The sequence below is a fragment of the Qipengyuania psychrotolerans genome, assembly GCF_019711355.1.
GTDB lineage: Bacteria > Pseudomonadota > Alphaproteobacteria > Sphingomonadales > Sphingomonadaceae > Qipengyuania > Qipengyuania psychrotolerans.
The window spans coordinates 400,523-457,721 of sequence record NZ_CP081297.1 but is presented as its reverse complement, the minus strand read 5'-3'; the positions used below and the strand labels follow the sequence as shown (position 1 = coordinate 457,721).

At 60.6% G+C, this 57,199-nt stretch carries 53 protein-coding genes (2 of these 53 cut by a window edge); 34 read left to right on the top strand and 19 right to left on the bottom strand.

The genetic code is table 11. The features are described 5' to 3' along the window. The 6 genes from K3166_RS02190 to K3166_RS02165 all read left to right on the top strand — a co-directional run. Window positions 1-582 carry the 3' portion of a transglutaminase-like domain-containing protein gene (locus K3166_RS02190; RefSeq protein WP_221423080.1) on the top strand. It extends 216 nt beyond the left edge of the window, so only the last 582 of its 798 coding nucleotides appear in the window; its start codon lies off the left edge, out of view; the stop codon is at window positions 580-582. 90 nt (window positions 583-672) lie between these two features. Continuing rightward, a complete protein-coding gene (gene zwf / locus K3166_RS02185) occupies window positions 673-2,121 on the top strand; it encodes a glucose-6-phosphate dehydrogenase (RefSeq protein ID WP_221423079.1) in 1,449 nt (482 codons plus the stop codon). Continuing rightward, window positions 2,114-3,928 (top strand): phosphogluconate dehydratase, encoded by a 1,815-nt coding sequence (gene edd / locus K3166_RS02180; RefSeq protein ID WP_221423078.1) that lies wholly within the window; start codon window positions 2,114-2,116, stop codon window positions 3,926-3,928. The genes zwf and edd overlap by 8 nt, the downstream gene beginning before the upstream one ends. A 3-nt stretch (window positions 3,929-3,931) precedes the next feature. After that, complete coding sequence (gene glk, locus K3166_RS02175; protein WP_221423077.1) at window positions 3,932-4,912, top strand: glucokinase; 981 nt, start codon at window positions 3,932-3,934, stop codon at window positions 4,910-4,912. Beyond that, complete coding sequence (gene eda / locus K3166_RS02170) at window positions 4,909-5,523, top strand: bifunctional 4-hydroxy-2-oxoglutarate aldolase/2-dehydro-3-deoxy-phosphogluconate aldolase (RefSeq protein WP_221423076.1); 615 nt, start codon at window positions 4,909-4,911, stop codon at window positions 5,521-5,523. The genes glk and eda overlap by 4 nt, the downstream gene beginning before the upstream one ends. Before the next feature lie 84 nt (window positions 5,524-5,607). Next, on the top strand, window positions 5,608-6,249 hold the full coding sequence (locus K3166_RS02165; RefSeq protein ID WP_221423075.1) for a L,D-transpeptidase family protein: 642 nt from the start codon (window positions 5,608-5,610) through the stop codon (window positions 6,247-6,249). Here K3166_RS02165 and tilS read toward each other — a convergent pair. The 5 genes from tilS to K3166_RS02140 form a co-directional block, all read right to left on the bottom strand. Beyond that, complete coding sequence (gene tilS / locus K3166_RS02160; protein ID WP_221423074.1) at window positions 6,246-7,232, bottom strand: tRNA lysidine(34) synthetase TilS; 987 nt, start codon at window positions 7,230-7,232, stop codon at window positions 6,246-6,248. The genes K3166_RS02165 and tilS overlap by 4 nt on opposite strands. Window position 7,233: 1 nt before the next feature. Continuing rightward, complete coding sequence (locus tag K3166_RS02155; RefSeq protein WP_221423073.1) at window positions 7,234-8,145, bottom strand: tetratricopeptide repeat protein; 912 nt, start codon at window positions 8,143-8,145, stop codon at window positions 7,234-7,236. 89 nt (window positions 8,146-8,234) lie between these two features. Then, window positions 8,235-9,071, bottom strand: coding sequence for a helix-turn-helix domain-containing protein (locus K3166_RS02150; protein WP_221423072.1), 837 nt, complete (start codon window positions 9,069-9,071; stop codon window positions 8,235-8,237). Window positions 9,072-9,208: 137 nt separating this feature from the next. Then, the gene (gene ptsP, locus K3166_RS02145) at window positions 9,209-11,479 is read right to left on the bottom strand and encodes a phosphoenolpyruvate--protein phosphotransferase (RefSeq protein ID WP_221423071.1); all 2,271 of its coding nucleotides are present in this window, start codon (window positions 11,477-11,479) and stop codon (window positions 9,209-9,211) included. Window positions 11,480-11,564: 85 nt separating this feature from the next. Beyond that, on the bottom strand, window positions 11,565-11,720 hold the full coding sequence (locus K3166_RS02140) for a YdcH family protein (protein WP_221423070.1): 156 nt from the start codon (window positions 11,718-11,720) through the stop codon (window positions 11,565-11,567). 152 nt (window positions 11,721-11,872) lie between these two features. Between K3166_RS02140 and K3166_RS02135 the strand changes: the two genes are divergently transcribed. Both K3166_RS02135 and K3166_RS02130 read left to right on the top strand, forming a co-directional pair. Then, entirely contained in the window at window positions 11,873-12,082 is a 210-nt protein-coding gene (locus tag K3166_RS02135) for a YdcH family protein (RefSeq protein WP_221423069.1), read from the top strand. A gap of 89 nt (window positions 12,083-12,171) precedes the next feature. Continuing rightward, window positions 12,172-12,636: a DUF1465 family protein gene (locus K3166_RS02130; protein WP_221423068.1), complete on the top strand. Its 465-nt coding sequence runs from the start codon at window positions 12,172-12,174 to the stop codon at window positions 12,634-12,636. On the opposite strand, the gene K3166_RS02125 is transcribed toward K3166_RS02130, so the two are convergent. After that, window positions 12,637-14,100 (bottom strand): glycerol kinase, encoded by a 1,464-nt coding sequence (locus tag K3166_RS02125; RefSeq protein ID WP_221423918.1) that lies wholly within the window; start codon window positions 14,098-14,100, stop codon window positions 12,637-12,639. It lies immediately after the preceding gene. 62 nt (window positions 14,101-14,162) lie between these two features. On the opposite strand from K3166_RS02125, the gene K3166_RS02120 reads away from it, so the two are divergent. From K3166_RS02120 to K3166_RS02100, 5 genes are all read left to right on the top strand, one after another. After that, entirely contained in the window at window positions 14,163-15,035 is an 873-nt protein-coding gene (locus K3166_RS02120) for an MBL fold metallo-hydrolase (protein ID WP_221423067.1), read from the top strand. Next, a complete protein-coding gene (locus tag K3166_RS02115) occupies window positions 15,020-15,706 on the top strand; it encodes a DUF4230 domain-containing protein (protein ID WP_221423066.1) in 687 nt (228 codons plus the stop codon). The genes K3166_RS02120 and K3166_RS02115 overlap by 16 nt, the downstream gene beginning before the upstream one ends. Window positions 15,707-15,780: 74 nt before the next feature. After that, window positions 15,781-16,560 (top strand): hypothetical protein, encoded by a 780-nt coding sequence (locus tag K3166_RS02110; RefSeq protein ID WP_221423065.1) that lies wholly within the window; start codon window positions 15,781-15,783, stop codon window positions 16,558-16,560. Between the two features lie 82 nt (window positions 16,561-16,642). Beyond that, complete coding sequence (gene nadA / locus K3166_RS02105; protein ID WP_221423064.1) at window positions 16,643-17,629, top strand: quinolinate synthase NadA; 987 nt, start codon at window positions 16,643-16,645, stop codon at window positions 17,627-17,629. Window positions 17,630-17,663: 34 nt separating this feature from the next. Then, the gene (locus K3166_RS02100) at window positions 17,664-18,980 is read left to right on the top strand and encodes a DUF2254 domain-containing protein (protein ID WP_221423063.1); all 1,317 of its coding nucleotides are present in this window, start codon (window positions 17,664-17,666) and stop codon (window positions 18,978-18,980) included. A gap of 2 nt (window positions 18,981-18,982) precedes the next feature. On the opposite strand, the gene K3166_RS02095 is transcribed toward K3166_RS02100, so the two are convergent. Next, the gene (locus tag K3166_RS02095; RefSeq protein WP_221423062.1) at window positions 18,983-19,900 is read right to left on the bottom strand and encodes a DMT family transporter; all 918 of its coding nucleotides are present in this window, start codon (window positions 19,898-19,900) and stop codon (window positions 18,983-18,985) included. A gap of 57 nt (window positions 19,901-19,957) precedes the next feature. Here K3166_RS02095 and K3166_RS02090 point away from each other — a divergent pair, with 57 nt between their 5' ends. Next, window positions 19,958-21,070, top strand: a complete 1,113-nt coding sequence (locus K3166_RS02090; RefSeq protein WP_221423061.1) for an alkene reductase — start codon at window positions 19,958-19,960, stop codon at window positions 21,068-21,070. A gap of 42 nt (window positions 21,071-21,112) precedes the next feature. After that, window positions 21,113-21,988: an HpcH/HpaI aldolase/citrate lyase family protein gene (locus K3166_RS02085; RefSeq protein ID WP_221423060.1), complete on the top strand. Its 876-nt coding sequence runs from the start codon at window positions 21,113-21,115 to the stop codon at window positions 21,986-21,988. Here K3166_RS02085 and K3166_RS02080 read toward each other — a convergent pair. Continuing rightward, a complete protein-coding gene (locus K3166_RS02080; RefSeq protein WP_221423059.1) occupies window positions 21,985-22,314 on the bottom strand; it encodes a hypothetical protein in 330 nt (109 codons plus the stop codon). The two genes, K3166_RS02085 and K3166_RS02080, sit on opposite strands and share 4 nt — an antisense overlap. Further along, complete coding sequence (lipB, locus tag K3166_RS02075) at window positions 22,311-22,982, bottom strand: lipoyl(octanoyl) transferase LipB (protein WP_221423058.1); 672 nt, start codon at window positions 22,980-22,982, stop codon at window positions 22,311-22,313. The genes K3166_RS02080 and lipB overlap by 4 nt, the downstream gene beginning before the upstream one ends. A gap of 59 nt (window positions 22,983-23,041) precedes the next feature. Between lipB and K3166_RS02070 the strand changes: the two genes are divergently transcribed. Continuing rightward, on the top strand, window positions 23,042-23,869 hold the full coding sequence (locus tag K3166_RS02070; RefSeq protein ID WP_221423057.1) for a hypothetical protein: 828 nt from the start codon (window positions 23,042-23,044) through the stop codon (window positions 23,867-23,869). Here the strand turns inward: K3166_RS02070 and K3166_RS02065 are convergent. Beyond that, the gene (locus tag K3166_RS02065; RefSeq protein ID WP_425594577.1) at window positions 23,866-24,474 is read right to left on the bottom strand and encodes a class I SAM-dependent methyltransferase; all 609 of its coding nucleotides are present in this window, start codon (window positions 24,472-24,474) and stop codon (window positions 23,866-23,868) included. The genes K3166_RS02070 and K3166_RS02065 overlap by 4 nt on opposite strands. A 123-nt stretch (window positions 24,475-24,597) precedes the next feature. On the opposite strand from K3166_RS02065, the gene K3166_RS02060 reads away from it, so the two are divergent. Then, a complete protein-coding gene (locus K3166_RS02060) occupies window positions 24,598-25,953 on the top strand; it encodes an MFS transporter (protein WP_221423055.1) in 1,356 nt (451 codons plus the stop codon). On the opposite strand, the gene arsC is transcribed toward K3166_RS02060, so the two are convergent. Then, window positions 25,950-26,294: an arsenate reductase (glutaredoxin) gene (gene arsC / locus K3166_RS02055; protein ID WP_221423054.1), complete on the bottom strand. Its 345-nt coding sequence runs from the start codon at window positions 26,292-26,294 to the stop codon at window positions 25,950-25,952. The two genes, K3166_RS02060 and arsC, sit on opposite strands and share 4 nt — an antisense overlap. Window positions 26,295-26,467: 173 nt before the next feature. Here arsC and K3166_RS02050 point away from each other — a divergent pair, with 173 nt between their 5' ends. Beyond that, complete coding sequence (locus K3166_RS02050) at window positions 26,468-28,573, top strand: TonB-dependent receptor (protein WP_221423053.1); 2,106 nt, start codon at window positions 26,468-26,470, stop codon at window positions 28,571-28,573. A gap of 66 nt (window positions 28,574-28,639) precedes the next feature. Here K3166_RS02050 and K3166_RS02045 read toward each other — a convergent pair whose 3' ends face one another. The 3 genes from K3166_RS02045 to K3166_RS02035 are packed head-to-tail and all read right to left on the bottom strand — an operon-like array spanning window position 28,640 to window position 30,192. Next, window positions 28,640-29,203 carry a (2Fe-2S)-binding protein gene (locus K3166_RS02045; protein ID WP_221423052.1) on the bottom strand — a complete coding sequence of 188 codons (564 nt, stop codon included), beginning with the start codon at window positions 29,201-29,203 and terminating at the stop codon, window positions 28,640-28,642. Between the two features lie 12 nt (window positions 29,204-29,215). Next, window positions 29,216-29,428, bottom strand: a complete 213-nt coding sequence (locus K3166_RS02040; protein WP_221423051.1) for a PF20097 family protein — start codon at window positions 29,426-29,428, stop codon at window positions 29,216-29,218. Next, a complete protein-coding gene (locus K3166_RS02035) occupies window positions 29,428-30,192 on the bottom strand; it encodes a class II aldolase/adducin family protein (protein WP_221423050.1) in 765 nt (254 codons plus the stop codon). The genes K3166_RS02040 and K3166_RS02035 overlap by 1 nt, the downstream gene beginning before the upstream one ends. Before the next feature lie 121 nt (window positions 30,193-30,313). Here K3166_RS02035 and K3166_RS02030 point away from each other — a divergent pair, with 121 nt between their 5' ends. The 8 genes from K3166_RS02030 to K3166_RS01995 all read left to right on the top strand — a co-directional run bounded on the left by K3166_RS02030 (window position 30,314) and on the right by K3166_RS01995 (window position 40,029). Beyond that, window positions 30,314-31,681, top strand: a complete 1,368-nt coding sequence (locus tag K3166_RS02030) for an MATE family efflux transporter (RefSeq protein WP_221423049.1) — start codon at window positions 30,314-30,316, stop codon at window positions 31,679-31,681. Window positions 31,682-31,730: 49 nt separating this feature from the next. After that, window positions 31,731-34,100 (top strand): chemotaxis protein CheA, encoded by a 2,370-nt coding sequence (locus K3166_RS02025; RefSeq protein ID WP_221423048.1) that lies wholly within the window; start codon window positions 31,731-31,733, stop codon window positions 34,098-34,100. Further along, the gene (locus tag K3166_RS02020) at window positions 34,097-34,531 is read left to right on the top strand and encodes a chemotaxis protein CheW (RefSeq protein ID WP_221423047.1); all 435 of its coding nucleotides are present in this window, start codon (window positions 34,097-34,099) and stop codon (window positions 34,529-34,531) included. The genes K3166_RS02025 and K3166_RS02020 overlap by 4 nt, the downstream gene beginning before the upstream one ends. 55 nt (window positions 34,532-34,586) lie before the next feature. Then, window positions 34,587-34,952, top strand: coding sequence for a response regulator (locus tag K3166_RS02015; RefSeq protein ID WP_221423046.1), 366 nt, complete (start codon window positions 34,587-34,589; stop codon window positions 34,950-34,952). A 14-nt stretch (window positions 34,953-34,966) separates the two neighbouring features. Beyond that, complete coding sequence (gene cheB / locus K3166_RS02010) at window positions 34,967-36,058, top strand: chemotaxis-specific protein-glutamate methyltransferase CheB (RefSeq protein WP_247714695.1); 1,092 nt, start codon at window positions 34,967-34,969, stop codon at window positions 36,056-36,058. Continuing rightward, window positions 36,049-36,927 (top strand): CheR family methyltransferase, encoded by an 879-nt coding sequence (locus tag K3166_RS02005; protein WP_221423045.1) that lies wholly within the window; start codon window positions 36,049-36,051, stop codon window positions 36,925-36,927. Before cheB ends, K3166_RS02005 begins: the two co-directional genes overlap by 10 nt. Before the next feature lie 122 nt (window positions 36,928-37,049). Continuing rightward, complete coding sequence (locus K3166_RS02000; RefSeq protein WP_247714694.1) at window positions 37,050-38,579, top strand: putative bifunctional diguanylate cyclase/phosphodiesterase; 1,530 nt, start codon at window positions 37,050-37,052, stop codon at window positions 38,577-38,579. A 106-nt stretch (window positions 38,580-38,685) separates the two neighbouring features. Continuing rightward, window positions 38,686-40,029 carry a methyl-accepting chemotaxis protein gene (locus tag K3166_RS01995; RefSeq protein ID WP_221423044.1) on the top strand — a complete coding sequence of 448 codons (1,344 nt, stop codon included), beginning with the start codon at window positions 38,686-38,688 and terminating at the stop codon, window positions 40,027-40,029. Window positions 40,030-40,063: 34 nt separating this feature from the next. Here K3166_RS01995 and K3166_RS01990 read toward each other — a convergent pair whose 3' ends face one another. After that, window positions 40,064-43,393, bottom strand: a complete 3,330-nt coding sequence (locus K3166_RS01990; RefSeq protein ID WP_247714693.1) for an amidohydrolase family protein — start codon at window positions 43,391-43,393, stop codon at window positions 40,064-40,066. An 84-nt stretch (window positions 43,394-43,477) separates the two neighbouring features. Then, window positions 43,478-44,497, bottom strand: coding sequence for a LacI family DNA-binding transcriptional regulator (locus K3166_RS01985; RefSeq protein ID WP_221423043.1), 1,020 nt, complete (start codon window positions 44,495-44,497; stop codon window positions 43,478-43,480). A gap of 129 nt (window positions 44,498-44,626) precedes the next feature. Between K3166_RS01985 and K3166_RS01980 the strand changes: the two genes are divergently transcribed. The 4 genes from K3166_RS01980 to K3166_RS01965 are packed head-to-tail and all read left to right on the top strand — an operon-like array spanning window position 44,627 to window position 48,817. Beyond that, window positions 44,627-44,926: a PilZ domain-containing protein gene (locus K3166_RS01980; RefSeq protein WP_221423042.1), complete on the top strand. Its 300-nt coding sequence runs from the start codon at window positions 44,627-44,629 to the stop codon at window positions 44,924-44,926. A gap of 26 nt (window positions 44,927-44,952) precedes the next feature. Next, window positions 44,953-46,002: a glycosyltransferase gene (locus tag K3166_RS01975; protein WP_221423041.1), complete on the top strand. Its 1,050-nt coding sequence runs from the start codon at window positions 44,953-44,955 to the stop codon at window positions 46,000-46,002. Further along, window positions 45,999-47,369, top strand: coding sequence for a hypothetical protein (locus K3166_RS01970; RefSeq protein ID WP_221423040.1), 1,371 nt, complete (start codon window positions 45,999-46,001; stop codon window positions 47,367-47,369). Before K3166_RS01975 ends, K3166_RS01970 begins: the two co-directional genes overlap by 4 nt. Before the next feature lie 44 nt (window positions 47,370-47,413). After that, a complete protein-coding gene (locus K3166_RS01965) occupies window positions 47,414-48,817 on the top strand; it encodes an O-antigen polymerase (RefSeq protein WP_221423039.1) in 1,404 nt (467 codons plus the stop codon). Here K3166_RS01965 and K3166_RS01960 read toward each other — a convergent pair. Beyond that, the gene (locus K3166_RS01960; RefSeq protein WP_221423038.1) at window positions 48,808-49,743 is read right to left on the bottom strand and encodes a hypothetical protein; all 936 of its coding nucleotides are present in this window, start codon (window positions 49,741-49,743) and stop codon (window positions 48,808-48,810) included. The two genes, K3166_RS01965 and K3166_RS01960, sit on opposite strands and share 10 nt — an antisense overlap. 126 nt (window positions 49,744-49,869) lie before the next feature. Here K3166_RS01960 and K3166_RS01955 point away from each other — a divergent pair, with 126 nt between their 5' ends. The 3 genes from K3166_RS01955 to K3166_RS01945 are packed head-to-tail and all read left to right on the top strand — an operon-like array spanning window position 49,870 to window position 55,122. Next, window positions 49,870-51,372, top strand: a complete 1,503-nt coding sequence (locus K3166_RS01955; RefSeq protein ID WP_247714692.1) for a flavin-containing monooxygenase — start codon at window positions 49,870-49,872, stop codon at window positions 51,370-51,372. Window positions 51,373-51,405: 33 nt separating this feature from the next. Then, window positions 51,406-52,161, top strand: coding sequence for a competence/damage-inducible protein A (locus tag K3166_RS01950; RefSeq protein ID WP_221423036.1), 756 nt, complete (start codon window positions 51,406-51,408; stop codon window positions 52,159-52,161). 57 nt (window positions 52,162-52,218) lie between these two features. After that, on the top strand, window positions 52,219-55,122 hold the full coding sequence (locus K3166_RS01945; RefSeq protein ID WP_221423035.1) for a DUF2339 domain-containing protein: 2,904 nt from the start codon (window positions 52,219-52,221) through the stop codon (window positions 55,120-55,122). Window positions 55,123-55,232: 110 nt separating this feature from the next. Here K3166_RS01945 and rplA read toward each other — a convergent pair whose 3' ends face one another. After that, a complete protein-coding gene (gene rplA / locus K3166_RS01940; protein ID WP_221423034.1) occupies window positions 55,233-55,925 on the bottom strand; it encodes a 50S ribosomal protein L1 in 693 nt (230 codons plus the stop codon). 4 nt (window positions 55,926-55,929) lie between these two features. Further along, window positions 55,930-56,361, bottom strand: a complete 432-nt coding sequence (rplK, locus tag K3166_RS01935; RefSeq protein WP_221423033.1) for a 50S ribosomal protein L11 — start codon at window positions 56,359-56,361, stop codon at window positions 55,930-55,932. A 323-nt stretch (window positions 56,362-56,684) separates the two neighbouring features. On the opposite strand from rplK, the gene K3166_RS01930 reads away from it, so the two are divergent. Continuing rightward, window positions 56,685-57,199, top strand: the 5' portion of a protein-coding gene (locus K3166_RS01930; RefSeq protein WP_221423032.1) for a PspA/IM30 family protein. The gene runs 148 nt beyond the window's last position; only the first 515 of its 663 coding nucleotides appear in the window; its start codon is at window positions 56,685-56,687; its stop codon lies off the right edge, out of view.

Below are 57,199 nucleotides of genomic sequence, written 5' to 3'. Positions count from 1 at the left end.
GCTGAAGTCGAAATCCGCCGAGAATTGGCCAATTTGTCCGACCTGTCGGCACTGTCTCCGCACGAAATGCCAGGCGGTGCAGTCGAGTATCTGTTCGACAGCCGTTATTGCGCGGCAGACCGGTTCCAGACCTTCGTCGAGGACGAGTTTTCCGGGACCAGTGGCGGCGCCCGTATCGCTGCAATACAGGATTGGATCTCGCGCAAATATTCATATGTGCCCGGCGCATCCGGACCACAGACTAATGCCCTGGACAGCTTCGTCGAGCGGCGCGGTATTTGCCGTGACTATGCCCACACCGTCGTCGCGATGGCGCGAGCCAGCACGATCCCTGCCCGCTACGTGGCGTGTTACGCGCCGGGAGTTGAACCGCAGGACTTCCATGCTGTCGCCGAGGTCTTCCTGAACGATCCGAATATTGAAGGCGGCGGCGCGTGGCAGCTCGTTGACGCCACTGGCATGGCCGACCCTGCCCAGATCGTTAAAATCGGTGTCGGCCGAGACGCGGCTGACGTCAGCTTCATGACCACTTTCGGTGCAAGCCAGTTCCTGCGCAGTTCCGTATCGGTCGAGGAAATCTGAAAAGAATAGGAATGCAGCTAACTGGCGCCTGACCCGCAGCGCTGGTAGGCCAGCATCCGAAATGGGGAGAAAGCCGCCAATGGACGGTATATGCACGAGCTAAGCTTCACCGCCGATCGCCTGCTCTTGTTCGGAGCGACCGGCGATTTGTCACAGCGCATGTTGTTGCCATCGCTATGTGCTCTCGACGCAGATGGCCTGCTCGATGCGAAATTACGCATCATCTGCACGGCCCGCTCAGAGATGACCAAGCAAGAATTCCGCAACTTTGCGCGGGAGGCTCTGGAGAAATTCCTTCCCGCTCAACGCCGCGGCGGGCTTGCCAATTTCCTCAACCGGCTCAGTTATGTACCAGTCGATGCGACCACCCCCGAGGGCTATGAAGAACTGGCCCGCGAAGTCGGCGACTACAGCGGCCTGGCGATCTTCCTCTCCACCGCACCGAGCCTGTTCGAAACGACCATCCGCGGGCTGGAAAAGTCCGGCCTCACCAAGGGCAACGTCCGCATTGGCCTGGAAAAGCCGCTCGGCACAGATCTGGCGAGCAGCGAGGAAATCAACGATGCCGTCGCCGCAGCCTTCCCGGAGGGGCGAATTTTCCGGATCGATCATTATCTTGGCAAGGAAACGGTACAGAACCTGTTGGCTTTACGTTTCGCCAACATCCTTCTCGAACCGGTGTGGAATTCGAATTACGTCGAGCATGTCCAGATAACGGTCGCGGAAACGGTCGGCCTGGAATCGCGCGTTGCCTATTACGACGATAGCGGCGCCCTGCGTGACATGGTGCAGAACCATATGCTCCAGCTGCTCGCACTGGTGGCGATGGAGCCGCCTACCAGCTTTGATTCCACTGCCGTCCGCGATGAGAAAGTAAAAGTCCTGCGTGCCCTGCGCGAGGTTCAGGCCGACGAAGTAGTCACTGGTCAATACCGGGCCGGTGCTGTCGATGGTGCCAGCGTTCCCGGCTACGACGACGAACTGGGCAAGGAAAGCGATACCGAGACCTTTGTCGCAGTGAAGGCGCATGTCGACAATTGGCGCTGGCGCGGGGTGCCATTTTACTTGCGGCACGGCAAACGCCTGCCCGAGCGTGTGACCGAAATCGTCATCCAGTTTCGCTGCATCCCGCACTCGATCTTCGAGGGCCGCGGAGCCACGACCCAGCCCAACCGGCTGGTCATTGAAATCCAGCCCAAGGAAAATATCCAGCTGACGATGATGGCCAAGGTGCCGGGCTTGGGCCGCGAAGGTCTGCGCCTGCGTCCTGTGCCCCTCGACATCGCAATGCCGGATGCTTTTTCCGACACGGTTCGCCGGATCGCTTACGAACGACTTTTGCTCGACCTTATTGAAGGCGACCAGACGTTGTTCGTGCGGCGCGACGAGGTCGAGGCTCAGTGGGAATGGATCGACCAGATCCGGCAGCTGTGGTCCGACAACGAAACCAAACCCAAGACCTATTCCGCAGGCACCTGGGGGCCGAGCGCAGCGATCGCGCTGGCCGAACGCGATGGGGTTACCTGGCACGATGACTAGACCGCTGAACGATACGATCCACAAGGTGACGCAGCGCGTCATCGAAAATTCCAAGGCCAGCCGCGCGGATTATCTCGACCTGATGAACCGCGAAGGCGACCGTCAGGTTAACCGGGATTCTTTGTCCTGTTCCAACCTGGCCCACGCTTTTGCCGGAGCCGAGGAAGATCAGCAGGCGATCAAGGTTGCCAAGGGCCCGAACCTGGGGATCGTTACCTCTTATAACGATATGCTGTCGGCCCATCAGCCTTATCACCGTTACCCGGAACGGATGAAGATCTGGGCCCGCGAAGTCGGCGCCACTGCGCAGGTTGCAGGTGCCACACCGGCCATGTGCGACGGTGTGACGCAAGGTCAGGACGGGATGGAGCTGTCGCTGTTCAGCCGCGATACGATAGCGCTGTCAACAATCGTCGCGCTGAGCCATGCCATGTACGACGGTGTCGCCCTGCTCGGCATTTGCGACAAGATCGTCCCGGGATTGCTCATGGGGGCGCTGCGGTTCGGGCATCTGCCGTCGATCTTCATCCCCTCGGGACCGATGGGGACAGGCATTTCCAACAAGGAAAAGCAAAAGACCCGCCAGCTGTACGCAGAAGGCAAGGTTGGCCGTGACGAATTGCTCGAAAGCGAAAGCGCGAGCTACCATTCGCCGGGCACTTGCACTTTTTACGGCACGGCAAATTCCAACCAGATGATGATGGAGATGATGGGGCTCCATGTTCCCGGTGCGGCATTCGTGCCGCCCGGCGTGAAGCTGCGTCAGGAAATTACCCGCGCTGCCACTCACCGTCTCGCTGCGATTGGCAAGGAAGGCGGCGACTTCCGCCCGCTCGCGCAAGTGATCGATGAAAAAGCGATCATCAACGCGGCGATCGGCCTTTTGGCGACCGGCGGTTCCACAAATCACGCCATCCATATCCCGGCGATGGCGCGTGCCGCAGGCATCCGCTTCGACTGGACCGACCTTGCCGAACTGTCGAGCGCGGTGCCGCTCGTCGCGCGCGTCTACCCCAATGGCTCGGGCGATGTGAACCATTTCCACGATGCCGGCGGCATGGGCTACGTGATCGGAACGCTTCTCGACGAAGGATTGGCCCACGGCGATATTCTGACGATTTGGGAAGGCGGATTCGAAGCCTATTCCCGCGAACCGGGCATGGACGGAGATACCCTCACCTGGCGTGATCCGGGTCCAAGCGGCGATACAGAAATGCTGCGTCCCGCATCGCAGCCCTTCCAGGAGGACGGTGGTATGCGCCTGGTCGAGGGCAACCTTGGCCGCGCCTGCTTCAAGTCATCTGCGGTAGAGCCTGAACGCTGGACGATCGAGGCACCTTGCCGGGTCTTCGAGGACCAGCATTCGGTGAATGAAGCGTTCTCCAAGGGCGAACTCGACCGCGATGTCGTCGTTGTTGTCCGGTTCCAAGGCCCGCGAGCGAACGGTATGCCCGAACTGCACAAGCTCACCCCCGCGCTCGGCGTATTGCAGGATCGCGGATACCGGGTTGCTCTTGTTACCGATGGCCGCATGAGCGGAGCGAGCGGCAAAGTGCCCGCAGCTATTCATTGCACCCCCGAGGCGCTCGGCGGAGGCCCTCTGGCGCATTTGCGCGATGGGGATATCGTGAGGGTCTGCGCACAGACCGGCACGCTGTCGACTACGGCCGATCTGGATAGCCGCGAGGCAGCCCCCAACCCCGCACCCGATGCCGGTATGGGCCGCGAATTCTATGCCATGTTCCGCGCGAATGCCGACGGGGCCGAACAGGGCGCCTCCTCAATGCTCGCAATGGCAGGATTGTAAGACATGGAACTCGTCAGCGTCGATATTGGGGGTACGCACGCCCGCTTTGCCATCGCGACCATCGCCGATGACGGCAGCATCACCCTGAGCGAACCGGAAACCCTGCACACGGAAGATCATGTAAGCTTTCAAACCGCGTGGGAAGATTACCGCAAACGCATGGGCGGGAGCCTGCCTCCCCGCGTTTCGATGGCCATTGCAGGTCCAGTCGGCGGGGATGTCATCCGCTTCACCAATAACCCCTGGATCATCCGTCCTGCGATGGTGCGTGAGAAGCTTGGCGTCGATGCCTATACGATCGTCAATGATTTCGAAGCTGTGGCCCATGCCGTTGCACGCGCCAGCGAGGACCAGTTCCTCCACATGACGGGCCCCGAAGGTCCGCTTCCTGCAACCGGCCGGTTGACCGTCCTCGGCCCTGGCACAGGCCTGGGCGTGGCGCACCTCTACCGCGAACCTGATGGCACATACCGCGTCTCTGCCACAGAGGGCGGCCATATCGACTTTGCTCCGCTCGACAGCATTGAAGACGCTATCCTTGCCCGGCTGCGTAAACGGCATAACCGCGTATCGGTCGAACGCGTCGTTGCCGGGCCGGCAATTTCCGACATCTACCAGACGCTGGCTGCCATGGAGCAGAAAGCCGTTCCAGAAGTGGACGATATCGAAATCTGGACCAAGGGCATGAGCGGCGAAGACAGCCTTGCCGCTGCTGCGGTCGACCGGTTCTGCCTGTCGCTAGGCAGCGTTGCAGGCGACATGGCGCTGGCGCACGGTGCCAAGGGCGTCGTGATTGCGGGCGGCCTTGGATACCGGCTGCGCGACACGCTGCTGAAATCCGGCTTTGCCGAACGTTTCCGCGCCAAGGGCCGTTTTGAAAGCATGATGGCGGGCCTTCCGGTCAAGCTCATCGTCCATCCTCAGCCGGGCCTGTTCGGCGCGGCTGCAGCCTTCTCCTCCGAACACGGGAAAGACGCCAAGTGAGCCAGATATCCGACATCATGCAGACCGCGCCGGTCATTCCGGTCATCGTGGTCGACGAGGTTGCTCATGCACAGCCGCTGGCCCGTGCGCTGGTTGCGGGCGGCCTGCGCGTACTGGAAGTCACATTGCGCACTCCCGCCGCGCTCGAGGCGATCCGCGAAATGCGCAAGGTCGAAGGCGCCATTGTCGGTGCCGGTACCGTGACCAACCAGCAGGAACTGGCTGACGCCATCGCTGCGGGTAGCGAATTTATCGTTTCACCCGGCCTGACCGAACCGCTCGGCAAGGCGGCTATCCGCGAAGGCATCCCCTTTCTTCCGGGCATCGCCAATGCCAGCGACATCATGCGCGGGCTGGATCTTGGCCTCACGCATTTCAAGTTCTTCCCGGCGATGGCTGCAGGCGGATTGCCGGCGCTCAAGGCGCTGGCAGCGCCCTTCAGCCAATGCCGCTTTTGCCCGACCGGCGGGATTTCGGAGAGCAATGCAGCCGAATGGCTGGCTTTCGATCCCGTACTTTGCGTCGGCGGCAGCTGGGTCGCTTCGCGCGGCCCGATCGACGAAGCCGCAGTTGAAGAAATAGCGCGCAAGGCAGTGCAACTGGGGCAGTAAGAATCAACATCTGTGCCGTTTCGTTACGGGACTTTACCGCGAGAGCCTTGGTAAACGGCGGGTAAACCACCTATATTCTCTGTCATGGATGCGATTCTCAAATGGATTGGCGGAACCAGCCTCGTGGTCGTCCTCGGCCTGGCGATGCTCGCCTATGGCGGTTCGGTTTCCGCCGGGCCAGAACTCGCACAAGCTCCTGAAAAAGTCGAAATCGCACCAGAGGCGGCAATTCTCGCGAAGCTGGAAGCTGATGCGAAACGCCCCTTCACCATCCGCCGCGTCCTCCCGATCGAGGGGCCGATCAAATACGGTGAATGGCACTGGGATGATGAAGGCGTACCCGAAGGTCCGCTATTGATCACGGTCGACTTGCAGGCACGCACGATTTCCGTGTTCCGTGATGGCTATGAAATCGGCGCCGCCGCCGTGATGCTGGGCACGGATGAACATCCCACGCCCACTGGCACCTTCCCGATACTGACCAAGGAACGGCACAATGTGTCGGAGAAGTACGGCAACGCTCCGATGCCGTGGACCTTGCGCCTGACGTGGGACGGCATTGCGATCCACGGCGGTTCGGAAGTGCAAAACGGATACGCGAGCCACGGCTGTGTGGCGATTCCCGATCCCTTGGCCGCGCGGATTTTCGAGATCGCCAAGAAGGGCGACAAGGTCATCATCACCGACGGCAAGCGCATCGGCTTGGGCGACCCGATAATCGGCTAATTTGTCCGGCGCGCAGGTTCTGCCGCGAAAGTCCAGCATCTTCCCTCAAACCCCGGGCCGCGATCATCGCGCGCGGGTTTTGCGAGCACACCGCCCAGCGATCCATTTTCTCCAGCCCACAAGCGGTCTGCGAGACGCGCCAATTCGGTTCGACTGCCCACCGCCCCCATCCGCATGAAGATCTGCTTGAGCATTTCGATGTTCATGAACCGCGATTTGCCCGGATAATACCGCAGCTTGCCATCACGCACATCGACGTTGGCATTCCAGCAAGCGGACAGTTGTTCTTCTACGAAATCATTCGCTTCCGCTAGAAGCCGCGCGCTGCGTGCGATATTTTCGACGTCCAGCCAGTCTGCGCCTTCAAGCTGCTTGCGGATCCGGATCCTGTCAAAGGCGAGATCTTCGTTCGATGGGTCGGACACTGCCTTCCATCCGGCCCGTTCCACGAGATGCGCCAGCTCTGCACGCCGCCAGCTCAGAAGTGGACGCAGCAAGAGGACCGCCGACCCGGGCACTGCGCCGGAGGCCCGAATGGAGGCAAGGCCCGCCAACCCGCTTCCGCGATTGAGGCGCATCAGCAGCGTCTCTGCCTGATCGTCCATCTGATGCGCGGTGACCAGGGCACCGAGGCCCCTGCTCTCGCACCACTTCGCCAACGCTTCATAGCGGGCGGCACGCGCACGGTCTTGCAGATTGCCCTGCTCGACAAGGACCTCGAATGTCTGGTGGGGAACGCCGATCGAACGGCAAAATTCGGCTACCTGCAACGCCTCGTGAGCGCTTTCGGGCCGCAACTGGTGGTCAACCGTGGCGGCCTCGACACGGCCCGGCAGCGCGGCATTGGCCAGCCGCAAGAGCGCCAGGCTATCGCCGCCTCCGGAGACGGCTAGTCCCAGCTTGGCATCGACGTTGGCGATTGACGGCCAGAGCTGCGCAAGATCGGTCTTGAACCGCTCGGTCAGCTCCGGCGCGATATCCACGTCAGTTACACGTAACCTTGCCGAGATTGCGCTCGTACTGGCTCTGCAGGCGGCCTGCGGCAAGCGCCGGATAGGTGTCACCGAATTCAGCCAATGCGATGCAAGCCCGGTTGGTGTCTTTGAGCGCGATCATGGCTTCAGCAAGAAACAGCAGGCTGTCTCCGGCCCGGGCCCCGCTCTTGTCTGCTTGGTAATTCTGCAGGAACCAGGGCGCCGCGTCATTGGGCTTACCATCATCGAGATAGGCGCGGCCAAGCAGGTTGCGGCCATAGGTCGCGCGCCAGTGATCCGAATATTTCTCGACGAACATCGTCAGTTGCTGCTGAGCTTCAGGATGAAAGCCTGCTTCCCACAGGCGGAAGCCGTAGGAATATTCGTCGTCAGCCGGATCGTCCGTTTGCGGTTTCGCGATCGCCTGAACTGCGGCGACACGTTCGGGACTGGGCTGCGCGGCTGGCGAAGGCGTCGGCGTTGCGGTCACGGCCGAAGTCGGCGTTGGCGTTGCTGTCGCTGACGGAGTCGATGCGGGTGCCGGTGCAGGCGCGTTCGCTGCTTCAAGCGCTTCGATGCGCTCGTCGAGCAAACGCATGGCGTTGCCGCCAACTTCGTATTGCGCAGTCAGGCGCTGCAGCTGCGTCTCGAGCGCATCCAGCCGGGCCAGAATATCGGTGACCGCAGTGGTCGAATTCGTTGTGCTGACGCTGGGCCGAGCTGCCGGCTGACCGGTAATTTCCGGCTCGAAATAGCGGCCATCACCGCCGGGGAACACCTGGCGCTGGAGTGCGCGAACTTCCGCTTCCAGCTTCCTGATGCGGCTATCCGAATTATCCTGGGCAATTGCTGGCACCGAAGTCGCCACCAATGCGATAGCAATACCGCCAAAACCGATACCACGTGCGATGCGGGTCATCATAACGCCCGTTCTCCTCGTCCGAATTGAATGTGAATCTAGACCTACCCCCACGAAACTGTCGAGGGGATGAAGCCGGTTTTCCGCCGTGGTCAGGTAGTCGCCGGATCCGCCTCGTTTGCCTCGGGCGCAGAAGCCGGTTCCGTATCACGCGAAAGCAGCGCTTCTGCAGTCACCGGCACATCGCGTATGACCTCGTCTTCTTCTGACAATTTCGGCACGCTTTTACCGCCGACGGTGATGGCCAACGCATAGGGGCGTCCGGTCCAGATTTGTGCACCTTCCGCGTCGGCAGGAATTGTGTAGCTGTCACCCTTGGCCATCTGCGCTTCGTACAAGCGCTCCCCGGCAGCGTCGTAGAACTTTACCCAGGTCCCATCCATTTCGCTGGTGAAAACGACTGGTCCGCCGGTTGGCTGAACGGCTTCGGCCGGCCGCGCCTGTTGGGCAGGCTCGTTCGCCGCGACCTGTGTGGCGGGGTCCTGCAGAGGTGCAGGGCCAAGGCCCGGCGCGAAATAGCTTGAGTAAAAAGCATAGATACCGCCAAGCAGCAGAACCGCTGCAAATACGGCAAACCAGGCAAGTCCGCGTCCGGGTACGCGCGCCGGATCACCCGGTTCGAACTTGGCCGACGAAGCAGCCGTTGCTGGCTGCCCCTCTGCAAGCTCCGCTCGTACCTGGTCGAGGATCTCGCGTTCGTCCAGCTCGAGTGTCCGAGCATAAGTACGACTGAATCCAACCGCGTAAGTGCGCGAGGGCAAGCTGGCAAAATCGCCGTCTTCGATCGCCTGAAGATGGCGATGAGGGATGCGCGTTTCCGCCGCAACCTGCTCCAGCTCGAGGCCTTTGGCTTCGCGCGCCTTGCGCAGACGGTCACCCACGCGATCAGCGTGCGCGGCGGTATCTTCGACGATGTCGTCTTGTTCCATGCGTATCCCGAATGTCCAGAGCCCGGCGGGCGTTCCCGCTCAATCCCGGCATGAATGGCGGTCCGACCCAGCCTGTCAAGCGATGAACGTATCACACATACACCTCAGGGACGAGGCGCTCTGTGCAAGCGACGAATTTAATCCAGCTCAATATCGTTGGCTTGCGCCCAAGCCGTCAATTCGGCCCGTATGTCAGGCGGGGGGCTCGACAACCATACCTGCATTTTCGCCTTGAGTTCAGGGAGGTCGACCTTGCGAACCAGTTCCTTGATCGGCCCCACAGCGGTGGGAGAGATGGAGAAGCGCGTATAGCCCAGTCCCATGAGAGCCAACGCCTCCAGCCGCCTTCCGCCCATTTCGCCGCACACCGCAAGCCGAACCTGGCTGCCGACCATGTTTTTCACGATGCGGTCCATGAACCTCAGAATGGCGGGGCTTAGCCAGTCATAACGTTCCGCGAGCTTGGGGTTAGCCCGGTCGGCAGCAAAGAGAAACTGGGTCAGGTCGTTCGTGCCAACAGAGACAAACGACACTTTGGGCAGCAGGATATCCAGCATGTCCGCCAGCGACGGCACTTCGAGCATGCAGCCATATTCGACGCTTTCGGGCATGTGGCGGCGCCGATTGCGCAGGAATTCGGCCTGGTTCTCGAAGATCGCCTTGGCGGCATCGAATTCCCACGGTTCCGACACCATCGGGAACATGACCGAGAGCTGACGGCCTGCAGCAGCCTCCAGAAGAGCGCGCGCCTGCGCCTTGAGCAACCCTTCGCGTTCGAGCGACAGGCGAATGGCACGCCAGCCCATGGCCGGGTTCTCGTCCTTCTCCGCCGTCCCGTTGTCGAGATAAGGCACCGCCTTGTCGCCGCCGATGTCGACGGTGCGGAAAATCACGCGCTTCCCGTCCGCAGCGTCGAGAACATCGCGGTATAGACGCATTTGCCGTTCGCGCTGGGGCAAAGTCGATGAAACGAGGAACTGGAACTCGGTTCGAAAAAGGCCGATGCCATCCGCCCCGGTCAGCTGAAGCGCGCTCACATCGTCGCGCAGGCCAGCGTTGATCATCACCGTGATACGGGTGCCATCGCGCGTGAAAGGTTCGACATCGCGCAGTTCGGCATACGTCGCCTGCTTCTCGCGAGTTCGCGCGAAACGGGTGTCGAAGGCCTCGAGCATAGGCTGCGACGGGCGCAGTGTGACCACGCCCTTGTCCGCATCGACCAGGATTTCATCACCTTCGGAAACCTTGGCCCGAACGCCCTTCACCCGGCCGAGCACCGGAATGCCCATTGCGCGCGCAACGATCACGACATGCGCAGTAAGCGAGCCTTCTTCGAGCACCACGCCCTTGAGCCGCCGTCGGTCGTATTCGAGCAGTTCAGCCGGTCCCAGATTGCGCGCAATCAATATCGTATCGCGCCGCAGCCCCTGTGTGGCGGCCGTGCCCAATTGGCCGGAAACGATCCGCAGCAACCGGTTGGAGAGGTCTTCCAGATCGTGCATCCGGTCCGCCAGCAGCGGATCGTCAATCTCACGCATTCGCATCCGCGTGCGCTGCTGGACGCGTTCGATCGCCGCTTCTGCGGTCAGTCCGCTGTCGATGGCTTCATTGATCCGCCTGCTCCAGCCTTCGTCGTAAGCGAACATCTTGTAGGTATTGAGCACTTCGTCGTGCTCACCGCCCTTGCCGAATTCGGGTTCCTTTCCCATCGCATCGATCTGGTCGCGCATCTTGTCGAAGGCGCGGTAGACCCGCTGGCGCTCTGCCTCGACGTCTTCCGCCATGACCTGATCGATTTCGATCCGTGGCTGGTGGAATACCGCGGCACCGGTGGCGAGGCCCTTGGCCAGGGTCAGTCCGTCGAGGACCTCGGTTTCGGTCGGCGCCTCGTCCAGATCGAGGTGGTTTTCTTCGTCGACGAGTTCCTTGTGTGCGATGAGTTCGGACAGAACCATCGCAGTGGTCTGCAACGCCTCGATCTCCACCTCTTCATACCGCCGCGGCTCAACGTGCTGGACGCAAAGAACGCCCACCGCCCGTTCACGGTAGACAATCGGAACACCGGCGAAAGAATGGAATTTGTCCTCTCCGGTTTCAGGACGATACAGGAAGTCGGGATGCGCCTTGGCTTCGGCGAGGTTCAGCGTTTCGATGTTCTTCGCGATTGTGCCGGTGAGCCCTTCGCCTACCGCCATTCGAGTGACGTGAACGGCTTCGGGATTGAGGCCCTGCGTGGCGTAGAGTTCAAGCTCGCCTTCGCGCAGGAGGTAGATCGAACAGACTTCGCTGCTGAGAGCGCTGGCGATAATTTCTACCACGCGGTCGAGCTTGTGCTGCGCGTGGGTGCGGCTGGCCATGACCTCGTGCAGGTGCGTGAGGATCTGGCGAGCTGATGCAACGGCTGTCATAGCCAGTAGCTATAGCAAATATGATGAAAGGCGAAAGCGGGACGCTCACCTATATCGGTGCCGTCCCGCCTTGATCGTGGAGCCGTCAGGCTGTGGCGAGCTCTTCCTTGATCTTCAGCTTTTTCCTCTTGATCTGCTGGATCATCGCGATGTCAGGCGCAGGACGGGTTTGTTCGTCATGCAGGCGAGCTTCGAGCCCAGCGTGCTTGGCTTTGAGTGCGTCGACATGGGATGAGTGCATCGGGTTGTCTCCTTCGTAGGTATGTGACCCCAGAGAAGCGACTCGTGCCATTGCGGAACGAGCCGCTTACCAAGTATCAAATCATACTCTTGCGAATTTACAAACCCCTGCCTTACGGCCATGCGACGAAGCGACATTCAAGGAAGACGACAGTGAACGAGCAAGAGCTCCGTAAACGACTGGAAATGCTGCGTAGCGAGCATCGCGACCTTGATGTGGCCATCAATGCGTTGACGGATGCCGGCGACAATGGCGGTTTTGTCGACCAGTTGCAGGTTGCCCGACTCAAGAAGCGCAAACTGCAGCTGAAAGACCGCATGTTGCTGATCGAGGACAATCTGATCCCCGACATAATCGCCTGACTTATCAACGCCGGGCGCCGTCTCAGGCCGGGACATGGGCAATCGCTGGGCTGGATAGACCGATCCATGCTATATACCGGCCAGAGGCCATGGACATGCAGAAAACCATCACCCAGCAGATCATCGAGGATCTCTACACGGAAGCTCTGATGCTGGCAGACGAGGCGCGGTCGGTCTTCGACATGCGCGATCAGGAAAGCGATGGCTCGAAATCTTCAAATGAAATGCGCATCGCCCTTTCGATTGAGGGACTACGGACCACGACGCGGGTCATGCATGTTCTGGCCTGGCTGCTGAACCAGCGCGCCTATTTTTCCGGTGAGCTGAGCGCACAGCAACTGGAACGCCACGGCAGCCTGGGAGAAGATCGTCCGTCCGATCCCAAGAACCTGGCGATCCTGCCCCTCACCATTCGCTCGTTGATCCGCGATTCTGAACGATTGCAGAAACGCGTCGCGCGCATCGATGCCGAGCAGCGCGCAAGAACTCCGGCCAATGATGACCCGGTCGGCTTGCTTCAGGGCCGTATCGCCCAAGCCTTCACGGCTGTCTGATCAGGCGGCTCCCAGCGCCCTTGCATACCGGTCAAGGCGCCCTTCGCGTACATCTTTCGCCATGTGGGGACGGAACAGCGCTGCATTGCCGCGCATAGCGTGCGCTGCTGCTTCCAGGCTTGCATAAATGCCTGCCCCCACAGCGGCGCAAATGGCTGCACCCAGCGCCGTTGTCTCGACGAATTCCGGGCGTTCCACCTCGATATCGAGGATGTTGGCGAGGTCCTGCGCCATCCAGTTGTTCACGCTCATCCCGCCGTCGATTCTCAACTTCGCCCAAGGCGCCCCGTCGGCGGCAAAAGCCGTGGCCAGGTCATGCGTTTGATGCGCCATCGCCTCCAGTGCTGCGCGCGCGATCTGGGCTCTTCCGCTCGCAAAGCTTAGTCCCGAGATTACCCCGCGCGCATCGGGCCGCCACTGAGGGGCGCCCAGCCCTGCGAGCGCCGGCACAATGACAACTTCGCCGCTATCCTCGATTGATCTGGCGAGTTCTTCGGTCTCTGCGGCATTCCCGATAAGCCCCAGCTGATCGCGCAGGTACTGGATTAGGCTGCCTGCGACAAAACATGATCCCTCGATTGCGTAGATCCGCTGACCGCCGCCCTGATGCAGCACTGTGCCGAGCAGGCGGTGATCCGAAACAGGGATGTCGCTGCCCTTGTTCGTGAGCACGAAGGCGCCGGTTCCATAGGTCGCCTTGGTCTCTCCGAAGGACAGGCAGCCTTGGCCGATCGTGGCCGATTGCTGGTCGCCTACCAGCCCGGTTATCGGAACCGGGCGGCCCAGCCATTGCGCGGATGTGGCCGACAATTGACCATGCGTATCGACGACCTGGGGCAGACTTGCATGAGGAACGCCGAGCAAGTCGCAAAGCCCCTCGTCAAACCTCGCACCGTCCAGTGCCAGCAGCATTGTCCGGCTGGCGTTGCTGGCATCGGAGACATGGTCCCCGCCGGACAGCTTGAACACCAGCCAACTTTCCACGGTGCCGAATGCCAGCCGCCCGCTGGCTGCCGCGCTGCGCACCTGTTCGTCATTGTCGAGCATCCAGCGCATCTTGGTGCCGGAGAAATAGGGGTCGAGCAGCAAGCCAGTCTGCCGCTGGATCGCTGGCTCGTGACCGCCCTCCTTCAACGCAGCGCAAAATTCTGCAGTGCGCCGGTCTTGCCACACAATTGCGCGCGCAAGAGGTTCTGCTGTTTTGCGGTCCCACGCGACCACAGTTTCGCGCTGGCTGGTAATGCCGATGGCGGCAATTCGGTCTGCCTGATCGCCGACCGCCTCGATCATGCAGGAAAGAGTTTTCTCCCAGATCTCTGCCGCATCATGTTCCACCCAGCCGGGCCGGGGATAATGCTGGGTCAGATCGGCCTGAGACACGGCTTCAAGTTCGCCATCAATGCCGAATACCATCGCCCGCGTTGACGTGGTTCCCGCATCCAGAACCAGTATTCGATCAGCCATATAGTCTCCATATTCACCGGCAGGAGGTGACATGAACCGCCTCACCGCCCATATGCAACCCCATGGCTGGACCTCCTCCCAAACCATGGCCGACTGGCCAGGCGCTGCAACTTGAGCCGCTTGTCAGGCGCGTTCTGGCACCAAACCCCTCACCATACACCTACACCGGCACGCAAAGTTACGTGGTCGGACTGGGGGACGGATGTGCGATTATCGATCCGGGTCCCGACGATCCGGAGCACCTGCTTGCGCTCGATGCCGCTATTGGCGGCGAGCACGTCTGCGCGATCATGTGTACGCATACGCACCGCGATCATTCGCCCGCATCGCGTCCATTGGCGGCGCGGACCGGAGCGCCGATCGTGGGCTGCGCCCCGCTTGTCCTCGACGACAGCGGGCCGCGTGCAGATGCGTCCTTCGACCGCGACTATGAACCTGACCGCGTATTGGAAGAAGACGAAGCGATGACCGGCCCCGGCTGGACCCTGCGCGCAGTGGCCACGCCCGGCCATGTCTCCAACCATTTGTGCTTCGCGCTTGAAGAAAGCGGCGCGCTGTTTACCGGAGACCATGTGATGGGCTGGTCGACCAGCGTCGTGGTGCCGCCCGATGGCGACATGGCCGATTACATGGCCAGCCTCGACAAGCTCTACGCCCGCGAAGATCGCATCTATTATCCCGCCCACGGCGAGGCGATTGAAAAGCCGCGCCAATTGGTCCGCAGCATGATCGGCCATCGCCGCCAACGCGAAAACCAGATCCTGCGCCACTTGGGTGAAGGACCGCTCGAGGCGTCGGAATTCGTGCCGAAAATGTACAAGGGGCTGGACGAACGGCTGCACCGCGCTGCGGAAATGTCCGTAATGGCCCATTTGATAGATCTGGAACGCCGCGGACTGGTTCTGCGTTCAGGAGACATATGGCAGACAAGCTGAAACCCACCGCGACCCAGACAGAACCCGCTGCGCAAAAGGAAAAATCGCTGGCCCGCGTGCAAGCCGTTCCATGGCTTATCGTGATCCTGCTGATTGCCGCGGTGGCGTGGCTGGGCTGGCGCGCATTTCTTTATCAGGAAGAAGGCGATCCGGTGGCAAGTGCCATGCTCGCTTTCGAAAAACAGAATTCGCTGACCGTTTTCTCTTCTCGCTTTGAAGTGGTCGCTGAAAGTGTCGACAGGCGCGGTGTGCTGGGTGTCGACCTGCTCGAAAGCAGGCAGGCGGCGGTCATTCCGGCAACCGTGGAATATCGCCTCGACTTATCGCAGATGGACCGGGACCGTTTCCAGTGGGACGATGGTTCGGACACGCTCACGGTGATCCTGCCGCAACTGAAGATTTCGCGCCCCAATCTCGACGAAGGCTCGCAGGCGACCTTTACCGAAGGTGCCTATGTCAGCCGGGACGCCAGCACCGATCTGGCGCGCAACAACTCGCAGCAGGCCGAACGCAAGGCTGCGCTATTCGCCAAGAACCCGCAAGTTCTCGCTATGGCTCGCAATGCGGCCAAGGAAGCGGTCCGCCAGAACCTTGCAATCCCGCTCCAGGTTGCCGGCTATGAAGACATTTCGGTCAATGTGCGCTTCGATGGGGAAAGTGCCGCCGAATAATTGACGACATTGGTCGCCGCCGATATTCCTCAAGCAATAAAAATGGTCGCATGAACTTGGGGGAGTGAACGACCATGGCTACAGCAGCCACGCAGCCGCATGCCGATGCAATCCGCGGCAACACGCGCTTTTTCGCCATAATGGCATTCGTCATATCTGCGATCATCGTCGCGGGCTTTTCGGTGAACCTTGCCATGGGACGATCGAGTTTCGACGTGCCGATCGCTTATCACGTTCACGCAGCCATCTTCATGAGCTGGATCGGGTTGTACATTGCGCAGCACATTACCGCGTCATCCGGTAACTGGTCGCTGCACGCAAAGCTCGGCAAACTGGCGTATCTGCTCGTCCCGCTGATGGTGGCTGCGGGAAGCGTGATTATGATCGTCGTCGCGCGGAGGACCGGCGGGCCGTTTTTCTTCGACGTGAATGAATTTCTCATCAGCAATCTCGCGCTGGTGTGGTGCTTCGGCTTCCTCGCTTTCTGGGCCCTGCTTCGTCAGCGCTATACCGGTTGGCATCGCCGCTTGATGCTGTGCGCCATGGCAATTCTCGTGGGCCCGGGTGTGGGACGGCTTCTTCCGCTGCCCCTGATGATCCCCAATGCATGGACCATAACCACTGCAGTCACGATGATCTTCCCGGTCATCGGAATGATAGCGGACAAACGCAGCCTGGGCCGCGTCCATCCAGCGTATTGGTGGGGGCTAGGAGTCTACGCCGGTACCTTCATCGCCTCGATGATGCTTGCCTATTCGCCGCTCGGTTATGATCTGACCCAGCGCGTGATCGCCGGCACTCCGGGCGCTGAAAGACCAATGGAAGCATTCCTCCCGCCCGATTTTTCGATGTGACGCCGGATGCATTGGCGGAACCCCCTCGCCACCACGCACGTTCCGTATATAAGCGCGACAAACGCACACAACGGGACAGACGATGACTGCCGAAACCAGCCTGCCGACCGGTCAAGACCTGATCAGCGAAATCAATCGCCTCCGCAAGGAGAAGAACGCGATCATCCTGGCGCATTATTACCAGACGGCCGATATCCAGGATATGGCCGACTTCGTGGGTGACAGTCTGGAATTGTCGCGCAAGGCCGCTGAGACGGACGCGGATGTTATCGTCTTCTGTGGCGTGAAGTTCATGGCCGACACGGCAAAAATCCTCAGCCCGGAAAAGATTGTCGTCCTGCCTGACATGGATGCCGGTTGCAGCCTGGAAGACAGCTGCCCGCCGGAAAAGTTCAAGGCTTTCCGTGAAGCCCATCCGGATCACATCGCGCTGACTTACATCAATTGCTCGACCGAGGTGAAGGCGCTGAGCGACGTCATCGTCACCAGCTCCAGCGCGGAAACCATCATCAGCCAGATACCGGAAGACCAGAAGATTATCTTCGGCCCCGACCGGCACCTAGGCGGGTATATGAGCCGCAAGTTTGGCCGCGAAATGCTGCTGTGGCCGGGCGTGTGTATCGTCCACGAAGCGTTTAGTGAGACAGAGCTGCTCAAACTCAAGGCACAGCATCCCGGCGCACCCATTGCCGCGCATCCCGAATGTCCGCCCAATATCATCGATCATGCAGACTATGTCGGCTCGACCAGCGGCATCCTGCAATTCGCCAAGACATTCGAAGGCGACACGCTGATCGTAGCGACAGAGCCGCACATCATCCACCAGATGGAAAAGGCGATTCCGGAAAAGACCTTCATCGGCGCCCCCGGGGCCGACGGCAATTGCAGCTGCAACATCTGCCCGTACATGGCGCTCAATACCATGGAGAAGATGTACGCCTGCCTGCGTGATCTGGAACCGCGGATCGAAATCGAGGAAGGTTTGCGCCTCAAGGCCAAGCAGAGCCTCGACCGAATGCTGGAAATGGCGAGCGGTACGATCGGCAAAGGCGACCTAGGCAGAGTCTGAGGCACCTGTGGTCCTCATGTGCGTTTAGCTCTCCATGACAGCTGAAATCCGCTTTTTCTGGGCGCGCCTGACGGCGAACTACTGGTTCTTCCCGGCGGTCTTTTCGATGATCGCCGCAATCCTGGCTTTCGCTTTGGTGTGGTTGGATCGAACGGGCTTTGCAGGGTTCCTCAATGACGTAGACTGGATGGTCCCTGCCCGTCCCAAGGGCGCTGCAGACATGCTGACGGTCATGGCCGGAAGCATGATCGGGGTCGCTTCTACCGTGTTTTCGATCACGATCGCTGCTGTCGCATACGCCAGCGGCAACTATGGCCCGCGGTTGTTGACCAATTTCATGGAGGATCGCGGCAACCAGATCAGCCTTGCGACCTTTATCGGCAGCTTTGTCTACGCGCTTATCGTTCTGCGCGCTGTCAGAGCAGAAGACGAGACTCCGGCGACAGGTGCAGATGCCGCTGCAACAGCATTACCCGGTTTCACTCCGCAATTGTCGCTCTTGGTCGCCTACGTTCTTTTGGCGCTGTGCGTTGCGGTGCTGGTTTTCTTTCTCAACCACATCCCTTCGAGCATCCGGATCAACAAGGTGCTCGAGGGCATCGGCGCGCGGCTGCTGTCTGCTATCCGCGAGACCTATCCGGTTGAGAACGATTTTGAAGACGCGGTTCAACCAAAAGGCGGGGAGCCGCTGACCGCGCTGGACATCGGCTATGTCCAGATGATCGATTTCCAGGATTTGGCGAAGATAGCGCACGACTGCGGCTGCACTTTTTCGCTGGTCGTGCGCACAGGTGATTTCGTGCACCGGGATATGCACCTGATGCACATCGAAGGCTGCAAGCCGGAAAGCATCGAGGACAAAGTTCGCGCCTGTTTCACGCTCGGCGCCACAAGGACACCGGAACAGGACCCGCAATTCCTGATCGACGAGCTGGTCGAAATTGGCCTGCGCGCGCTATCTCCGGGCATCAATGATCCCTTCACTGCAATCACCGCGCTCCACTGGCTCGGGGCGGCAACGGCGGAAATCGGCAGGCGGGACCTGCGCAAGAATATCTGCGGCGAGGACATAGATACCTGCCCGGTCATCCCGGCTCCTGACGGCTTCGATCATTATGTGAAGCGCGGGTTCGGCGCGATCAGAAGCGCTGTCGCGACCTCACCGATTGCCGCCGAGGTCATGCTTGATACGCTGGCCAATGCCACAACACCTCTGAGGGACGAGAAGCGCCAGAAGCTGATGAAAAATGAAGCTGACAAGCTTGCAGAGCAGGTGCAGCTGATGCTGACCGGCCCCGACCTAGACCGCTTCAACACGCATCACGCGGAATTCAACCGCACTTTCTGGTAATTTCAGGCCCGCCTAGGGGCTCTTGCACCGCCAGTACTGCTGCGTGCCAGCACCAGGGCTGCACCGACCATCACCATGCCAAGTATATCCAGCGGCGCGAGCATCTCTCCGAAGACCGCCCATCCCACGCTTGCTCCGATTGCAGGCTGGAGCAGTAGCGCCATGCCGATAATGAGCGGCGAGAAATGACGCAGCGAAAATACTATCAAGCCCTGTCCGATTACCTGACTGGATAGCGCAAGCATGACGAGCGGCTGCCATCCTGCGCTGCTCGGCAAAACAGGTTCGCCTGCCGCAAGAGCGATGCCCAGCAGGATTGGCGAGGCAGCCAGAGAGACCAGCAGCAATACGCTCCATTGCCCCAATTGCGTCCGGGCACGCTGAGCTGGAAGCAGGTAAAACGCATAAAACAGGCCCGCAGCAAGGCAGAACAGGTCACCGATGAAGCTCTGCTGCGAAATCTCGAGGCTGCGGCCCAGCAGGATTGCCGCGCCTGACAGCGCCATCGCGACGCCGGTAAATTCGCGTCCCGAAGGAGCGCGTCTGAGCGCGATCAGGCCCCAGATCATCAGGATCACGCTGCCGGAATTGCCAAACAGCACCGCATTGCCCAGCCGCGTGCGCTCGATACCGACGTGCCAACTGGCAAGGTCGAACGCGAAAAAGCACCCGCCAGCAATCACCAGGAGCGCCAGCCGCTTGTCCAACGGTCCCGGCGAGCGGCTCCGCCATGCGAAAAAGGCGAGCAAGGGTATGGGAAGCAGCAATCGCCAGAACGCCGACGATACCGGACCTGTGTCCGCAAGCCTCACGAACCACGGGCCAAGCGCCAGTGCAAAATTGCCCGAAACCAGCGCGATGAAGTGCCAGACGCCGGGCTGAAAGCCATTCTTGTCTGCCGAGGCGCTTGTTTCGCTCATTGCGGAGCCCTAGCTCCGGTCTCACAGACAAGTCAGTAAAAAAAGGACTTCACCTCCATGCACGAAAAGCTGTTCGAACCGCTCAAAATTGGCGCCATCGAAACAAAGAACCGTATCCAGATGGCTCCCCTCACCCGTGGTCGGTCGAGCCAGCCAGGATCCGTGCCCAACGAAATGATGGCGACCTACTACCGCCAGCGCGCCAGCGCCGGCCTGATCATTTCCGAAGCGACCGGAATCAGCGTGGAAGGACTCGGCTGGCCAGCGGCCCCGGGAATCTGGAGCGATGAACAGGTAGAAGGCTGGAAGCTTGTGACCGAGGCGGTCCACGAAGAAGGCGGCAAGATCGTCCTGCAAATGTGGCACATGGGCCGGTTGGTCCATCCCGATTTTCTTGGCGGCAACCCGCCAGTCTCGGCCAGCGCGACCTGCGCTCCGGGACACGCACACACGTTTGAAGGCCGCAAGGATTACGAGCCTGCCCGCGCGCTGGAGACTTCGGAAATCGCACGCGTGGTCGAGGACTACCGCCACGCCGCCCAGAACGCGAAACGGGCCGGTTTTGACGGAGTGCAATTGCACGGCGCCAATGGCTATCTGGTCGACCAGTTCCTGCGCGACAGCACCAATCTGCGTGAAGACGAATATGGCGGCAGCCCGGAAAATCGCACCCGCTTCCTGCGCGAAGTACTGACCGCCCTTGTCGATGTCTGGGGCGCAGACCGTGTCGGCGTGAGACTCTCACCCAATGGCGAAACGCAAGGCTGCGACGATAGCGATCCCGCCGCCACCTTCGGCGCGGCTGCCAAGGTTGTGGAAGACCTCGGCCTCGCCTTCCTCGAACTGCGCGAGCCGGGCCCGGATGGCACATTCGGCAGCACCGATGTGCCCAAGCAAAGTCCGCTGATCCGTCAGCTCTATACCGGCACCCTGATCCTCAACAGCGACTACACCCCCGAACAGGCGGTTGCGGATATCGAAGCGGGACGCTGCGACGCGGTCAGCTGGGGCAGAGACTTCATCTCCAACCCCGACTTGCCGGAGCGTTTCCGGCTTGGCGCAGAACTCCAGCCGAATGTAAATGTGCCGCAAAGTTGGTACCTTCCGGGTCCCGAAGGTTACATTGATTACCCCATGCTAACCAAAGCAGAGCACACTGAAGTGGGATGATTCGCCAATTCCGGCGCGGATCGTTCTCAGGGAGGTCGTTCTATGCGCTCGTGGATATTGGTCCCGGCGGACAAGGAAAAGGCTCTGGGCCAGGTCGCTGGCTCGGGCGCGGATGTGGTGGTTGTCGATCTTGCTCGTGCCGCGAGCAATGAAGCCAAACAGCACACCCGCCTTGCCGCCCGGGATTGGCTGTCATCCCACCGTGAACAGGTCGTCTCTGCGCGCCGGTTTGCGCGCTGGGCGCGGATCGGGCCGATCTCCAGCCCGCAATGGCGCGATGATCTTGCCGCCGCCATGGAAGGCGCACCTGACGGGATAGTGCTGGCCGAATGCGCCGGGACAGACGAAGTCCAGCAGTTCGCGGCCGGCCTGTATGAAAGCGAAAACCGGATCGGAGTGCGCAGCGGATCGACCAAGATCATCCCGGAATTGGGCGGGAATCCCGCAGCGGCATTGCACCTCAAGCCCTTCGCGGAAGAACTGCACCCGCGCATTGTCGGGCTAGGCTGGGATGCCGCAGCGCTCGCGCGTTCAATGGGCGCTCAGCGAATGCGCGGCCCCGGCGGTTTGTGGAGCGATGCGCTGGCTTATGTCCGGGGACAGGTCTTGCTGGCAGCGCACGCGCAAGGCCTCCAGGTCATCGAGGCCCCGTTTCGCGACACCCGCGACGCCGAAGGTGCCCAGCGCGCGGCCCTGGCCGCAAGGGCCGACGGGTTTACGGGAATGATGGCCGTTCACCCATCGCAGGTCGAGGCGATCAACAGCGCCTTCGCACCGTCACAGGACGAAATCGCCGAGGCGCGCGAACTGATCGGGATGTTCTCGCTCAATCCCGGCGCGGAAACCTTGCCGTTTCGCGGGCGGCACGTGGGATACAAGGAACTCTCGCGGGCGAAGGCTTTGCTGGGCGAGGATTAATCTTCCTCTGCCGATTGCTCGGGCTCGGCTCGGGGTCCAGCTGCGGCCTCGGCCTCTGCAACTTCAGGCTCGGCTGCCTCAGGGGTGGCCGTTTCCGAAGCTGATGTGGCCTCATCTTCGCTGCCATTCGAGCCAGTTTCGCTCTCACGCAGCGGCGGGGCCTGCGACGTCACATGGCCAAGCGGCAGCATGTCGTCACTGATTGTGCCGCCAAGCACTTCTCCCTCGGCGGACTGCGCTTCGTTTTCGGGACCGGGTGCAGCCGGCTCATCCTTGCAGCCGGCAAGGAGCAGGCTGGCGGTAGCCAAAATGGCAAAATGTTTCATGGCAGCGAACACTCTTTTCCTTCCAGCGCGGCGAGAAAATCGCCTGCGCGCAGCTTCAATGCCTCATCGAATGTGTGAGGCGCAATATCATGGCCGAGTTTTGCCATGCTGGTGACACCGAATTCTTCGATCCCGCATGGCACGATGCCGGTAAAATGCGACAGGTCGGGCGACAGATTGACCGAGAAGCCATGCATCGTCACCCAGCGCCTGACCCGCACACCGATCGCGCCGATCTTTGCTTCGCGGCCATCGATATCGCGTGTCCAGATACCCACTCGCCCTTCTGCGCGCCAGCATTCGGCGCCCAGATCGCCCAGTGCGGCGATGACCCAGCCTTCTAGGGAATGGACAAAGCAGCGGACGTCCTTCCCGCGTTTCGTCAGGTCAAGCATGACATAGCCGATGCGTTGGCCTGGCCCGTGATAGGTATAGCGTCCGCCCCGCCCCGCCTCGACCACCTCGAAGCGCGGATCGAGCAGCTCTGCCCCGTCCGCGCTCGTACCTGCGGTGTAAACCGGCGGGTGCTCGAGCATCCACACGAGTTCGTTCGCTTTGCCTTCAAAGATTGCCCGGTTGCGATCTTCCATGCTTTCAAGCGCGCTGCGATAGGGCAATTGCCCCGCTTCCACGCGCCATTCGACAGTATCAGTGAGCATTTCGGCCATCAGTGATTGCGTGGCGGTGCCCGGCGCGCTTATCAAGAGCCAATGATAGGGGAAACACGATGAAATTCGACTTCGACAAGGGCTGGAGCGAGGCTGTGGCGATGATCCGCAGCAACTTCGGGCTGCTGGCGACCATTGCCGGAGTGCTGGTATTCCTTCCGGCGACCTTTGCCGCGATCATTTTCCCCAGCGCCAGCCTCGAGGCATCGCTCGGTGGTTCTGCAGAGCCGAGTATGGAGATGCTGCAAGCTGCGCTGATCACTCTGTTCGCCGAATACTGGTGGCTGGTGCTTGGCGTGTTCCTGCTTACAAGCCTTGCGCAATTGGCGATGTTTGCATTGTTGCGGCGCCGCGCCTCCCCCACAGTGGGCGAAGCGATCGGCGCAGCGGCTGGCCTGCTACCCAGCTTCATTGCGGCGCAGGTTCTCCAGATCATTGCCATTCTCATGCCGTTTTTCGTGCTCGTTTCGCTCCCCGCTGCGGCAGGGATGGGCGGGATTGCGGCCGTCGGAAGTCTGTTCATGCTCCCACTGATCTTTTACCTGACAGTCAAGTTCTCGCTTACCACGGCGGTGATCGGCGTTGAGGGTGAACGCAATCCAGTGTCCGCACTGCAGCGGTCATGGCACCTTACGAAAGGCAATTCATTCCGCCTGTTCGGCTTCTACCTGTTGCTCGCGGTGGCAGCCTTTGTGCTCTTTCTTCTGACAAGCTGGGCAGTGAGCCTGATCTTTGCGCTTGGCGGTGATCAGGTCGAAAGCTTCGGGGCCGCGCTTTTCGGCGGGGCGCTGGACGGCTTGGGCGCTGTGTTATCGGTCAGCGTGCTTGCTTCCGTCCACGCCCAGATGACGCGCCTGAAAACTCCGGACCGAGGACAGGAAGCTTAGTTTTTCGGCTCTTTCCAGCCCCAGAACAGCTGGCACGGCAAGACATTCAAAGCTTCGAAGCCGCGCTCGATCCGCTCGAAATGCGGGGCCATATAGTCACGCGCCTTGGCCGAGAACTGATACACGAGGAAAGCGCCGCCCGGACGGATGACCTCATATGTCGCCTCCGCGATTGCCGGACCAACTCCGTCGGGCAGCGTCGAGAACGGCAGGCCTGAAAGGACATAGTCGGCATGATCATGACCGTGCGCCGATACGATTTCCTGCACGTCCGCCGCCGAACCCAGTACCGCGTTGAAGCGGCTGTCCACGAAATGCTTGCGCAGGTAGTCGATATACAGCGGGTTCGTGTCGATGACGATCAACGCACCGTCGCGCGGCAACCTGTCCAGAACCGCCTGGCAGAACGTGCCCACACCCGGCCCGTATTCGACGAATAGCTTGCACTCGTCCCATTTGACCGGCGCGAGCATCTTCTCGATTGTGAAACGAGATGAGGGGATGATCGACCCGACCATCTTTGGATGTTCGAGAAAACCGCGGAAGAACACACCCCACTGGCCAAACAGCCGCGCGGCTTTCTTTTTGAAAGTGCGCCTTTCCAGCGCAGCAACACTATTGTGCCCGGTCAAGACGGACCCCTCAATCGACCCAAAGACAAGCGCACCGTCTGGCAGCGCCGCATGGGCATTGCAAGGCCGCGCCTGTCGGCGTAGCGCCCTTATCCCATGGCCGATGCAGATCCCGTAGACGCCGTGACGTCACCAGCCGCAGGCAAGCCTCGCGCCATTTCGCGCGAGCGTATGGCTTTGCTGTTCGCCGTCATGCTGACCACTGCGGCCGGCAACACGGCCATGCAATCGGTGATGCCTTCGATCGGCACCGCCTTGCAGATCGACGATGTGTGGATCAGCCTCGCCTATAGCTGGTCAGCATTGTTGTGGGTCATCTGCGCTCCCTTGTGGGCAGAGCGTTCCGACCGGCGCGGCCGCAAGGCGATGATGGCAGTGGGTATGATTGGCTTTGTTGTCTCGATGGCCCTGTGCGGCCTGGCACTGTGGTTCGGGCTGATCGGGCTGTTGAGCGGCACCGGGGCATTGCTGGCCTTTGCCGCTGCGCGCAGTCTTTATGGCGGCTTCGGAAGTGCCGCCCCGCCTGCCGTCCAGGCCTATGTCGCCAGCCGGACGCCCCGTGCCCAACGCACGCAGGCGCTATCGCTCATCGCGTCCAGCTTTGGCCTTGGGACGGTCATTGGCCCTGCACTTGCTCCGCTGATGGTCCTGCCTTTTGTCGGCCTGACGGGCCCGTTCATTATCTTCGCCCTGATCGGAGTGATCACGCTCACGGCGCTGCGGCTTCGCTTGCCCAATGACGAGCCGCAATTTCCTGCCCGGGGGACCGCCTACGATGCGCCGTATGCCGGGGCTTCGCACGCCACCGAACTTGAAGAGGACGAGGACGAAGACGAGGAAGAGGTCGAGCCGCACAAGCTGCGATGGTTCGAACCTCGGCTGCGTCCATGGGTAACGGTCGGCCTGCTTGGCGGTCACGCACAGGCGATGGTTCTGGGAATATCGGGGTTCCTGGTGCTCGATCGCCTCGGCCTGCGCGACACACCTGCCGAGGGGACAGGACCAGTGGGCCTAGTGCTCATGGCAGGAGCAATCGCAACTCTGCTCGCCCAGTGGGGACTGATCCCGCGCCTCAACCTAGGCCCGCGCTCAGCGACGCTGGCTGGAATCGCCATCGCCGGTTTCGGCGTGGCGATGCTTGGCCTTGCTAACGATATTCACTCGATCGCGCTGACCTTTGCTATCGCGTCACTCGGCTTCGGATTATTCCGCCCTGGCGCCACTTCAGGCACCTCGCTGGCGGTGACCCGCGCCGAACAGGGACAGGCGTCCGGCGTGACAGCTTCGGTCGCCGGGGCGAGCTATATCTATGCCCCGGCGCTGGGCGTATACCTTTACGGCCATTCTGACTGGCTAGGGTTTGGCCTGATCGTGGCGCTTTGCGTGGCGGTGTTCGTTTATGGCTGGGTCAGTCTGCAACGGGACACCATGCTCACCATCGATCGCCCCTAGAGGATTTCGAGCACCCTGTCCTGTGGACGGCAGAGGCGGACCCCTTTCTCTGTCTCGACAATAGGGCGCTCAATCAGACTCGGCTCTGCTGCCATCGCGTCGAGTACGACACTCGCTTCGGCACCCGGCAGCCCGCGTTCTTCGGCGTCGGTACCGCGCGTGCGCAGCCCTTCATTCGGTGTGATCCCCGCATCGTTGTAAAGCTGGGCCAGTTTCTCGCGGCTGGGCGGGTTCTTCAGATACTCGACAACCTCGACCTCGACGCCCGAAAGGCTTTCCAGGATAGCCAGTGTCTTGCGCGAAGTGCCGCATTTCGGGTTGTGCCAGATGGTCGCCTTCATGAGTTCTCCTGTTCTCGTTCGCGCAGCATCTAATCGTCTGTTGCGATCAGTAAAAGTCACTCTTGCGATTTTTTCACCCGCCAGAGGCCAGTTTCGGGTTGCTAATGAGAATAGCTCTCAATAGCAGGGGCCTCACAAGTTGAGAATCAATCGCAAGAGTTAGAAAGTATTTTATGAAACTGAGCACCCTGGCTCTTCTGGCTGCCACGACCGCAATATCCGCGCCTGCCCTCGCCGCCGAAGAAGCTCAGCCTGAACGCGATTACCTGCCTGCCGACATCATTGTCAGCGGCGACCAGGATGATGGCTATGACAATGACGACGGTTCTACGGCCACCAAGACCCCGACCCCGCTGATCGACGTACCGCAGGCCGTCAGCTTCATCACCGAAGACCAGCTCGAAGACCAGGCAATCCGCCAGCTGAACGATGCGCTGCGTTATGTGCCGGGCATCAGCATGGAAACGGGCGAAGGACACCGCGACGAGGTCTTCATTCGCGGACAGGAAAGCACCGCGGATTTCTACATCGATGGCTTGCGCGACGATGCGCAGTATTACCGGTCGCTCTACAACATCGAGCGTGTCGAAGTGCTCAAGGGCGCCAATGCGTTGATTTTCGGACGCGGTGCTGGCGGCGGCGCGATTAATCGTGTCGCCAAGAGAGCCGAGCTTGGCGATGCATTCGTCAGCGGCGAAGCGTCCGCCGATACATTTGGGGCGTTCGCCCTCCTGGCAGACGTGAACCAGACGGTCTCGAATGACGTCGCCCTGCGCCTCAACGCGACTTACGAAGAGTTCGACAACGATCGCGACTTCTACGAAGGGCGCTTTATCGGTGTCTCGCCGACACTGACCGCAGCCCTCGGCACCGATACGACCCTGATCGCCAGCTATACGTTCGACAGTGACAAGCGCGTGACCGACCGCGGTCTGCCCTCGCTAGGCACCGGACCGCTCACCGGTTTTGACAGCACATTCTTCGGCGATGCCGACTTCAACCAGGCAGAAGCCGAGGTCCACATTGGCCGCGTGAGGCTGGAGCATGACTTCAACGGCGGGCTGACTGCCAATGCTACCGTCCAGTTCGCTGACTACGACAAGGAATATGCCAACATCGTGCCGTCGGGCACTGACGGCGAAACGGTGACCTTGGGCGGTTATCGCGATGCCCAGCAGCGTACCAACTGGATCGGTCAGGCGAACTTTGTCTGGGAAACAGATCTTGGCGAAAACCTGGCATCCACGCTCCTGTTCGGAATGGAAGCAAGCCGTCAGGATTCCGCGAACCAGCGCCAGAACGTGTCCTTCACCCGCGCACCGGACGCTGATGGCCTCGCCCCTAATGAAACGCCGCTGGACGACGTCCTTTTCATCCCGCCGTATGTGCTCGATCCCACGTCACGTTCGCGTGACAGCAATCTGGAAACGCTGTCCTTCTATGTTCAGGAACAGCTTGAGATCGGCGAATACCTGGAACTTGTCGCAGGCGTTCGCTGGGACCGGTTCGATCTCGACACGGCAAACCTGATCGAGAACGAAACCGCCGACCGTGTTGACGAGAAGTTCAGCCCGCGCCTAGGCCTGATCGTCAAGCCGTCGCCGGACCTCTCGCTTTATGCGTCTTATTCGGAAAGTTTCCTCCCGCAGGCTGGTGACCAGTTCTTCATCCTGTCGCAGGAAGAAGCACAGTTCGAACCGGAGAAGTTCACCAATTACGAAATCGGTGCGAAATGGGCACCGCTCGACAAGGTGTTGCTCAGCGCGGCTATTTTCCGCCTCGAGCGGACAAATATCCAGGCACCTTCACCAGAAGACGACACGCTGACTATCCTTGCTGGCGAAAGCCGGATTGAAGGTTTCGAAATCAGCGCCGTGGGCGAAATTGCTGACTTCTGGAAAGCAAACCTCGGTTACACCTATCTCGATGGCGAATTGCTCAACGAAAATGCATTCGGCGATGCCGGGCAGCGGCTTCAGCAGCTTCCCAAGCACTCGATCAGTGCTTGGAACCGTATCGACGTGAACGAAAAGCTCGGCTTCGGACTGGGCATTATCCACCAGTCGGAGCAGTTTGCCAGTTTCTCGAACACCGTCGTCCTGCCGAGCTATTGGCGGGTGGATGCGGCGGCATACTACACCGTCAGCGACCGCTTTAGCGTGCAGTTGAATATCGAGAATCTGTTCGACGAGGATTACTATCCCAGCGCGCACGGAAACAATAACATCCAGCCCGCCGACCCGTTCAGCGCGCGCGTGGGCGTTCGGTTCGAGATGTGACCGGTTAATTCCGGCCGAGCTTGCGGCGGCGGGAGCGATCCCGCCGCCGTTTGCGTTTTGGGAAGGCTAGTCTTCGTTCTCCTCCGGCCCTGTATTAGGGCTGGCCAACGCTGGCACCTCGCGCGCAGCATCCTTGCTACTGATGCCCGGCGCGGGTGCGGCGCTGATACGCTCCTGCCGCCGCGCCACGCGCCCTGCCCGCTCGATTGCGCGGACGAGGCGCGGATAGACTCCGCAGCGGCAAAGGTTAGGCACCGCCGCCTTGATGTCGGCTTCCGAAGCGCTGGGATTGCGATTGATGAGCGCTGATGCGGCCATCACGATACCCGGTGTGCAAAACCCGCACTGGATGGCCTGTTCGGCAACCATCGCCTGCTGGACCGGGTGCGAGCGATCCCCGCTCAGCCCCTCGATCGTGGTGACGAAACGTCCTTCAGCCTCGCCAATCGTGACAAGGCACGAACGGAGGGGTTCACCGTCGATATGGACCATGCACGATCCGCAATCGCCAGTGCCGCAGCCATATTTCGTGCCGGTAAGATTGGCGGCATCGCGCAGCGCCCAGAGAAGGGGCGTATCATCATCCATCAGGAATTCGACCGGCCGGTCGTTTACCGTCATTCGCGACATGAGTTGATCGGCCTATCTGGCGTAATGTTCAAGGAAGCCGCACCGATTGCAGCGCCAGCTTTCGATACTGAGTAGCCGCTTCTTGTCGACCTTCAAGCCCCACCATTTCTTGACAGGCTTGCCGCTTTGCCAGCCCGCGACGTGCTTTTCGCCATAACCGTGATCGACCACGAAGCCGTCTTCCATCCGCCCGTCACATTTTGGACAGGCCTTGGCTGCTGCCATCAGCTCTTCCAGCTATCGTCGATCTTCGACACGCGGCGTTTCCAGGCTTCGAAATCGAAGACCCCTGCGCCGCCTTGAGATTGCATGACCGCGAGATCGCGCTGATGCGTATCGACCACGTCCTGCGTAACGACATTCGCATTGCCCTGACTGAGCGTAGCGATCTGGATTTCGCAGGCGCGCTGCAGCGCCCACATCTTGACGAACATGCCCGGGATGGTCTTGTCCATCACAACCGGGCCGTGATTGCGCAGCATCAGGATCGAGTGGTTGCCAAGATTTTCAACCAGCCGGTCGCCCTCCTCCGGACGCACCGTCACGCCTTCGAAGTCGTGATAGCCGATCTGGCCCTGGAAATTGCAGGCATAGAAATTGGTCGGGACGAGGCCGTCCTTGTGGCTGCACACTGCCATCGTTGCCGTGGTGTGCACATGGCAAATGGCGGTGGCCCGCTCGCCCAGGTGTTTGTGGAAGTGGGCGTGCTGGGTAAAGCCCGCCTTGTTCACCATGTATTGCGACTGGCCGACATTGTTACCTTCTACGTCGATCTTCACGAGATTGGATGCGGTCACTTCGTCATAAAGCAGGCCGAACGGGTTGATCAGGAACGTATCCTTTTCACCAGGCACCGCAATCGAGATGTGGTTGTAGATGCTTTCGCCCCAACCCAGATGGTCGAAAATTCTGTAGCAGGCAGCAAGATCCTGGCGGACCTTCCATTCTTCTTCGCTGCATTCGAACTTGGGCTTGATCTGCGTGGCCATCGCACACTCTCCTCGGTTTTCTATTGCAACCTCTATCGCATGGCAGGCGGCGGCGGGGCAAGATGCGTTGCGCAATTGAACGCTTCCCTTGCGCGATCCGCCCCGCTAGCGGTGCTGCGCAATGAGCGAGACGGCCAAACTGACACGCGGCAGCATTGTCGGCCATCTCGTAGGTCAGACCGCGCCAATGATCTTCGGTGTCGCCGCGATCATTTCCGTTGCGCTGGTCGATGCCTATTTCATCGGGCAATTGGGCGCCCAGGAACTGGCCGCCGTCAGTTTCATCTTTCCGATCACGATCGCGCTCTCCAGCCTTGGCGTCGGGGTCATGGTCGGCATCAATTCAGTCATCGCCCGGGCGCTGGGTGAAGGCGACGCCGAGCGCGCCGAGAGACGCGCGAATTTTGGCGCTGTATTCGCGCTGACTGTCGGCGTGGTTCTGGGCCTTGCCCTCTTCTTCCTGCTCGACCCCTTGTTCCGGCTGATGCAGGCGAGTGAAGCGCTGCTGCCGCTCATCCGTGCCTATATGCAGCCCTTTTCTCTGGGTCTGCCGGTGCTGATCCTGCAAATGGGTCTCAACGGCGTGCTGCGCGGACAAGGAGAGGCGCGCAAGACCAGCTATGTCTCGATCACCTATTCGGTCGCGAACTGGGTCCTCGATCCTATCCTGATCACCGGAGCGTTCGGCTTTACCGGGTTCGGGATCGCAGGCGCAGCCTACGCCTCCATCGCCGGTTTTGCCCTCGCCATTCTCGTGGCACTCTATTTGATCGGGCATTCGCAACTGCAGATCAATCCGGCCTCCATCCGCAACTGCGATGTGAGCAAATCCAGCAAGGCAATCCTCAGCGTGGCGGGGCCGGCGGCATTTTCGAACGCCATCAATCCGATCGGCCTTGCAGTGCTTACCGCCCTGCTCGCTTCGCAGGGTGAAGCGGCTGTGGCGGGTTTTGGCGCAGCGGGGCGGCTGCAAAGCTTCGCCACGGTACCGCTGCTCGCATTGTCCGGATCGATCGGTGCAATCGTTGGTCAGAACTGGGGTGCGAAGCAACCCGACCGGTCACGCGCGGCATTGCGTTATGCTGCCATGTTCTGTGTCATATACGGCCTCGCGACTGCGGTGCTGCTGTATTTCACCGGTGGTTGGTTCGCCCAGTTTTTCACCGAAGACCCTGCGGTGATCGAAGAGTTTGAAAACTATATCGCCATTGCCGCCTGGGGCTATGCCGGTTTCGGACTTCTTATCGTGGCTAACGGCGCGCTCAACGCTGTCGACCGCGCCGGTCTTGCGCTGACCCAGAGCGCAGCCCGGGTATTCCTGTTCATGCTGCCGTTCGGCTGGCTGCTGCGGCCCACCTTCGGGGCCGACGCGATCTATGGCGCCGAGCTGGTTGCCAACCTTGCGGGCGGCCTGCTGGCGATCACGATCGTCTGGCAGGTTCTGCGCGCCGGTCCGGATAAAGAACACTCAATCCAAACCAATCGTTAACCATCATCGGCCATAGCGGACCTCGCAATACAGGGGATCCGCAAAGACCATGGATGAGTTGCTGGCAGACTTTATCGCCGAAACGCGCGAAATGCTCGAGCAGAGCAGCACTGAACTCGTCGCCTGGGAGGCCGATCCTGCCGACAAGGAGCGGATCGATACGATCTTCCGCTTCGTCCATACGGTCAAAGGCAACTGCGGCTTCTTCGACTTCCCCCAGCTCGAGAAACTGAGCCACGCCGCCGAGGACGCGCTGGCAGAATGCCGCGCAGGTCGCCGTGAACCGGATACCGCGCTCGTCACTGCGGTCCTGGCCATCATCGACCGTATCGGCGAAATGACCGATGCCATCGAGGCTGGCGAAGAGATTACCGGCGACGATACCCCCCTTATCTCGGCCCTCAGCCGCGATAACGAAATCGAAATTCAAAGCGATATTTCGGTAAAGCAGCCTGCCGACGAAAACTCCGAAGAGACATCCCCATCACGCGGACAGCGCCAAGCCGTCCAGCGTTCAATTCGCCTGCCTGTCGATCTGCTCGACGAGGTAATGAAGGGCGTCTCGGACATGGTGCTGGCCCGCAATGACCTTGCTCGCCGCCTGCGCGAAGCCGGAGAGCAGCCGACAATCGACGGTCCGTTCGAGCGGCTGTCAGCCATCCTTGCCGATGTGCGCACGTCCATCACCCGCATGCGGATGCAGCGGCTCGAACATCTGTTTTCCTCGCTTCCGCGGCTCGTGCGCGATTTGTCCAATGAACTGGGCAAGCAGGTCATGGTCGATTTCGAGGGAGGAGAGGTCGAACTCGACCGCGAAATGATCGAGATGGTCCGCGATCCGCTGACCCACATCATCCGCAATGCCATCGATCACGGGATCGAAAAGCCCGCCACACGCCTCAAGAACGGCAAGCGCGAAATCGGCTTCTTGCGCTTCGCTGCACGTCAATCAGGCAACCAGATCAGCCTACTCGTTACGGACGATGGCGGCGGTATCAATGTCGATCGGCTTTGCGAAAAAGCTGTCGCGGCAGGTATCTACACCCAGTCCGACATCAGGAAGATGTCTGACGAGCAGAAGCAGCAGCTCATTTTCGAGCCGGGTCTTTCCACCGCTGACGAAGTAAGCTCTGTCTCCGGGCGCGGCGTCGGCATGGACGTTGTTCGCGCCAACCTTGAACGGGTCGGCGGCTCGATTGAAGTTTCCAGCAAGCAAGGTGACGGCACCAGCTTCCACCTGCAGCTTCCGCTGACACTATCCATCATCGCTGCGCTTACAGTGAGCAGCGGCGGTCAGCATTATGCCATTCCAAGAAGCTACATCGAGGAAATCGTCTTCGGTAGCTCCAACAACGTGGAATTCGCGCAGGCTGGTGAACGCCGACTGGTTACTTTCCGCGGCCGCCGGGTTCCCTGCTTGTCGCTTGCCGAAGTGCTGGGCGTGGAAGATGAATCTGGCTGCGATTGGCAGTCCAAGACGCTGGTCCTTGTGCGCCTGGCGAGCGACGATGTCTTCGCACTGGCTGTGGACCGCGTACACGATCACGAAGACGTGGTCGTCAAGCCGATCGCTCCGGCGATCATGGCCACCAAGCTTTATGCCGGAACCACCCTGCTCGATGACGGCAGTCCGATGATGCTGATCGACCTGCCCAGTATCGCGCAAATGCGCGGGATTATGGGCGAGCTGCGCTCCAAACCGAGCGTTATCGAAGCGGCGGAAGAAAAGCGCGAAGAAGCGGCAGTTCCGCTCATGCTGTTTACTGGTCTCGACGGTCGCCGCCGCGGCGTTCGCCTCGAAATGGTTCGCCGCATCGACACGGTCTCCGCCGACGCTTTCGATATCGAGGGCGACCGCGCCCAGGCGGTCATCGATGGCCGTATTTTCCCGTTGGCCGGACACGAATATGGTCCGCTACCCGAAGATCGCTGCCGCTTGCTGCGTCTGAGCGACGGCGAAAGCGAAGTCGTTTATGCCGTGTCTGAAGTTCTCGACGCTGCCGGCATGACCAGCGAACTTGTTCCCGCTGACAAGGATGATGCCATCGAAGGCGTGACGCTGGTAGGAAACAAGCCTGTGCCGCTGATCGACGGGCATACAATTTTCGCTCGCCACGCCGTTATCGCTCCCAAGAACGGCCCGCTTCTGTGCCGTCTCCCGGAAGACAGCGACTGGTCGCGGACCATCCTGGAGCCACTCGTTCGGGCCGCCGGCTATGAAATCGCCCATAGCGCGGATGCCGAAGCCGATCTCGCCATCCATCTTTCGGAAAGCGCCGACGCGCCGGAATCAGACGCTCGCACCACCATCCGCCTACGGCCCGATCCCGAGGATGCGGGCGACGGCTCCATCTATCGTTATGACCGCGAAGGCCTGCTCGCAGCGCTGAAGCGGGTTCGCACCGGGAGGGCGGCATGAACGAACTTCTCTTGATGTGCACCATCGCTGGCCGGAAGGCGGCAATTCCCGCTTTGCGCGTGCAGACGGTGCTCGAAATCGACGAAATTACACCGATACCGGGTACGCCCAGCTACATACGCGGCCTCACTCCGCTGCGCAGCCAGGCGCTGACCGTGGTCGATTGTTCGCTGGCGCTGGGATTTGACGAAAAGACCAATTCTCCTGAACGCCGCGCGGCAGTCGTCGAGCTGGATGGGCACCTTTACGCGCTAATGGTCGATGCGGCTGAAGACGTTGCGGAAGCGATCGGCAAGCCGATCGCGATTCCTGGCGGTCTCGGCGACGGCTGGCAGCGCGCTGCCACAGGAATGGTCGAAACCGCTTCCGGCCCGGCCGTACTGGTCGATGTCGAAGCCATCATTGCGGGCCCGCCCGCGCTTGCAGCTTAAGCGATTGGTTACCGCTCATGTTTATGATGCGGATTGAAACTCAAGGAACCTACTCATGAAGACCTGCCTCATCATCGACGATTCGCGCGTAATCAGAAAGGTTTCGCGGCATATTCTGGAATCGCTCGAATTTTCCGTCGACGAGGCGGAGAACGGTAAGGAAGGCCTCGAGAAATGCCTTGAAAGCATGCCCGATGTCATCCTGCTGGACTGGAACATGCCCGTCATGACCGGCATCGAGTTCATCAACCAGCTCAGGAAGAGCGAAGGCGGCGACAAGCCCAAGGTCGTGTTCTGCACTACCGAAAACGATGTCGCGCATATCCGCGAAGCCATCAGTGCCGGGGCTGACGAATACGTCATGAAGCCGTTCGATCATGAAACCCTGCAGATCAAGCTCCAGCTTGTCGGCATGGCCTGAGCGGGAGCAGCGAAATGGTCGCGGCCCTACGCCCAAAAACCGATGAAATTCCCGAAGCCGAGGCGGAGGATGGCCGGATAAAGGTCATGCTGGTCGACGATTCGTTGACCGTGCGTACCGTTTTTTCGCGCATGCTCGCCAAGGAAGCCGACATCAATGTGGTTGCTGCAACCAGCACCGCTGAAAAAGGCCTGGAGGAACTTCGCGTAAGGCAGGTCGACGTGATCATGCTGGATCTCGAAATGCCCGGCATGGGAGGGCTCGAAGCCCTGCCCAAAATGCTGGCGCAATCGCCCTCCACCAAGATCCTGGTGATCTCCTCGCTGACTGCCGAAGGTGCGGAACACACCGTCGAAGCGCTGCGTACCGGCGCTGCGGATACGATGCTGAAGCCGCGTCCAGGCGGCTTTAACGACGATTACCGGGACCAGCTTCTTGGCAAGATTCGCGCGCTCAAGGGGATGGGCCCCGAAGAAACCAGGCGTGCGAACGCGAAGCCAGCTTCGCGCCGCGCCGGTAAACGCCCGCAGGTCATCGCAATTGGCGCCTCGACTGGCGGCATCCACGCGCTGAACCTGTTCCTGCGCAAGATGCCGAAGGACTTCCAGCTTCCCATCCTGATCACCCAGCACCTGCCTTCCAGCTTCATTCCGGTGTTCGCGCGGCAGATGGAGATGGCATCGGGGCGAGAGGCCGTCCTGGCAGATGAAAATGTCGAGATTCAAGCTGGCAAGCTAGTGATTGCACCGGGACACGGTCACATGGTCGTGCGCCGCAAGGGTTCGCATGTGGTCACCGGTCTGGCTTATCACCCGGTCAAAAGCGGTTGCCTGCCTTCCGTCGATCCGATGTTCGAAACGCTCGCCGAAGCCTATGACGGCGAAGTCGCCGGTGTGCTTCTGTCAGGCATGGGACGCGATGGTACCGAAGGTGCCGAAGCGATCGCGAAGGCCGGCGGATCGATTTACGCGCAGGACGCGCAAAGCTGCGCCGTGTGGGGGATGCCGCGCGCCGTCACCGAAATGGGACTGACGACGGCAGCATTACCGCCCGAACGACTGGCCGAGACGATCCTGGCCAGTGCCGGAGCGCAGGCATGGCGATAGACGACGCTTCGCACCGCATCATCGCCGATCTCCTGACATCGCGTACAGGCCAACAACTCACAGAAAGTCGCCGTTGGCGCATCTCCACAGCCCTTGCGGGACTGTTCCGTGAAATCGGGATCGAGAATGTGGACCAGCTGGCCTGCATGCTCGAGAGGCCGGGCGAACACCGGCTGGCAACACGGGTTGTCGAAGCCCTGCTGAATAATGAAACATACTTTTTCCGCGATCATGCCTATTTCGACACCCTCGCCAACGTGCTCTTACCGGAGCTTGCCCGAAAACGCGCTGACAGCCGGAAGCTGACCATCTGGTCGGCAGGCTGTTCGACCGGACAGGAAGTGCTCAGCCTGGCGATGATCTTCGCCGAGCAACCTGGACGCTGGCAGGACTGGACCATCGATATCGTCGGCACGGACATTTCAGGCAAGGCCATCGAGCAGGCCAAGAGCGGGACCTATTCGCAGTTCGAAATCCAGCGCGGCATCTCCGTTGCGCAGATGCTCAACTTCTTCGATGAAACAAAGGGCGGTTGGCAGGTTTGCGACAAGGTCCGCGCCATGACCCGGTTCGGCCAGCAGAACCTGCTCGACTACCCCCCTTCCCCGAGCAATTTCGACCTCGTACTGTGCAGGAACGTGCTGCTCTATTTTGCACCTGACGTTCGCCAAGCCGCATTCGAGCGGCTGGCAAGCGCAGTGAACGATGACGGTTATTTGATGCTGGGTTCGGGCGAGACAGTCGTCGGCCAGACAGACCGGTTCGTATCTTCGGAGCTCGGCGCCGGATTGTACAAGGCCAACACTGACAGTGTTCCAGCCCGTAAATTTTACAGCCGGCCGACACCAGCTGCCTTGCGAGCGGGATGATCCGGCGTTCCCGGAACCCGGCATCCTTCGCTTGAAGGTAAACGCCCGGTTTACTGTTCCTTAGCGAATGTACCGTATGGCGGTTGGTCTGGAATTAGATTCACGCTTCGAGGAGCATCTGCGTGACACATCAGAGTGACAAGACCCGTCACGATACACGCGTGCTGCTGTTCGCTCCTCTCGCCGTGCTTGGGCTAATTGTTGGTGCCACGGCAATTTCCGGCCTGTTCGCGGCCGATGCTGCCGATCTCGTGATCGTTTTCATGCTGGGCGGCGCAGCTTTTGCCGCCGCGATCACTCTTTTTGGCCTGCTGGGTTATCGCCATCTGGCGAGCCTGGAGCGCATCAGCAATTCCGACAGCCTGACGATGCTTCCCAACCGCCGAGCGCTTCATGGAGGCATTCAGAGTGAAGTGCGGACGCAGCAGGAAGTCGCGCTTGCCCTAATCGATCTCGATGGCTTCAAACTTCTCAACGATCACTATGGCCATTCGGTCGGCGATCAGGCGATCAAGGAAGTCGGCCGGATTTTCGAGGGAATTTGCGAAGGGAATGCCCTTGTTCATCGCCTTGGAGGCGATGAGTACGCGATTTTCATGTCCGGTAATCTGGCCGGCACACTTCTCGAAGGTATCTGCCGCCGCATCATTGAAAGGCTGGCCAAGCCGGTCGCTGTCGATGACCGCCGGCTCACGCTTGGTGCCAGCATCGGTCTGGCGCGCAGGCTTCCCTACGACACGGTAGGTTCAAGCGAGCTGCTCCGCCGCGCGGACGTCGCCATGTATGTATCCAAACGCGCCGGCAAGATGCGCTGTACGTGGTTCAGCGAAGCGTTCGACCATAGCCGCGAACAGCTCAAGGAAATGGACGATGAGCTCCGCTCCGCGCTGACCAACGGGGAGTTCTGCCTGAACTACCAGCCGCTGGTCGATACCACGTCACGCAAAGTCGTCGCGGTCGAATGCCTGCTTCGCTGGCAGCGCCCGGACGGTAAGCACGTCGGGCCGAACATCTTCATTCCCGTTGCTGAGGAATCCGGACTGATCAACGCAATCGGCCTGTGGGTCCTGCGTCAGGCTTGTCAGGATGCGCTTGCCTGGGACGACATCACGCTATCCGTGAACATTTCGGCAGCGCAGCTGCGCAACCCGGAATTCCCTATCCACCTTGGCCATATTCTTGAAGAAACGGGCTTCGATCCAGAGCGGCTGGAGCTCGAAATCACGGAAACGTGCCTTGTGCTTGATCCGATCGTGGCCGAACGCAGCCTTGCGGTTATTCGCGGCTTTGGCGTGCGCGTCGCGCTCGACGATTTCGGGACCGGATATGCCTCGATCGGCTTCCTTCGCCAGTTCCGCTTCGAGAAGCTGAAGTTGGACCGTAGCCTGGTCGTCCAGGCCGGCGAAGATGACGCGAGCCGCGCCATGATGCTCTCGAGCATCACCGTCGCTCGGGCGATGCATATGGACGTCACGGCCGAGGGCGTCGAAACGGAAGAACAGGCTGACATGGTCCGGGCAGCTGGCTGCGACCAAATCCAGGGCTGGCTCTATTTCAAGGCAATGCCAGCTGGCGAAATTCCCCAGCACCTCAACCGCCCCATCGGCGCGCAAAGCCGGGATGACAGCGATCCTCACGCCAAGGTTGCGTGAGCAAATCCGATTATCCGCCTACTCGCATTTTCTTTCCGATCCTCCTTAACCCCTAATAAACCATCTTGGCGTAAGCCTTGAGGAAATCACGCGGAGTATCACTACCATGGATGCGCAGACCGGTTTCCTCGACAAAGACCTGGTTAACGAAATCTCGGCAATCGAGGTCGAACTTGCACACAAGTCCGATTACCGATCGGCTGTCGTTTCGTGGTTCATGAGCCGGACCCTCAAAACAAAGGCTCTGGTCGCCACAGCTTTCTCGCTTGGAACCCTTCTGCTCGTGTCCCTCGTCGCGCTGCTGGGCCTCAATAACCCCGCATGGTCGGACTTCGCGACCACCACGATCATCATCGCTGCAATCATCGGCTCTGTTGGTGCCAGTGTATCGACTTTCGTGATTATCAAGAACGTCATCGAGCCGTTCAACGATATCGTTCAAGACATGAACCGGTTGGGCCAGGGCAAGCGCGACATCACCGTTGCCGGAACGAACCGCCCCGACGAAATCGGACAGCTCGCTCGGTCGTTGGAGCTTTTCACGAAGACGGGTCACAAGCTTGATGAACTATTCGCCGGACGAAAAGAAAGCACAGAACGCCGCCAGAGGGAAATCGCACTTCTTGCCAGAAGTTTCGAACAGGAAATTGGCGAGGTTGTATCCGGCGTTGCCGCGGCTTCGAGCCAGCTAAACCGTACCGCAGAAGAGATGGCCGTAACAGCCGAAATGGCTTCGACGCAGGCTGCAGAAGTCAGCGGCGCCATGGATCAGGCATCGAGCGGCGTGACCGCTGCAGCGGCCGCTTCAGACGAATTTGCCATGTCGATTGGCGAGATCAGCCGTCAGGCATCGCACTCCGCAGAGCTTGCCCGCAAGGCGGCCGACGATGCGGAAAGCGCCGACCAGACCATCTCCACATTGTCCAGTTCTGCCGATCAGGTGGGCCAGATTGTTGAGCTGATCCAGTCGATCGCACAGCGTACCAACCTGCTCGCTCTCAACGCATCGATCGAGGCTGCACGCGGCGGTGAAGCTGGCCGCGGCTTTGCCGTCGTCGCCAGCGAGGTCAAGGAACTGGCCGCACAGACCAGCCGCGCCACTGAAGAAGTCGCAGACCAGATCCGCACCATGCAAAATTCGACCGGTGACAGCGTGAACGCGCTTCGTTCAATCGGCTCACAAATCAAGCAGCTCGAAACCACGGCAATCTCGATTGCCAGCGCCGTGGACCAGCAATCGGTTGCCGGTCAGGACCTCGCACGCAGCATCGACCTTGCAGCACGCGGTACCGACGAAGTTGGCGGGCACATCGACACGATGCGCAACACCAGCCTTGCAACCGGCGCTTCGGCCAGCCAGGTTTTGTCGTCAGCCAAGGACCTTGAAGGTCAGGCATCCTCGCTGCGAAGCCGCGTGGACTCGTTCCTTGCCAAGGTACGCGCAGGCTGAGCTTTCGCTCAGCCTGGCGCTCGGCGCTGGACTACTATTCCCACCAATACGGTTTGCGGCGGGTATCGCCGGTTTCCACTTCGTTCATGGTGCGCGCATCATACAGGCGGCCGCCAAGCATGACCTGCGCGATGTCATCCGAGTTGCGGATGTCCTGAGCTGGATCGGCCGTCAGGATCACGAGATCGGCAAGTTTGCCAACCTCGAGGCTGCCGACATCTCGTTCCATACCCAGCGAGCGAGCAGGCTCGATCGTGCCGGCACGAAGCGCCTCGACGTTGCTCATTCCGCCCCGCGCAAAGCTCCATAGTTCCCAATGCGCAGCGATGCCGGCCTGCTGGCCGTGCGCGCCGATGCTGACCTTGACGCCGCGCTGGGCAAGCTTCTTTGCCTCGCGCGCCGAATTGTCATCCACAAACGCCCAATCGGGAGCCTTGGTGCGGCGCGCATTCCCCGCCAACAGCATCTTGGGCGGCGTATGGACCAGCAACGGATTGTCGAAGACATCCGTCGCCTGGCGCCAGTACGGATCACCAGCAAGGCCGCCATAAGTGACCACCAGTGTCGGAGTGTAGTTGGTATCCGACTGGCCGAACATCTGCAGGACGTCCTCATACATCACGTCGAGCGGGATATTGTGCTCCAGCGTCGAGTTCCCGTCGGCGATCAGGTTCATATCCATACCGAACAGCGAACCGCCCTCGGCGACAACCAGCATATTCTCCTCGCGAGCAGCGGCAACGACCTGCTGGCGTTGCTCGCGGCGCGGCTGGTTGTAGTTCTTGACGGAAATTCCGCCCTGGGCCTTGATCCGGCGAACATGCGCCAGGGCATCGTCATAGCTGTCGACGCGCGCGTACACTCCCGGCGACTTCGCGCCGTAAATGATCTCGCCGGTCGAGAAGATGCGCGGGCCCAGCAAGCTTCCGGCCTGCTGACGCTCAGACGCTGCGAAAATCATGCTGGCCGAGGATGACGGATCGTGGATCGTGGTGGTTCCCATCGCCAGGTTCTGGACCAGCGACCAGTTCTGCTGCGGGACGAGATCGCCCGTCCCTTGCGCTCCGTGAGCATGGGCATCAACCAGCCCTGGAATGACCGTACTGCCTGCTGCATCGACTATCGTTGCGCCTGCCGGAACATCGATGCTCGCAGCCGGGCCCACGGCGGCAATGCGGTCACCGTCGATCAGGATAGTCCCGTTCTCGATGGTACCGGCACCCTCGCCTGCCATCGTGTGGATACGCGCTCCGGTGATAGCGACCATGCCGCTCGCCTTGTCTGCGCGAATGATCCGCGCAAGCGAAGTGCCGCTGTCAGGCGGCGTGAATTTGGGCGCTTCCTTGTCCTGCGGTGCGGCCGGTGTGAGGGCCGAGGTGCTGGCGCGATAGAGCGCGGGCCCCATCGACCAATGCAGCGTCGAACCGTTCTCAGCCCAGCCGATGTAATCGGCGCCGCCTGTGCTGACCTTGGTGACAGGCAAAGAGCTCGCCTTTTCACCTACCGTGACCGCCTGGCCGCCAGGTAGCAGGGGCATGGCGAACACTTCGTAGTTCTGGCGGAATGCCACGTAGTCTCCGCGCGGGCTGACGCGGAAATCATTCGCCAATTCACCTTGTGCGTGGACGCGGCGCGCCTCTCCGTTCAGATCGCTCGAGATGAGCTGGAGATTACCATCAGCACGGGCGAGCATGAACAGGCGATCATCGTCACTGCCGAACTGCGGGTCAGATCCATTGCGCGTGATCATCCTCGGCGTGCCGCCAGCAGCAGACACGGAGTAAACGCCTTCGTTTTCCGAGTAATCGGGTGAGGTGAGATACCCTCCGCCACGTTTCTCGAACACGATTGTGCGGCCGTCAGGCGAGAACTGCGGCACTGCATAGTGACCCGGTTGGCTGGTAATGACCCGTTCGCCCCGGCCCCGCGCATCGACCGTCACAATCCGCGCAAGATCGCTGTCGCTCCAGCGGACAAACGCGATCCGCGAACCGTCACGCGACCATGTGGGCCACAGCTCCAGCTGCTCGCTGTCAGCGGACGTTAGCCGCCGAGGGGCGGCGTCGCTGCCGACCGGCTTGGTGTAAAGCTTGCCGAGGCTTTCGAAGACAATCGTGCGGCCGTCAGGCGAGACGGTGGCGAACCGGGGTATCTTGGCAGTAAAGGTGTCAGGCGCGACATCGATGACCGGATGCGGGGCCTTTGCGACCGCGCGGGTGTCGTCGACGCTGAACGGAATGTTTGCCGCACCCGAACCGTCTGCGGCAACCCGCCACAGCTTGCCGCCTGCCCAGGTCACGATGCTGTTGCTGTCGGGCGTCCAGTCCATCATCGGATAGACGCCGTAGACCGCCCAGGTCTCCTGCATATCAAGGTCGAGCTGGCCGTAGACCATGCGCTCGCGCCCGCTGGCGATATCCTTTACCCAGAGCTGCGACTGGTCCTTGTCGCGCCGGACGAAGGCGATGCTTTTCCCATCGGGCGAAGGCGTCGGACGAACCGCGCCGCCATAACCGCCGATGGCAGTTGTCACTTCTCCGGTATCGATTTCGTATTTCTCGACCCGGAAAATTCCGGCGTTCGAATCCTGCGCATATTCGAAGATCGGGCCCGAGGTGACGTTGCGAGTGTAATAGATCGCATTGCCATCGGGCGCGTAGATCGGCTCGCCCAGTTCTTTCTGCAGTGCCTCATTCGACCGCTTGACGAGCTTTACACCGCCTCCGCCGGACACATGATAAAGCCACACCTCTCCGGTGCCGAGGCTGCGCTCGGTCGTGAAATGCTTCTTGGCCACGATGTAGCGTCCGTCCGGCGACCAGCTTGGCTGGTTGATCAGGCGAAAGTCTTCCTTGGTGACCTGCTTCTTGTCCGAACCGTCACGGTTCATGATCCAGATATTGTCACCGCCACCGCGATCTGAGGTAAATGCAATTCGGTTGCCATCAGGCGAAAAACGCGGCTGCACTTCCCACGCCAGACCTTCGGCAATGCGCGTCGGAGTGCCGCCGGAAATCGGCATGGTGTAAATATCGCCCAGTAGAGCGAAGGCGAGCGTGCGGCCATCGGGCGACACATCGACATCCATCCAGGTGCCCTCGTCGGTACGGATGGGCACATCCGTGAGGACCGCGTTGCCGGGAGCCATTACATCCCATTTCGCATCGCTGGCTTCGTCGCCGGCAATCGGCACAGTCGCCGGAGCCGCATCGACCGCCTCGCCGCTGCCCTCTTTGGGAAGATCGTCCTGAGAGGCGTCGACTTCCTGTTCTTCGACCGGATTGGGGCTTGGCTGCGGGTCTTGCGCATTCGCGGCCGAGGCGCACAGCACCAGTGCGAGTGCGGAAGCAATGCTAGATTTCATGACAGTCTCTCTCCCTGAACTTTGGGAGGGGCTTAGACGTGCACACTCATGCTTTGCAAATCGGTGTTCGACGAACGTCGTAGATCATTTGACGCTTGAGCGTTCAACCAGCCTCACAGGCACGCGCCGCTCCGCCCGATCACCCTCATTGGCAAGGGCGGTTTCGATCAGCAGGCGCCCCGCTTCGGCGAAATCGGGCTCGACCGTGGTGAGCGGCGGATTCGAAAACTCACCGGAGCCCAAGCCGTCGAAGCCCACGACCCCGACAGCGTTCGGCACGTTGACATCGCGCAGTGCGAGTTCCTCCAGAGCGCCGAGCGCCATTGCATCACAGGCAAAGAACAGGCCGTCGAACGCGGCACCGCTTTCGGTCAGCCGAATGATCGCGTTGCGCCCTTGCGAAACCCGGTCAGATCCGACCGAGACGAACGCGGGACGTTCCTCGAGACCAGCCGCCTGCATCGCGGCCTGATACCCTTCAAAGCGCTCGCGGAACTGCTTCTGTGACGAGTTGGGGTCGCCGACAAAAACGATATCCTTCGCGCCGCCCTTGACCAGCCGCTCTACGGCGAGCCTGCCGCCCGCCATATTGTCGGAGCGAACCCAAACAGCGTCGTCGAAGGGCGAGCCCCAAAAAGCGATGGACCGGCTTTCACCGGCAACTTGGCGGAAATAGTCCCATGCACCCGCGTTCATGGCGGTCCCGATCACCACCACCGCGTCAGCCTGGCGGCGCGCCACATAATGACCGAAGAGTTCGTCTTCCTTCGCCTGAAAAGATACCAGCGCTTCATACCCGCGTTCCGCCGCAGCGGCGCAGGTGCTGCCCAGAAGGCTGTAATAGAACGGATTGATCGCGGCAGGCCCCTGCCCTTCACGTCCGATAACAACGATGGCGATGCTACCGGTCTCACCTTTGCGCAGGCCTGCCGCGCGCATGTTTACATGATAGCCGAGGTCGGCAGCTGCCTGTTCGACCCGGCGGCGCGTAGCCTCAGTGATGGTTTCCGAGCCAGACAGAGCGCGGCTCACGGTGGACTGGCTTACCCCTGCCTTTTCGGCCACGTCGATCGACGTAACCCGGTGCGGCCTGCTATTGCTCATAACTCTCCAACGCTCCCTCGGCGCTTGCACGTATAGCTAGCTGAAACGATTGTAGAGTAAAGCCAGCCCATGCTTGCACCTTGGTACAAGCCGTGAGAATACAAAACGGGCCGATTGACGAGGGATAGAATGGAAAACAGACGCGAAGACCGTCATTTGGTACAAGTCGCCGGGGCCTACCGGGCGCGCGAAGGCGGTTCACGCGATGTCTGGATCAAGGACATCTCGGAAACCGGCTGCCGGTTCTTCGACAAGTTCTCGATTCTGAAAGTCGGCACGGAAGTGCTTGTCAAACTTGGCAACATCGGCCCCATCCCGGCGCACGTCAGGTGGCGTGAAGATAACATCGTCGGCGCAGAATTCGTAACGAAGCTGCATCCCAGCGTCATGAGCCACATTGTCGAATTCATGTCGCAAAGCGAAAAATAGCTCCCCCCGGGGGCTGTCATGGTCTGATGGCCGAGACCATAATCTCAAGCGGATCGCGGCGTCTTTCCACTCCTGCCCCGGTGCGCTTCGTCCACAATGGGCGGTTCGGCGCGCAAGCAGCAGTCGAGGCGAAGGACTTCGAAGCAATTTTAGCCCGCGAGCCGGAGGTGCTGCGCGCCTTCGCGGAAAATGGCGATCTTTGCTGGACGGTACAGACCTTCTGCCGCCTGCGCGAAGCGGGATATGGCGGCATTGAGCTGTCCACCGAAGCGGTACCCGGGCGTATCAACCTCTCCAAGGCCAAGACCCTGTCGCGGCGAGGCTGGAGGCCCGGCATTTTCGATGTGTCGATCCAGGCCGACTATCCCCGGGTCGCATGGGCGCGGTTCCATCTGCAGCAGAACCGCGACCTGCTTGGCCACGATGCCCATGTCGTACCGCTCTGGCCGCAAGCCAGGATCATACCCCGCGATGCAGGCCGCAGCGGCATCAGCCGCATCGGCTTCTTCGGAAAGATCGATGGCAATCTGGCCGGGGGCGATGAGACCTGGCGTGCACTTCTCGCCGAACGGGGACTCGAATTCTACGCACCTCAAGCGGATCGCTGGCACGATTTCTCGAAGATCGACGTCGCCGTCGGCATTCGCAGCTTCGACACTCGCCGCCATTCGAGGAAACCGGCCAACAAGCTCATCAACGCATGGATGGCCGGTGTGCCTTTCATTGGCGGCAACGATTCCGCTTTCATGCAGATCGGCACACCCGGCGAAAATTACCTCCAGGCCGCAACGCCGGGCGAAGTGATCGAACAAATCTGCCGGTTACAGGCTGATCCGCATCTCTACGATCAGCTGGTCCGCGCCGGTGCCGCAGAGGCTGAGGCGTTCACGGTCCCAAGAATTGCAGATCATTGGGTCGACGTCCTCGAGGGCCCGATATCGGCCCGATATCTTGAGTGGGAGGCGCACGCAGCCCGCGAAAAAGTGCGTTCGAGGCTGCTGTCGCTCGCGCAAGGCGGGGTGGATCTCGCCAAGGCGGCGGGGCGAAAACTCCTGCGCCGGGAATACGAAGCTTGAGCAACCGGAAACGCATCCTGAGAGGCGTGGCGGCGAACCTGGTGACATTGGCCACGAGGATCGCAGTCCAGTTTGCGACTCTCCCGCTGTTTTTCGCGAATTGGAGCGCGGACCGGATCGGCGCATGGCTCGTCCTGTTCGCGGTGCCTGCTTATCTGGGACTGGTCGGGAATGGCTTTGCTGGTGCTGGCGGGAATGCCGCGCTGGCTGCGGTCCAGGATGGAGATCAACCCCGCGCCCGGGCAGATTTTCGCGCAGCATGGGCCATTTCAAGCCTGTCGACCGGGATTCTGGTCGCTTGTTTCGCAGTCGGCTTCTTCTGGCTTGTTCCAGTCATGCCCGCATTGTCCGCCGCCCAAGCAGGCGATTTGCCCGCGACATTGGGCTGGCTTGCGCTTTACATCTTTGCCACCAGCCAGATGGCGGTGGCGGAAATCCCGTACCGGGCTGCCGGGCGATATCCCGACCACATCGCGCTCTATAATCTAGCTGCCCTGATCGAGATCGCAGTCATCGCCGCGTGCGTGACACAGTCTGAAAGCTTCGCCGTGCTCGCCATGGCGCTTGGCATCACGCGGTGCATCAGCGCAGCCTTGATCTTCATCCAAGCACGGCGTCTCGCGCCGCAAATGTTCGAGGCTGGGCGCGGTTCGCTTAGGGCCAGCCTAGACGGCCTGTGGAAGCCCTCGATTGCCTTCATGCTGGTGCCGCTGATATTCGGGTTGAACCTGCAAGGTTATGTCCTGCTGCTGGGCGCAACGTTCGGAGCGGCCTTGCTGGCCAGCTTCGTCGTAACCCGGACATTCACCCGCCTGTTGGACCTGTTCACCAACCTGACGTACACCATGCAGTTCTACGAGAGCGGGTATATTCAGGGTCCAAAGGAAGCCATCCAGCGCCGCCTGCTGGCGACCATGACAGTCGTTTCCCTCCTGTTTGCAGCGGCCTTTTCCGCTTTCCTGCTGTGCTTCGGCCCTTGGCTGCAGGATCTCTACAGCCTCAGCCAGACACGCTTCGACCCTCTCGTTGCCATAGTCCTCCTGGCTGCCGCCTGGCTTCGCGCGCTTTCGGCAGCGCCAATCGCCCTCCTCACTGCATCAAATGCCCATACGCGCGTCGTCCTGGTGTATCTGACAGGTTCGGCGGCGGCTTTGCTGCTGGCCGCCGTGCTGGCCGCATGGGGCGGCAGATTGGCCGTGATCCTCATCCCATTGGTTGCGGCCGAAGCCTGCCAATTGGTGCCTGCAGTGCGTGATAGCCTGCGCAAGCTCGATCTGTCCTTCGGGGCGTTCCTGCGAATGCTCGTATCCCGAGAGAGGCTGGAAGACATCGCTGGCGCAGCAAGGCAATTGCGGAGAAAGCGCTGAGCCGCTTGCCTGCCTGCTTGCGCGCGGCCTAGATAGAAATCGCTGTGTACGACCTGCTGCTTCTTGCCTCTGCCATCATCTTCGCCGCGACGAGCATCGCCTATCTGCGGCATCCGGCAGCTGGCCTGATGCATCCTGCGACATTCTATCTGGCCTTTCACGGGTTCATTTTCGTTATCCGCCCGATCGTGGCGCGGATTTACGACTTCAATTTCGTTTATCGCCTTTTCGAGTTCATGCCGTCGATCAGCGACAAGATAACGGTCATCCTGGCCGCGAACCTTGCCATGGTGGTGTTCGTCGCGTCATCCCTCTACATTGCGAAAGAGCCCCCCGCACCGCTGGACGACGAAGTTTTCGCCCGTGCACGGGCCAGCCTGACGAAACCGATTATCGTCGTAGCCGCTCTTCTCAGCCCGCTTGCTGTCTGGTCATTGCTGGAAAACTGGCAGCAGCGTTCCGAGGAGTTCGGATCAATGATCCGCGACGCGGCAACGGGCACGGCAATCAACATTGGCGGCGTTGGCTGGTTGACTGATGCCTCGCTTTTTTTGGCACCCATAACCGTGATGATCATCTGGCTCGCCCGCTACCGTTGGTGGAGCTGGGCATTCTTCGGCGTTTTCATGCTGCTGCAGGGAGGCACCGGGATCCGCGGCCCTATCATTTATGCGGCCAGCGCTATCGGCATTCTGGCGCTGCTCGAGATGCGCAGGCGCTGGTTCGATTGGCGCGTCATGGCGCTGGCCTGTGTCGCGGCGCTGGCATTCGGACAGCTGGTACTCGACCGGGGTGCCTCCTTGCGAGGCGTGCTCGGCGGAGGTGCGGAGGTGACCTATACGCAGGACGCCGAACTCGCTCCGCTTGAAGGCATGGACTTCGCCAATCTCGAGTATTTCGAATACGTCGTTTACGCGGTCCCGCAGCGCAGCAACACCTATGACTATTTCGCCAGCAACTTGCAGGTCTTCACCGAACCGGTGCCCCGGGCGCTATGGAAGGATAAACCTGTCGGCCCGCCGATCCAGAATTTTTCGCTGTGGGATTATGGGCGCCCTATCGGAATGACCGCCTCGTTGCCGGGTGCGGGCTGGTTGTCGCTCGGCTATGTCGGGGTGGTGATCCAGACGCTCTTTTTCGCGATGCTTTATGCCTATCTTTTCGTCTGGCTGCTCACGAGAAGAGCGACCCCTCTTGCGCACCTGGCCTATGCCCTGCTGATCGCGACCGCATTCAATGTGCTGCGGGACGGGACCCTGCTGACATTTGCGCGGCAGATGCCGTTCTATCTGGGCCCGCTACTGATGGTTGTTCTGGCGCAGCGGCTGCTCGGTCCCGCCAGGGGCGCACATGTCCACGATTGGAACCAGCCGGTGAGCGAGTTTCTGGCCCAGTCACCGGCCGAGCGCCGCCGGAGCCTCGCCAGCCAGACGAAAGATCAGCGGTAGCGAGGCCGCATCAACCCGTCACGCCGAGCAAAGCTCAGCAACTTTCGCCGATTGATCTTGCCTTTGACATGGCGGTCCAGCTTCTTCCGGAAGCGGTCCGGTTCGAAGGACCCGTCCAGCGATGCGGACAGGAATTCCTTATCGGCAGGCAAATGCAGGATCGCGGAAGCATCCAGATCGCGAAACGGCCGGGGTCTATGCCTGGTGCGAGAGGTCCAATACCGGGCGATCGTATCCGTGTCCCGCACGTCGACGAGCGAGCCACCACGGCTTTCAAACCGCTGCAATGCCGCCCCCAAAACCATCTCATCGCCTGCGTGAAGCATGGATTGCCAATGCGCCAGATAGACAGTCCACAACGCGGCGATATCCTCGGCCAGCCTGGCGAACGATACGCTATCGCCGATCAGGAATTCACCACCCCACCATTCCTTCCGAAAACTGTCACCGAGCAGGATCGCGAGGCTATCGGCCAAGCGCTCGTCGGCACATTCGATCCCCTCATCGGCCCCTAGCCGGTACCCTGCAATTCCGTCGATCACGCAAAATCGCTCGTCAATCGGGCGCACGCATACCGTGTCGAGGTCGACCAGCGCCGCCCTGCTCCCAAATTCGCCTGTCCCGAATTTCTCGATCAATTCGAGTTTATGGTGTGCCGCACGGAATGGAATGTCGGCGGGAACATCAAGCGAGAACTCTGCGCCCCGCAACGGGGGAGTTTCGATCCCCAAGGCCTTGCACCGTTCGGCGAGCAATTCCGGACGATCGGAAATCAGAGTCCAATCATAACCGAAATGCGCAAAGGATCTGGCGCTTTGCGCACCGCACCGCAAATAGATGTCGAGCGGCGATTTTCCGGAAGGCAGGTTCGCTGTTCTCTCGCCGTTTTCGGGTACGATGAGCAGACCGTAAAATGATAGGGACAACGCGTGCAGCTCCGTCTGGCAGATGGCCCCTACGGCATTGCCGCGATGAAATCGAGTTGCGAAAGAAAACCGAGGCTAGCGCATTTCGAGAAGTTGAGTTAGTCTTGCCTCATGGGAGAAAGACCGATGAGCGACCGCGCGACCGATTTCGACGTCCTTATTGTTGGTGCCGGCATTTCTGGGATCGGCATGGCGGCCCACATGACGGAGAAATCTCCGTCACGCAGCTACGCGATTCTGGAGCGCCGGGATAACCTTGGCGGCACGTGGGATTTGTTCCGGTATCCGGGCATCCGCTCGGACAGCGACATGCATACTCTGGGCTTCGATTTCGAACCCTGGAAGCACGAAAAGTCGATCGCCGATGCACCTGCGATTCTCGACTACCTCGACACGATCGCGGACGAGCGGGACATCCGCCGGCACATCCGGTTCGGCCACAAGGTCATCGCCGCCGATTGGCGCGGTGCAGATGCGCGCTGGCACGTCACGGTCGAGGCCGAGAATGGCGAGCGCAAGCATCTGACCGCAAACTGGCTCTACCTCGGCTCGGGCTATTACGATTACGACGAGCCCTATGATCCCGGCTTCGATTTCGGAGAATTCGAAGGCCAGGTTATCCATCCGCAGTTCTGGCCCGAAGATCTCGATTATGCCGGCAAGCAGGTCGTGGTGATCGGATCCGGCGCCACCGCCGTCACGATCGTACCGTCGATGGCCAAGAAAGCGGCCAAGGTAACGATGCTGCAGCGCACGCCGACCTGGATGTTCTCGCGCCCGGCCAAGGATGCAGTGGCAAATTTCCTTCGCAAAGTCCTGCCAGAAAAACTGGCTTACCGGATCACGCGCTGGAAAAACATCAAGATGCAGGACTTCAGCTTCAAGATGGCCCGCAACAAGCCGCAGAAGGTGAAGGACGGCCTGCACAAGCGCATCCGCAAGTCGATGGGCCAGGATTATGACCTGACGCCTTTCACCCCGCCATACAATCCATGGGACCAGCGCCTGTGCCTGGTGCCGGACGACGATCTTTTCGCAGCGATCAAGGGCGGCAAGGCCGATGTCGTCACAGGCCACATCAAGGCGTTCGAAAAAGGTGGCGTCAGGCTGAAGGACGACAGCTTCCTTCCGGCCGATATCGTGGTCACCGCAACCGGCCTGAAGCTGGCCCTGGTAGGCAAGATCAAGGTTTCCATAGAAGGGGAACCCGTCGATTTCGCACAGCGCTTTTACTACAAGGGCTGCATGTTCTCGAACGTGCCGAACCTCGCGGTGGTCTTCGGTTATCTCAACGCCAGCTGGACCCTGCGCGCGGACATAAATTCCGACTACGTCTGCCGTGTGCTCAACGAAATGGAAGCCAAGGGTGTCGACATCGCCATGCCTGTCCTTCCGGAAGACCATGGGCTGGAAGAGGACGATATCTTCGACTTCTCCTCGGGCTACATCCAGCGCGGCAAGCACATCATGCCAAAGAATGCCGTGGGGTATCCGTGGCGTCTCAATCAGGAATATGTCCTTGATCGCAAACAGATGCGCGAAGAACCGGTCGACGACGGGATCCTTGCACTTCGCCGGAAAGGCTCCAATTCGCGCAGCTCGGACGAAACGCTCGAAGCTGCGGAGTAGCATTCTGCGGCAAGCCCGCCTAACCCTGCCCGCATGAACAAACGCATCTATACCGCAGGCCTCGTCGTCATCGGCGACGAAATCCTGTCCGGCCGCACGCATGACAAGAACATCGCGCAGGTCGCCAGCTGGCTTCAGGTACAGGCCATCCGCCTCACCGAAGTGCGTGTCGTCCCCGATGTGATCGACACGATCGCCGATGCGGTCAACGCGATGCGCGAGGCATACGATTACACGTTCACCACAGGGGGTATCGGCCCGACCCACGACGATATTACCGTCGACGCAGTCGCAAAGGCTCTTGGCGTAGGTGTCGTCATCCATCCCGAAGCGCGCGCTATTCTCGAGCGTTACTATGCGGACAAGGGCGGGCTGACCGAAGGCCGCTTGCGCATGGCCCGCGTGCCCGAAGGCGGCGAGCTGATCCCGAACCGTATGTCAGGCGCACCGGGTATCAAGATCGGCAACCTCCACCTCATGGCCGGGGTGCCCCACATTACAGCCGGAATGCTCGATGCGCTGACCGGCACGCTGGAAGGCGGCGAGCCGCTGCTGAGCGAGACAGTTGGCGGCTTCATCCCTGAAAGCGAAATTTCCACCGAACTGCGCGAAGTCGAACAGGCGCATGAGAATTGCCAGATCGGCAGCTATCCGTTCTTCCGGGAGGGTAAAGTCGGCTCGAACTTCGTGGTTCGGTCGACCGACCGCGCTGCACTTGATGCCTGCATGGCCGAACTTTGCGAGCGCCTGTCGCAGGCGGGCTTCGAATTTACCCCCGGAGGAATTTGATAAGCGCTTGTTTCGCAGGTCCCATTCGCTAGCCTAGGCACCTTAAGGAGGGGCTAGATGGACTGGCTATTGATCCTGGTCCTGTTTGGGGTCGCATTCTACCAGCGCGGCGAACTGCGGCTATTGAAGCAGCAGATTGAGGGGCTGGAGGGCTCGCTCGAGCACGTGCTGCACCTGCTGAGAATGGGGCGTACGGCAGAACCCCTTCCCGATGAACAACCAGTCCCGCCGATGGAACGGGAGGCTGCGGCGCCTGCCGCTGCGAAAACAGTCTCTGTTCCCTCTTCCGTGAAACTCGCTTCTGCGCCTCCAGCGCCGGAAGAAGTGGAGGAGGTTCCGCCCGAGGACTTGGACGCGCCTGATCTCGATGAACCCAGAAGCGGCCCGCGTTTCGCACTGGATTTCGAGGATGTGTTCGGCCGCAAGCTGCCAATCTGGGCAGGCGGAGTTACGCTGGCGGTTACCGGCGTCCTGGCCGTGCGCTATTCCATCGAACAGGGGCTGTTGACGCAGGTCGTTCGTGTGGCGCTGTCATTCCTGTTCGGCATTGGTCTGCTCGGCGCTGCGGAGGCAGCCTACCGGAATGCGGACCGGGTCGGCGACGAACGCGTTTGCCAGGCTCTGGCCGGCGCCGGCCTCGCGACACTGTACGCAGGCTTCTATCTGGCCGGCACGCAATACGCACTGATCGGGCAAACCATTGCCTTCCTCGGGCTTGCGGGGGTCACCGCGCTAGCCATTGCATTGTCTTATCGCTTCGGCCTGCCGAGCGCGGTACTCGGCCTCGTGGGCGGCTTTGCTGCTCCGGCCCTTGTCGGCAGCGACGAGGCCAACCTTCCGCTGCTCGCTCTGTATCTCGCGCTGGTCACAGGCGGATTGACGCAGACCGGCAACCGGCAACGCAGGCCCTGGCTGGGCCTTGCCGCATTGATCGGCGGGCTTGGATGGGGCGGATTGCTCCTGACCGGAAGCGGGTTTTCGGCCCTCGACATCGTCGCTCTGGGGTTGTTCTTCGTGCTGCTGGGGGCAATCCTGCCCGCGGTCATGACGACCACCCGGTTCGAACAACCCTTGCGACTGGCTTCGGCGGCGATCGCTTCGCTGCAACTGGCGGTTCTGGTGAACGAGGGCGGATACTCGCCTTTGACGTGGGGCCTCTACCTGCTCCTTGCCAGCACCCTCGCCTGGTTCGGTTGGCGCCGCGAGGACATCCGCCCCGGCAGCGCTATTGCGGCCGCCATAGGCATTTTGCTGCTCGGCTTCTGGCCATCGCCGGATCTGGTTTCCTTCGGCCTGGTCCTCACCGCGCTGGCGGCCGTGTTTGCCGGGATCCCGCTCCTCCACCTGAGCCGCGGCACCGACCATATTGTCGACCGCGTGACGGTCGCTGCCGTCCCCTCGCTGCTGGGCCTGACGACGGCGGCGAGCCTGTGGCACCTCGAAAGCCCCGGGCTGTTTCAGGGTATGGCCAGCGCCGTTCTTGCAATCATCCCGGCCGCAGCATCGAAGTTGCTGTGGCGAAGGGGCGAACCTGAAACCCTCGCAGTGAATCTCGCATCGGCGAGCTTTCTGCTGGCGCTCGCGGCAGACAAGCTTTTGCCGGAATGGTCCATGCCGATTGCGACCGGCATCATCGGCATCGCGCTGGTGTACCTCTTGCGACACCGCCTCTTGGAAAACTCCGCACTCGCGTCGGTCGGCTGGCTCTTTGCCGTCGTTCCAGTGGCGCTTCTGCCGGGCACGGATGCAGGCTCAAGCGAGTTGATGGCGATCTTCCGAGGAATGGATGCGCCCGATTATCTAGCCTTGCTCCGATGGCTTGTCGCTGGCGCACCATTGGCCGCATTGGCATTTTTCCTGAAAAATCGCTTGCCGAGATCCGTTGCGGAATTCCTGGCCGCGATCGTGCTGTTTTGCGCGCTCGCACAGGTCCTGCCGCCAATTGCCAATGCATGGCTTGCGGGTGTGATGGCCCTTGGACTTCGCTGGAAGCATTCGGAACGCGAAGGGGCCGTTCTTGCTTTCGTATTGACGACCGCGATGTGGGCGCTCCCTCCACTGGGAACGTGGGCCGAGGGGGGTATTGGTGCACTTTCCGGGGACCCGTTCATGCTCGGCGATCTTCCGGGGCTGCGCGAGACCTTCGGCTTTATCCTGCCGTTTGGGCTGGCACTTGCTGCTGCACGGATCACGACCACCCGGTTCACCGAGATCACTATTCCAGCTTACTGGGCCGCGCTGCCAGTCGGTTTCATCGCGCTGCACGTCCTGTTCAAACAGATCTTCGCTATCGAGACTGTGACTGCATTCGAACAGACAGGCCTCGCTGAAAGAACGCTATTCGAAGCGCTTATGCTCGCACTCGCATGGGGCGCGGCCACGGGTATGGGCCGATGGAAAGCCAGCCCCCTGCTGGCGAGCATTCTGGCGGCGCTGTCTTTGGCGCATTTCGCCTGGTTTACCGGCTTCTGGCACAATCCGTTGTTTGCGATGCAGGCAGTCGGGCAGGTCCCCGTTGCCAATCTGGCGCTTGCCACCTTCGCGCTGGCAATCGGCACACTGCTTTCGCTGCGCCTATGGCAACCACGACTGCGCCGCTATATCGATGCAGCGGTCATGGCGCTGGCAACGCTTGGGGCGATCACGCTGCTACGGCAAATCTTCGCGAGCAGCTATTTGCCCGACGATCCCATGTCGCAGGCCGAGGATTTGCTGCGATCGCTGGTCGCAATCGTGCTGGCCATCGTCTTCCTGCTGATCGGCAGCAGGCGCGGTGAACGGACCTGGCGGGTCGGCTCGCTGGTCCTGATGACCGGCGCGGCCATAAAGGTTTTCGGCTTCGATACAGCCGGGCTGGAAGGGCTGGTCCAGATTGCAAGCTTCCTTGCCCTGGGAGCGAGCCTGATCGGGATCGGCTGGTTCTACTCACGGCAATTGCGGACCGTCCCGGACGAACAATAAGCCATGCGAACATAGAGAAAGGGCCGGAGGTTTCCCCCGGCCCTTCTCAATCTTTCACAATATAGGTCAGCGCATCGAAATAAGCGCTGCCGCTATGTTGCACAAACGCGTTACGCGCCTTCGACTTCGCTCAGGTCGACCTTGAGGCCTGGGCCCATCGAGGAGGTCAGAGTGATCTTCCGGACGTACTTGCCTTTGGAACCCGAAGGCTTCGCCTTGACGATGGCGTCGGTCAGCGCCTTGAAGTTATCCTTCAAAGCGTCGTCCTTGAAGGACAGCTTGCCGATACCGCTGTGGATGATGCCCTGCTTTTCGACGCGGAATTCGACCTGGCCGCCCTTGGCGTCCTTAACGGCCTGTTCCACGTTTGGAGTGACAGTGCCCAGCTTCGGGTTGGGCATCAGGCCCTTGGGGCCCAGAACCTTACCGAGACGGCCAACAACACCCATCATGTCCGGCGTAGCGATCACGCGGTCATAATCGAGGTTGCCGTTCTGCATGTCTTCCATGAGATCTTCTGCACCGACCTTGTCGGCGCCGGCAGCAAGTGCCTTTTCGGCGTTGTCACCGCGTGCGAACACGGCAACCTTGACGTCCTTGCCGGTGCCCGAGGGCAGCGAAACCATGCCGCGAACCATCTGGTCTGCGTGACGCGGGTCGACGCCCAGGTTCATCGCGACTTCGACAGTCTCGTCAAACTTCGACTTGTGCTCGCGCAGAGTGGCGATTGCTTCGTCGACCGTATACAGCTTCTCGCTGTCGAGCTTGGCACGGACTTGCTGTACTTTTGTCTGCTTTGCCATGTTCTTAGCCCTCCACCACTTCGAGGCCCATCGAACGCGCGGAGCCTTCGATGATCTTCATTGCCTGATCGATATCGTTCGCATTGAGGTCCTTCATCTTGGCCTCTGCGATTTCCTTGACGGCGCTCTGCTTGATGGTTCCGGCAGAAACCTTGCCCGGTTCGGCCGAACCCGACTTAAGCTTGGCTGCCTTCTTCAGGTAGAACGAAGCCGGCGGCGTCTTGGTGGTGAAGCTGAACGAACGGTCCGCATAAACGGTGATGATCGTCGGGATTGGAGCGTTCTTCTCAAGGTCCTGCGTGGCAGCATTAAATGCCTTGCAGAATTCCATGATGTTCACGCCGCGCTGACCCAGCGCAGGGCCGATCGGCGGTGACGGGTTTGCAGTGCCCGCGGGCACTTGCAGCTTGATATAGCCTTCAATCTTCTTGGCCATTATGGCCTCCTTTCACACTGTCGGCGCATCCTGTCAGGGAACGCCTCATGTTAAGCGGTCGAGCGGTCTGCCCAAGTGAATGGGTTGCAGTCCTCCCGCGTTGGTATCCTAGCCTTTGGCTTGGGAAGGCGCGCACATAGCGATTCTGCGCTCGATTGCAAGCGTGATGCGCCCTGCGTGAAGACCGCTGATTGCACTGCCTGACAGGTGCTTTCAAAATTCGAGGGCATCAAGCACAGTCAATTCTTGACTTTTACATTGGTCGCATTGTGTTAAGACTTGAACATTACTTTGAGCACGGACGAATTCTGAGGGGGACTATCGTGGTTCGTATCGCCATCCAGGTCAAAGAGCTGATTTCCAGCAATTTGACCAGCGCGCTCGACGGGGCAACAAATCCGGTCAAGATGCTCGCGCAGCTCCAGCGGGAAATCGAAGAAGCACTGATCAGCCTTACCGGTGACATCAGCAAGGCCCGCCGCCAGAAAGATCGCCTTGATGCAGAGCAAGTGCGCGCCCAATCGCGCATTGCCGAATGGAATGAAAAAGCCAAGATCGCGATGGACCACCAGCGCGAAGACCTCGCTCGCCAAGCTTTGCTTGCGCGCGAGGATTGCCGCGCCGGGATCGAAGAGATCAAGCAAGACATCGCCACTCTCGATGAAGAGCTTACCGCAATGCACGAGGCGGAAATCCAGCTCGAAGCCAAGCGCGACAGTGTTCGCGCCCGTATGGCAGACCTGCGCGCCGCCGACGGAAATGCATCGGGCATTGCTGCCCGCAGCGGCGATTCCGATCGTGTTTCCAAGCGAATGCAACACATCGAAGAGCTTGAAAA

What these genes read in the sequence shown, in the direction of transcription:
- zwf (WP_221423079.1), top strand. Translation starts at nt 673, where the DNA reads ATGCACGAGCTAAGCTTCACCGCCGATCGCCTGCTCTTGTTCGGAGCG.
- edd (WP_221423078.1), top strand. Translation starts at nt 2,114, where the DNA reads ATGACTAGACCGCTGAACGATACGATCCACAAGGTGACGCAGCGCGTC.
- glk (WP_221423077.1), top strand. Translation starts at nt 3,932, where the DNA reads ATGGAACTCGTCAGCGTCGATATTGGGGGTACGCACGCCCGCTTTGCC.
- K3166_RS02165 (WP_221423075.1), top strand. Translation starts at nt 5,608, where the DNA reads ATGGATGCGATTCTCAAATGGATTGGCGGAACCAGCCTCGTGGTCGTC.
- K3166_RS02155 (WP_221423073.1), bottom strand. Translation starts at nt 8,145, where the DNA reads ATGATGACCCGCATCGCACGTGGTATCGGTTTTGGCGGTATTGCTATC.
- K3166_RS02150 (WP_221423072.1), bottom strand. Translation starts at nt 9,071, where the DNA reads ATGGAACAAGACGACATCGTCGAAGATACCGCCGCGCACGCTGATCGC.
- ptsP (WP_221423071.1), bottom strand. Translation starts at nt 11,479, where the DNA reads ATGACAGCCGTTGCATCAGCTCGCCAGATCCTCACGCACCTGCACGAG.
- K3166_RS02140 (WP_221423070.1), bottom strand. Translation starts at nt 11,720, where the DNA reads ATGCACTCATCCCATGTCGACGCACTCAAAGCCAAGCACGCTGGGCTC.
- K3166_RS02130 (WP_221423068.1), top strand. Translation starts at nt 12,172, where the DNA reads ATGGACATGCAGAAAACCATCACCCAGCAGATCATCGAGGATCTCTAC.
- K3166_RS02125 (WP_221423918.1), bottom strand. Translation starts at nt 14,100, where the DNA reads ATGGCTGATCGAATACTGGTTCTGGATGCGGGAACCACGTCAACGCGG.
- K3166_RS02120 (WP_221423067.1), top strand. Translation starts at nt 14,163, where the DNA reads ATGGCTGGACCTCCTCCCAAACCATGGCCGACTGGCCAGGCGCTGCAA.
- K3166_RS02115 (WP_221423066.1), top strand. Translation starts at nt 15,020, where the DNA reads ATGGCAGACAAGCTGAAACCCACCGCGACCCAGACAGAACCCGCTGCG.
- K3166_RS02110 (WP_221423065.1), top strand. Translation starts at nt 15,781, where the DNA reads ATGGCTACAGCAGCCACGCAGCCGCATGCCGATGCAATCCGCGGCAAC.
- nadA (WP_221423064.1), top strand. Translation starts at nt 16,643, where the DNA reads ATGACTGCCGAAACCAGCCTGCCGACCGGTCAAGACCTGATCAGCGAA.
- K3166_RS02100 (WP_221423063.1), top strand. Translation starts at nt 17,664, where the DNA reads ATGACAGCTGAAATCCGCTTTTTCTGGGCGCGCCTGACGGCGAACTAC.
- K3166_RS02095 (WP_221423062.1), bottom strand. Translation starts at nt 19,900, where the DNA reads ATGAGCGAAACAAGCGCCTCGGCAGACAAGAATGGCTTTCAGCCCGGC.
- K3166_RS02090 (WP_221423061.1), top strand. Translation starts at nt 19,958, where the DNA reads ATGCACGAAAAGCTGTTCGAACCGCTCAAAATTGGCGCCATCGAAACA.
- K3166_RS02085 (WP_221423060.1), top strand. Translation starts at nt 21,113, where the DNA reads ATGCGCTCGTGGATATTGGTCCCGGCGGACAAGGAAAAGGCTCTGGGC.
- K3166_RS02080 (WP_221423059.1), bottom strand. Translation starts at nt 22,314, where the DNA reads ATGAAACATTTTGCCATTTTGGCTACCGCCAGCCTGCTCCTTGCCGGC.
- lipB (WP_221423058.1), bottom strand. Translation starts at nt 22,982, where the DNA reads ATGGCCGAAATGCTCACTGATACTGTCGAATGGCGCGTGGAAGCGGGG.
- K3166_RS02070 (WP_221423057.1), top strand. Translation starts at nt 23,042, where the DNA reads ATGAAATTCGACTTCGACAAGGGCTGGAGCGAGGCTGTGGCGATGATC.
- K3166_RS02060 (WP_221423055.1), top strand. Translation starts at nt 24,598, where the DNA reads ATGGCCGATGCAGATCCCGTAGACGCCGTGACGTCACCAGCCGCAGGC.
- arsC (WP_221423054.1), bottom strand. Translation starts at nt 26,294, where the DNA reads ATGAAGGCGACCATCTGGCACAACCCGAAATGCGGCACTTCGCGCAAG.
- K3166_RS02050 (WP_221423053.1), top strand. Translation starts at nt 26,468, where the DNA reads ATGAAACTGAGCACCCTGGCTCTTCTGGCTGCCACGACCGCAATATCC.
- K3166_RS02045 (WP_221423052.1), bottom strand. Translation starts at nt 29,203, where the DNA reads ATGTCGCGAATGACGGTAAACGACCGGCCGGTCGAATTCCTGATGGAT.
- K3166_RS02040 (WP_221423051.1), bottom strand. Translation starts at nt 29,428, where the DNA reads ATGGCAGCAGCCAAGGCCTGTCCAAAATGTGACGGGCGGATGGAAGAC.
- K3166_RS02035 (WP_221423050.1), bottom strand. Translation starts at nt 30,192, where the DNA reads ATGGCCACGCAGATCAAGCCCAAGTTCGAATGCAGCGAAGAAGAATGG.
- K3166_RS02030 (WP_221423049.1), top strand. Translation starts at nt 30,314, where the DNA reads ATGAGCGAGACGGCCAAACTGACACGCGGCAGCATTGTCGGCCATCTC.
- K3166_RS02025 (WP_221423048.1), top strand. Translation starts at nt 31,731, where the DNA reads ATGGATGAGTTGCTGGCAGACTTTATCGCCGAAACGCGCGAAATGCTC.
- K3166_RS02020 (WP_221423047.1), top strand. Translation starts at nt 34,097, where the DNA reads ATGAACGAACTTCTCTTGATGTGCACCATCGCTGGCCGGAAGGCGGCA.
- K3166_RS02015 (WP_221423046.1), top strand. Translation starts at nt 34,587, where the DNA reads ATGAAGACCTGCCTCATCATCGACGATTCGCGCGTAATCAGAAAGGTT.
- cheB (WP_247714695.1), top strand. Translation starts at nt 34,967, where the DNA reads ATGGTCGCGGCCCTACGCCCAAAAACCGATGAAATTCCCGAAGCCGAG.
- K3166_RS02005 (WP_221423045.1), top strand. Translation starts at nt 36,049, where the DNA reads ATGGCGATAGACGACGCTTCGCACCGCATCATCGCCGATCTCCTGACA.
- K3166_RS01995 (WP_221423044.1), top strand. Translation starts at nt 38,686, where the DNA reads ATGGATGCGCAGACCGGTTTCCTCGACAAAGACCTGGTTAACGAAATC.
- K3166_RS01990 (WP_247714693.1), bottom strand. Translation starts at nt 43,393, where the DNA reads ATGAAATCTAGCATTGCTTCCGCACTCGCACTGGTGCTGTGCGCCTCG.
- K3166_RS01985 (WP_221423043.1), bottom strand. Translation starts at nt 44,497, where the DNA reads ATGAGCAATAGCAGGCCGCACCGGGTTACGTCGATCGACGTGGCCGAA.
- K3166_RS01980 (WP_221423042.1), top strand. Translation starts at nt 44,627, where the DNA reads ATGGAAAACAGACGCGAAGACCGTCATTTGGTACAAGTCGCCGGGGCC.
- K3166_RS01975 (WP_221423041.1), top strand. Translation starts at nt 44,953, where the DNA reads ATGGCCGAGACCATAATCTCAAGCGGATCGCGGCGTCTTTCCACTCCT.
- K3166_RS01955 (WP_247714692.1), top strand. Translation starts at nt 49,870, where the DNA reads ATGAGCGACCGCGCGACCGATTTCGACGTCCTTATTGTTGGTGCCGGC.
- K3166_RS01950 (WP_221423036.1), top strand. Translation starts at nt 51,406, where the DNA reads ATGAACAAACGCATCTATACCGCAGGCCTCGTCGTCATCGGCGACGAA.
- K3166_RS01945 (WP_221423035.1), top strand. Translation starts at nt 52,219, where the DNA reads ATGGACTGGCTATTGATCCTGGTCCTGTTTGGGGTCGCATTCTACCAG.
- rplA (WP_221423034.1), bottom strand. Translation starts at nt 55,925, where the DNA reads ATGGCAAAGCAGACAAAAGTACAGCAAGTCCGTGCCAAGCTCGACAGC.
- rplK (WP_221423033.1), bottom strand. Translation starts at nt 56,361, where the DNA reads ATGGCCAAGAAGATTGAAGGCTATATCAAGCTGCAAGTGCCCGCGGGC.